The 57,671-nt window shown below is 67.5% G+C and carries 48 protein-coding genes and 4 pseudogenes (1 of these 52 running past the window's edge); 28 read left to right on the forward strand and 24 right to left on the reverse strand.

All coding sequences use genetic code 11. The features are described 5' to 3' along the window. The first annotated feature begins 93 nt into the window (after window positions 1-93). Complete coding sequence (locus KME80_RS16305; protein WP_308125794.1) at window positions 94-774, forward strand: RNaseH domain-containing protein; 681 nt, start codon at window positions 94-96, stop codon at window positions 772-774. Window positions 775-1,372: 598 nt separating this feature from the next. On the opposite strand, the gene KME80_RS16310 is transcribed toward KME80_RS16305, so the two are convergent. Continuing rightward, window positions 1,373-2,101, reverse strand: coding sequence for a hypothetical protein (locus KME80_RS16310; protein WP_219506012.1), 729 nt, complete (start codon window positions 2,099-2,101; stop codon window positions 1,373-1,375). Between the two features lie 1,427 nt (window positions 2,102-3,528). On the opposite strand from KME80_RS16310, the pseudogene KME80_RS16315 reads away from it, so the two are divergent. The 3 genes and pseudogenes from KME80_RS16315 to KME80_RS53185 form a co-directional block, all read left to right on the forward strand. After that, window positions 3,529-3,645: pseudogene (locus tag KME80_RS16315) on the forward strand (transposase); the annotation flags it as partial. A 558-nt stretch (window positions 3,646-4,203) separates the two neighbouring features. Next, on the forward strand, window positions 4,204-4,560 hold the full coding sequence (locus tag KME80_RS16320) for a hypothetical protein (RefSeq protein WP_219506014.1): 357 nt from the start codon (window positions 4,204-4,206) through the stop codon (window positions 4,558-4,560). Window positions 4,561-4,846: 286 nt separating this feature from the next. Then, the gene (locus tag KME80_RS53185; RefSeq protein WP_372455359.1) at window positions 4,847-5,047 is read left to right on the forward strand and encodes an integrase core domain-containing protein; all 201 of its coding nucleotides are present in this window, start codon (window positions 4,847-4,849) and stop codon (window positions 5,045-5,047) included. 70 nt (window positions 5,048-5,117) lie between these two features. Here KME80_RS53185 and KME80_RS50320 read toward each other — a convergent pair whose 3' ends face one another. Genes KME80_RS50320 through KME80_RS53190 form a run of 3 tightly spaced genes read right to left on the reverse strand, consistent with a single transcriptional unit; the run spans window position 5,118 to window position 6,529 of the window. Then, window positions 5,118-5,606 (reverse strand): IS630 family transposase, encoded by a 489-nt coding sequence (locus KME80_RS50320; protein WP_246645066.1) that lies wholly within the window; start codon window positions 5,604-5,606, stop codon window positions 5,118-5,120. 59 nt (window positions 5,607-5,665) lie between these two features. After that, window positions 5,666-6,169, reverse strand: coding sequence for a helix-turn-helix domain-containing protein (locus KME80_RS50325; RefSeq protein ID WP_308125788.1), 504 nt, complete (start codon window positions 6,167-6,169; stop codon window positions 5,666-5,668). Between the two features lie 54 nt (window positions 6,170-6,223). After that, window positions 6,224-6,529 carry a helix-turn-helix domain-containing protein gene (locus KME80_RS53190; protein WP_372455360.1) on the reverse strand — a complete coding sequence of 102 codons (306 nt, stop codon included), beginning with the start codon at window positions 6,527-6,529 and terminating at the stop codon, window positions 6,224-6,226. A gap of 213 nt (window positions 6,530-6,742) precedes the next feature. Between KME80_RS53190 and KME80_RS16340 the strand changes: the two genes are divergently transcribed. Further along, the gene (locus KME80_RS16340; RefSeq protein WP_219506017.1) at window positions 6,743-7,255 is read left to right on the forward strand and encodes a hypothetical protein; all 513 of its coding nucleotides are present in this window, start codon (window positions 6,743-6,745) and stop codon (window positions 7,253-7,255) included. Window positions 7,256-7,339: 84 nt separating this feature from the next. Continuing rightward, a pseudogene (locus tag KME80_RS16345) lies at window positions 7,340-7,947 on the forward strand (IS3 family transposase); the annotation flags it as partial. Here KME80_RS16345 and KME80_RS16350 read toward each other — a convergent pair. Next, on the reverse strand, window positions 7,850-8,404 hold the full coding sequence (locus KME80_RS16350) for a transposase (RefSeq protein ID WP_219506021.1): 555 nt from the start codon (window positions 8,402-8,404) through the stop codon (window positions 7,850-7,852). The pseudogene KME80_RS16345 and the gene KME80_RS16350 sit on opposite strands and share 98 nt — an antisense overlap. Before the next feature lie 1,022 nt (window positions 8,405-9,426). Here KME80_RS16350 and KME80_RS16355 point away from each other — a divergent pair. From KME80_RS16355 to KME80_RS16390, 8 genes are all read left to right on the forward strand, one after another. Further along, window positions 9,427-16,845, forward strand: a complete 7,419-nt coding sequence (locus KME80_RS16355; protein ID WP_219506022.1) for an RHS repeat-associated core domain-containing protein — start codon at window positions 9,427-9,429, stop codon at window positions 16,843-16,845. 26 nt (window positions 16,846-16,871) lie between these two features. After that, on the forward strand, window positions 16,872-17,582 hold the full coding sequence (locus KME80_RS16360) for a recombinase zinc ribbon domain-containing protein (protein WP_219506024.1): 711 nt from the start codon (window positions 16,872-16,874) through the stop codon (window positions 17,580-17,582). Between the two features lie 65 nt (window positions 17,583-17,647). Next, window positions 17,648-18,874: a methyltransferase, FxLD system gene (fxlM, locus tag KME80_RS16365; protein ID WP_308125789.1), complete on the forward strand. Its 1,227-nt coding sequence runs from the start codon at window positions 17,648-17,650 to the stop codon at window positions 18,872-18,874. A 380-nt stretch (window positions 18,875-19,254) separates the two neighbouring features. Then, window positions 19,255-19,860 carry a response regulator transcription factor gene (locus KME80_RS16370; RefSeq protein WP_219506026.1) on the forward strand — a complete coding sequence of 202 codons (606 nt, stop codon included), beginning with the start codon at window positions 19,255-19,257 and terminating at the stop codon, window positions 19,858-19,860. After that, window positions 19,851-21,641 carry a sensor histidine kinase gene (locus KME80_RS16375; protein WP_219506028.1) on the forward strand — a complete coding sequence of 597 codons (1,791 nt, stop codon included), beginning with the start codon at window positions 19,851-19,853 and terminating at the stop codon, window positions 21,639-21,641. The genes KME80_RS16370 and KME80_RS16375 overlap by 10 nt, the downstream gene beginning before the upstream one ends. A gap of 79 nt (window positions 21,642-21,720) precedes the next feature. Continuing rightward, window positions 21,721-23,166, forward strand: a complete 1,446-nt coding sequence (locus KME80_RS16380) for a multicopper oxidase family protein (RefSeq protein WP_219506030.1) — start codon at window positions 21,721-21,723, stop codon at window positions 23,164-23,166. An 88-nt stretch (window positions 23,167-23,254) separates the two neighbouring features. Beyond that, entirely contained in the window at window positions 23,255-23,461 is a 207-nt protein-coding gene (locus tag KME80_RS16385) for a hypothetical protein (RefSeq protein WP_219506033.1), read from the forward strand. A 455-nt stretch (window positions 23,462-23,916) separates the two neighbouring features. After that, window positions 23,917-24,765 carry a pentapeptide repeat-containing protein gene (locus KME80_RS16390; protein ID WP_219506034.1) on the forward strand — a complete coding sequence of 283 codons (849 nt, stop codon included), beginning with the start codon at window positions 23,917-23,919 and terminating at the stop codon, window positions 24,763-24,765. Window positions 24,766-24,778: 13 nt separating this feature from the next. Here the strand turns inward: KME80_RS16390 and KME80_RS16395 are convergent, their stop codons facing one another. Continuing rightward, a complete protein-coding gene (locus KME80_RS16395) occupies window positions 24,779-26,005 on the reverse strand; it encodes a hypothetical protein (protein WP_219506035.1) in 1,227 nt (408 codons plus the stop codon). 212 nt (window positions 26,006-26,217) lie between these two features. Further along, window positions 26,218-28,884 (reverse strand): helix-turn-helix transcriptional regulator, encoded by a 2,667-nt coding sequence (locus KME80_RS16400; protein WP_219506045.1) that lies wholly within the window; start codon window positions 28,882-28,884, stop codon window positions 26,218-26,220. A gap of 453 nt (window positions 28,885-29,337) precedes the next feature. Between KME80_RS16400 and KME80_RS16405 the strand changes: the two genes are divergently transcribed. From KME80_RS16405 to KME80_RS16415, 3 genes are all read left to right on the forward strand, one after another. Further along, window positions 29,338-30,075 (forward strand): alpha/beta hydrolase, encoded by a 738-nt coding sequence (locus KME80_RS16405; RefSeq protein WP_219506047.1) that lies wholly within the window; start codon window positions 29,338-29,340, stop codon window positions 30,073-30,075. A gap of 416 nt (window positions 30,076-30,491) precedes the next feature. Beyond that, window positions 30,492-31,712, forward strand: a complete 1,221-nt coding sequence (locus KME80_RS16410) for a serine hydrolase domain-containing protein (protein ID WP_219506049.1) — start codon at window positions 30,492-30,494, stop codon at window positions 31,710-31,712. Between the two features lie 187 nt (window positions 31,713-31,899). Next, window positions 31,900-32,307, forward strand: coding sequence for a hypothetical protein (locus tag KME80_RS16415; RefSeq protein WP_219506051.1), 408 nt, complete (start codon window positions 31,900-31,902; stop codon window positions 32,305-32,307). 1,096 nt (window positions 32,308-33,403) lie between these two features. Here the strand turns inward: KME80_RS16415 and KME80_RS16420 are convergent. Then, a complete protein-coding gene (locus KME80_RS16420) occupies window positions 33,404-33,808 on the reverse strand; it encodes a nuclear transport factor 2 family protein (protein WP_219506053.1) in 405 nt (134 codons plus the stop codon). 104 nt (window positions 33,809-33,912) lie between these two features. Between KME80_RS16420 and KME80_RS16425 the strand changes: the two genes are divergently transcribed. Next, window positions 33,913-34,455 (forward strand): TetR/AcrR family transcriptional regulator, encoded by a 543-nt coding sequence (locus tag KME80_RS16425; protein WP_246645067.1) that lies wholly within the window; start codon window positions 33,913-33,915, stop codon window positions 34,453-34,455. A 100-nt stretch (window positions 34,456-34,555) separates the two neighbouring features. On the opposite strand, the gene KME80_RS16430 is transcribed toward KME80_RS16425, so the two are convergent. The 7 genes and pseudogenes from KME80_RS16430 to KME80_RS16455 all read right to left on the reverse strand — a co-directional run bounded on the left by KME80_RS16430 (window position 34,556) and on the right by KME80_RS16455 (window position 41,118). After that, window positions 34,556-35,257, reverse strand: coding sequence for an SDR family NAD(P)-dependent oxidoreductase (locus KME80_RS16430; protein WP_219506058.1), 702 nt, complete (start codon window positions 35,255-35,257; stop codon window positions 34,556-34,558). Window positions 35,258-35,838: 581 nt separating this feature from the next. Beyond that, window positions 35,839-36,008 (reverse strand): annotated as a pseudogene (locus KME80_RS16435) (transposase); the annotation flags it as partial. Between the two features lie 371 nt (window positions 36,009-36,379). Next, on the reverse strand, window positions 36,380-36,889 hold the full coding sequence (locus tag KME80_RS16440) for an NUDIX hydrolase (protein ID WP_219506060.1): 510 nt from the start codon (window positions 36,887-36,889) through the stop codon (window positions 36,380-36,382). A gap of 1,140 nt (window positions 36,890-38,029) precedes the next feature. Next, window positions 38,030-38,172, reverse strand: a pseudogene (locus KME80_RS53560) (IS5/IS1182 family transposase); the annotation flags it as partial. Between the two features lie 509 nt (window positions 38,173-38,681). After that, window positions 38,682-39,317 (reverse strand): Abi family protein, encoded by a 636-nt coding sequence (locus KME80_RS16445; RefSeq protein WP_219506062.1) that lies wholly within the window; start codon window positions 39,315-39,317, stop codon window positions 38,682-38,684. 688 nt (window positions 39,318-40,005) lie between these two features. After that, a complete protein-coding gene (locus KME80_RS16450; RefSeq protein ID WP_219506064.1) occupies window positions 40,006-40,503 on the reverse strand; it encodes an NUDIX domain-containing protein in 498 nt (165 codons plus the stop codon). A 192-nt stretch (window positions 40,504-40,695) separates the two neighbouring features. Then, complete coding sequence (locus tag KME80_RS16455; RefSeq protein ID WP_219506066.1) at window positions 40,696-41,118, reverse strand: hypothetical protein; 423 nt, start codon at window positions 41,116-41,118, stop codon at window positions 40,696-40,698. 798 nt (window positions 41,119-41,916) lie between these two features. Between KME80_RS16455 and KME80_RS16460 the strand changes: the two genes are divergently transcribed. Further along, entirely contained in the window at window positions 41,917-42,054 is a 138-nt protein-coding gene (locus KME80_RS16460; RefSeq protein ID WP_219506067.1) for a hypothetical protein, read from the forward strand. Further along, complete coding sequence (locus KME80_RS16465) at window positions 42,054-42,212, forward strand: hypothetical protein (RefSeq protein ID WP_219506069.1); 159 nt, start codon at window positions 42,054-42,056, stop codon at window positions 42,210-42,212. The genes KME80_RS16460 and KME80_RS16465 overlap by 1 nt, the downstream gene beginning before the upstream one ends. 139 nt (window positions 42,213-42,351) lie before the next feature. Here KME80_RS16465 and KME80_RS16470 read toward each other — a convergent pair whose 3' ends face one another. After that, window positions 42,352-42,693: a hypothetical protein gene (locus tag KME80_RS16470; protein WP_219506071.1), complete on the reverse strand. Its 342-nt coding sequence runs from the start codon at window positions 42,691-42,693 to the stop codon at window positions 42,352-42,354. 224 nt (window positions 42,694-42,917) lie between these two features. Between KME80_RS16470 and KME80_RS16475 the strand changes: the two genes are divergently transcribed. After that, the gene (locus KME80_RS16475) at window positions 42,918-43,208 is read left to right on the forward strand and encodes a hypothetical protein (RefSeq protein ID WP_219506072.1); all 291 of its coding nucleotides are present in this window, start codon (window positions 42,918-42,920) and stop codon (window positions 43,206-43,208) included. Window positions 43,209-43,216: 8 nt separating this feature from the next. Here the strand turns inward: KME80_RS16475 and KME80_RS16480 are convergent, their stop codons facing one another. Then, entirely contained in the window at window positions 43,217-43,384 is a 168-nt protein-coding gene (locus tag KME80_RS16480) for a hypothetical protein (RefSeq protein ID WP_219506073.1), read from the reverse strand. A gap of 509 nt (window positions 43,385-43,893) precedes the next feature. Further along, a complete protein-coding gene (locus tag KME80_RS16485; protein WP_219506074.1) occupies window positions 43,894-44,451 on the reverse strand; it encodes a TetR/AcrR family transcriptional regulator in 558 nt (185 codons plus the stop codon). A gap of 73 nt (window positions 44,452-44,524) precedes the next feature. Here KME80_RS16485 and KME80_RS16490 point away from each other — a divergent pair, with 73 nt between their 5' ends. The 3 genes from KME80_RS16490 to KME80_RS16500 all read left to right on the forward strand — a co-directional run bounded on the left by KME80_RS16490 (window position 44,525) and on the right by KME80_RS16500 (window position 47,801). Further along, a complete protein-coding gene (locus KME80_RS16490) occupies window positions 44,525-46,273 on the forward strand; it encodes an ABC transporter ATP-binding protein (RefSeq protein ID WP_246645068.1) in 1,749 nt (582 codons plus the stop codon). 88 nt (window positions 46,274-46,361) lie between these two features. Then, window positions 46,362-46,553 (forward strand): hypothetical protein, encoded by a 192-nt coding sequence (locus KME80_RS16495; RefSeq protein WP_219506075.1) that lies wholly within the window; start codon window positions 46,362-46,364, stop codon window positions 46,551-46,553. Window positions 46,554-46,766: 213 nt separating this feature from the next. Further along, window positions 46,767-47,801, forward strand: coding sequence for a site-specific integrase (locus tag KME80_RS16500; RefSeq protein WP_246645069.1), 1,035 nt, complete (start codon window positions 46,767-46,769; stop codon window positions 47,799-47,801). Here the strand turns inward: KME80_RS16500 and KME80_RS16505 are convergent. Beyond that, window positions 47,695-48,417, reverse strand: coding sequence for a TetR/AcrR family transcriptional regulator C-terminal domain-containing protein (locus tag KME80_RS16505; protein ID WP_308125790.1), 723 nt, complete (start codon window positions 48,415-48,417; stop codon window positions 47,695-47,697). The genes KME80_RS16500 and KME80_RS16505 overlap by 107 nt on opposite strands. A 134-nt stretch (window positions 48,418-48,551) precedes the next feature. Between KME80_RS16505 and KME80_RS16510 the strand changes: the two genes are divergently transcribed. Further along, complete coding sequence (locus KME80_RS16510; RefSeq protein WP_308125791.1) at window positions 48,552-49,592, forward strand: NAD(P)-dependent alcohol dehydrogenase; 1,041 nt, start codon at window positions 48,552-48,554, stop codon at window positions 49,590-49,592. A gap of 171 nt (window positions 49,593-49,763) precedes the next feature. After that, complete coding sequence (locus tag KME80_RS16515) at window positions 49,764-50,459, forward strand: hypothetical protein (RefSeq protein ID WP_219506077.1); 696 nt, start codon at window positions 49,764-49,766, stop codon at window positions 50,457-50,459. Window positions 50,460-51,224: 765 nt separating this feature from the next. Here KME80_RS16515 and KME80_RS16520 read toward each other — a convergent pair. Next, window positions 51,225-51,596: a VOC family protein gene (locus KME80_RS16520; protein WP_219506078.1), complete on the reverse strand. Its 372-nt coding sequence runs from the start codon at window positions 51,594-51,596 to the stop codon at window positions 51,225-51,227. 266 nt (window positions 51,597-51,862) lie between these two features. Continuing rightward, window positions 51,863-53,065, reverse strand: a complete 1,203-nt coding sequence (locus tag KME80_RS16525) for a cytochrome P450 (protein WP_219506080.1) — start codon at window positions 53,063-53,065, stop codon at window positions 51,863-51,865. Window positions 53,066-53,286: 221 nt separating this feature from the next. On the opposite strand from KME80_RS16525, the gene KME80_RS16530 reads away from it, so the two are divergent. Both KME80_RS16530 and KME80_RS16535 read left to right on the forward strand, forming a co-directional pair. Then, complete coding sequence (locus tag KME80_RS16530) at window positions 53,287-53,664, forward strand: hypothetical protein (RefSeq protein ID WP_219506082.1); 378 nt, start codon at window positions 53,287-53,289, stop codon at window positions 53,662-53,664. A gap of 433 nt (window positions 53,665-54,097) precedes the next feature. Further along, entirely contained in the window at window positions 54,098-54,712 is a 615-nt protein-coding gene (locus tag KME80_RS16535) for a carbonic anhydrase family protein (protein WP_219506083.1), read from the forward strand. A 167-nt stretch (window positions 54,713-54,879) separates the two neighbouring features. Here KME80_RS16535 and KME80_RS16540 read toward each other — a convergent pair whose 3' ends face one another. The 3 genes in view from KME80_RS16540 to KME80_RS16550 are tightly spaced (each overlapping or abutting the next) and all read right to left on the reverse strand, a layout consistent with a single transcriptional unit that may run on beyond the window. Then, window positions 54,880-56,433: a long-chain-fatty-acid--CoA ligase gene (locus tag KME80_RS16540; RefSeq protein ID WP_219506086.1), complete on the reverse strand. Its 1,554-nt coding sequence runs from the start codon at window positions 56,431-56,433 to the stop codon at window positions 54,880-54,882. Then, entirely contained in the window at window positions 56,430-57,530 is a 1,101-nt protein-coding gene (locus KME80_RS16545) for an acyl-CoA dehydrogenase family protein (protein ID WP_219506088.1), read from the reverse strand. Before KME80_RS16545 ends, KME80_RS16540 begins: the two co-directional genes overlap by 4 nt. Then, window positions 57,527-57,671: the 3' portion of an acyl-CoA dehydrogenase family protein gene (locus KME80_RS16550; protein ID WP_219506090.1), read on the reverse strand. The gene runs 1,091 nt beyond the window's last position; only the last 145 of its 1,236 coding nucleotides appear in the window; the start codon falls outside the window, past its right edge; it ends in the stop codon at window positions 57,527-57,529. Before KME80_RS16550 ends, KME80_RS16545 begins: the two co-directional genes overlap by 4 nt.

The raw sequence follows: 57,671 nt of genomic DNA on the forward strand, positions 1-57,671 counted from the left end.
GGCCTTGAACTCCGGCGTGAACGAGCGGCGAGGACGCGGCTTCTTCTTCCCCATGCTCTCCATCATGGACATCCTTCCCGGGACGAACCCCTGATCTCGGATGTCCGTCAAACCGGATCAAGCCCAGGGCACGCCTGCCGGCGAATGTGGACGGGTCTGCACAATGAGAACCAGAGCTACCAGGAAGACGACATCACCGATCCGCGCACCTGGCTGCCCGGGTACGGCAAAGGCAAGAACGCACCACGCAAGAAACCGAGCGCTGTCATCCGGATGAACGTTGCCCCGGACGAGGTGCCCCAGTACGTTCCTGTTGCCCGTGAGAGCGACCCGGCCACCGAGAAGGAGTCAATCCTTTTCGCATCAGCCAAGCTGCACCGGGCCGAGGTGGACTTCGGAAACCCCTTCTGGATCCTCTTCAACATTCCGCGCAACTACCAGGCAAAGGGCGGAGACCTGGGCAAAACCATCACTCGCTGGGACGCTGATCCCGGCAAGGCTGGCGATGAGGGAGAGCGGGAGACGAACGAGCTCAAGACCCCGTGGTGGGCCATCACGGCAACCGAGATCTACCCGGTCGGTGTCGCTAACGGGGTCGACCAGACGATGCTCGCGCGGGCGAGCGCGCGCCTGTGTCATCAGACCATCGCCTGGTCCGATCGTTCCCGCTACCCCGTGCCTCTGCATGCAGCGAAGCAGATGGACCTCGACCATCCCCAGTACCGGCGGTCGGCGCCGCCCGAGGATCAGGAAGACGAAGCTGCCGACGAATAATCGCGAAATGCGCCGACCGTGATGCCTGGAGGGGAGGGATTGACACCCGCTACTCCTCACACCTGCATGCGCCCCAGCAGATGACCTTGATTACGCCCACCTCCGGCGCAGCGCGGTACTTCTCGACGCGTAGGCGGATGCCATCGGTGAAGCCACAATTGAGGATGGTCTTATCGTGGAATAGTGAAATTTCCTTTAAAGGGATCGGCAGTGGTGGGTGTGCGCCAGGACGCATCAGCTCACTCATCTGCGTCAGCCCATCGGCAGGATCGGTAAACGTGATCCGGCGGATCGGTCCTGATGACCATCGGTCGAAGTACCGGCCGATCTCCCGCTGCGCCTCCTGGATCCTTTAGTCGCACTGCTGCGAGACATGAGTCGTGCCAGCCTGTAGATCTCCTCGGGGCGCTCGCGGTCGTCGATGCGCCTGATAGTCAGCAGGGCCGACGGAAGGAGCCGAAAAGATCCCACAGGATATGACGGGCATCCGCCTGGATCAGGGGCCCTGCGCAAGCATCGCCCTCCCGACGGCCGGGCGATGGCAGGACGCCCATCCGGTCCATTAGCCCCTGAGCGAGTCGCCGAGTCGTTTCGGCCGTTACGAACCGCGAAGCCGCTCTATCTCCGCCTCCAATTCGCGAACCTTCGCCTCCAACTCAGCTCTCGTGGGCTTCCGGGTCGCAGTGGGACGGCGAGGCGACTCGGCAGGCACCCGCTTCGCTACGCCAGGTGGCTCCTTCACGAGGCCGATGGCCTCACCGTCCACGATGGTCGCCGGATCGAGGCCGCACTCAGGGCACGACGTGGAACCTGTGAACGCCGAGTGAAGCGTCTTGTGTGTGTAATGCGATTGCTTCTCCACGACGTGGCCGCAGTACAACCGGAGGCGCCATCGCATCAGTTCATGGGGCTGCTTTGGAGAGCCGAGAATTCGGCCAAGATCCTCGATCTGTCGTGGCGAGAGTGGCGGTGACGGGCAACACTTGCCGCAGTGCATGGTCAGCGATCCCGAGACCGAGTGGCGTATCGCCTGACAGTCGCCGTGCACCTCTCTGAACCGGGCCTCCTCAGCGTCGTAGCGGACGCGCTCTTCCTCTGTGAAGTACATGGTGCCCTTGGATTCCCATGGCTCCTCGTCTCGATACGGAAGACCGCAACCGGGACATGGCTCGCCCGCAATGTAGGCCTCCCACGTCAACGGACCGATATCGCACCGCACCGCTTCGCGGATACGCTCGGACTCCTTCTGGGCACGCTCGTGTTTTCTGGTCAGTTCGAATGGTGCGTCGAAGTCGCCGCGCCGCTCGTACTTCGTGAGGTCAACCATAACTACGACCATAGGGGCACCTGCGTCCGAGTTTGCGGGTTATACCTGAAGGCTCTCCCAACCCATGGAGGTGCACCAGCAAGCGGCCTGCGCCTTAGAATCGAGACCGCAGGCTGCCTCTTTACCTAACCCGAGCATGAGGTTTAGCGCAACGACAACCCTCCCGAACCGACCACCAGATGCCTGCCGCTGCCCGAGACCAACAGTTTAAATCCAGGCCCTGACCGAGATCCGGTGCGCCGCCTACGGTGAGGGAGGCGTTGAGGCGGGTATCCGACGCTGTGGACGCCGCTCGGCGCGCCTACGCCCGAGTCGTCGAGCTGGAGGACGGACGGTTCGACCTTGCGAAGGACGACGATGTTGCCGCGCTAAAGGCCGAGACCGCCATACCGTGGAGGCACTATCACCGACTGCCCGACCTGTTGATGGATTATGGCCGCACTTTGACCGCGCAGCTGTCCACTCTGCGTGCTGTTTCCAGAACACCCAGGACACAACGACTGTGAGCTGCACGAGCGTGCGCACGTCGGTGCGGCAAGTCATCCAGAGGGTGCTCGTCATACATAGAAGTGCGATTGCTGTTGGCCGGAGCCCTCGGTGGGGCGCAGTTGCATATATGAGGTCCGCCCAGGACTTGCTGAACTCGCGGTAGCCGTCCTTGAACGCAATCGGTCCCTGGAGCCGTTGGAACGAACCCCGATCAGTACCCTGGTCGACGACTTGGCCTTGGACTCTCCAAGCCAGCCAAGACCCTCTTCAGGCACGGAGCTCTTCGTGGGCGAACCGAACGGTCAAGGTCGCGTAATTGCCGGTCGGTTGCTCGGTGGTTGCTCTTCGGCCATCGGTACCCGTGACCACGCGGTGGCATTTCGGGGCATTTCGCGAACGACGAAAAGGAACGTAGCGTTACAAGGAAGCGCATTGCGGTATGGCCTGACACAAGAGCCACTGACTCTTAATCAGCGGGTCCGGGGTTCGAGTCCCTGGCGGCGCACCATCACGGAAATCCCAGTTCAGTGCGCTGAGCTGGGGTTTCTTGGTTCTTGGAGATCCTCGGGTGAGGTCGAGTCGCGCCGGTGGTTGCTCGCTGGTTGCTCGTCGGTACGGTTCCGGCGCATGGCTGGTGCTTCGGTCACCGGTTCGGGGTGACGGCGGCCGTCGGGCTTGAGTGCCGACGCCGTGGCTTGAGGGCGGTAGTAGCTGGCGTACAGCCTGCTGATTACGCTCAAGCTTGTGTGCTGGGTCTGTCCCAGATGGTGGAGGTGTCCAGCCGTGCGCCAACGTCCAGGGGCGTGATCCACCTGCTGCGCGGCCCTTTCAGGTACGCCGCCCGCCGGGACTGAGGCAAGATCGGTTGCGCTCAAGCCCTTCGACACCGCCCGACCAGGGGCGGCACTGAAGGGGGTCTATGAGTTCTCGAGGTCTGGGAGCAGAAGTGCCCGGTCATCTTGCGCCTGTGGCACAGCGGTTTGGCGCAGTTCGTGACCTTCCCGGCCTTCGACGTCGAGATCCGCAAGGCCATCTACTCCAACAACGCCATCTAGGGCGAGCGTCGACGCCCGATCCATAAGGCGGTTCCGTTGAGTTGACCTCCTACGCATCCTCGTTTTGCCCCGTCGCAGCCAGGACCTCAGCCCGAACATGCCTTGCACTGGCCGCCCTGGCGGCGACGCCGTCAACACCGAGAGCTGTTTGCCGCCGGCGATGGAACGAGGTCACAGGGGCATCGGTCGCGGGACCGCCGATATTCGATGCCTGAAGTAGCGATCAAGCTGCCGTATCTGTGTAGGAGAAGAGCGCTGTCGGCGAGTCGATTTGCAAGAGAGGTGGGATCTCTTGAATTGTTACTAAATGCCGCTTCCGTATGCAGGAGGTGATTTTATGCTGACCACGCTGATGTTTGTCCTGTCAGATATAGCGCCACATATGCCCGAGCCGCTGTTCTTTGGAGGATAACCGTACCTGCTGTCGGCGTCCTTCACCTTGGGGCGCCGATGTTGCTACTACTCGGATCCCTGCAAGACGGACATGGACGAGCTGCGCGCCCTGACTCATCATTCGTTCGACAGCACGGTTCGGAGATAGCCGGTACCTTCGATGTCATGGCGATCCCAGACAGTCCGCTGATGCGCTACGCGCGCCTAGAGCTAGCCGACCTGCTGGCCGCACAGGTCGACAGTGCCCGGCGGGAGCAACCGCTAGAGACGCCTCTGCTGAATTGGTATGAAGGCGACGCGGTTGTGCGATTGTTGAAGACGCTCGCCCAGCTTCTTGCTGGTGAGCCGCTAGGGGAGCTTTCCGCTGAATTGGCCGAGAAGCTCACAGCCCGGCTTGGCCAACCGTCAGGGCATGATAAGGAAAGTATCCACAAGGCGATAGCGGCGATCGTCGAAATCTACTGCAGTTCTGAGAAGCCCACCTCGGATCGGGCGGTCAGCCCTCGATCGTTCGATTGGTGATCTCTGTCCCGGGTCTGGGTTGCTCCATCTAAGAAGTACAGGTGTGCCACTTATGGAACCGTGCCGTTCCGTAGCGCTGCCGATCAGGGCGATTGAACTCGACCACCTGACCTTCGCGATGCTCAGATGACGAGCCAGGCTGATGAGCGGAGGCAGGGCGGGCCGGTGGTACACCTTGCCAGCGAAGAATTGGTGACCACTCACCCGAGGGACCTACCGGTGGCGTGCCGACGCTGTGCGTTGTACTGGCGCAAGTGCTGCTGGTGCTGTGACCAGGTGTCGGACGGTGCGAGCCGAGTGCACCGACCGCATGCTGATCTACAGCGAACGTCACCTGCGCTCGGTCCTGAACGAGTATCGCGATCACTACAACGCGCATCGGCCGCATCAAGCTCGTGGACAACGACCACCCGATCACGATGAGCATGTGGTGGTGCCGATGGAAGGGTCGGATCGAGTGCCACGGAATACCCGAAGGGGTGATTAACGAGTACCGCCGAGCCGCATAGCTCGGTCGGCGAATCCACAGCTCAACCACACGCGCGAGTTTTGATGCCCTACAGGCCGTGGCGGATGGCATGGCCAGGCCCATCAGAGCGGCCAGGCCGAGCACGGCAACGTGTTGGGGAGACTGGACATGATGGACGTTCCTTTGGTGGCAGGGACGCTGGTGGCCGCCTTCCTTCGCCACCTCCCGAGACTTCTAAGGGTGACATTGTGTCGCCCAATGTTAGGTAGCCGAACCAGCGCTCAACTTGATTGATCCAGGAAGAACCGGTCGGAGTGAAATGCATGTGGAAGCGGGGATGCCGGGCCAGCCATGCCCTGATCGCCGGCGTCTTGTGGGTGCCGTAGTTGTCGCAGATCAGATGGACATCCAGCTCGGCCGGCACGGTCTTGTCGATGGTGACGAGGAACTTCTTGAACTCGGCGGCGCGGTGCTGGCGGTGCAGTTCGCCGATGACGGTCCCGTCGGCGATGTTGAAGGCGGCGAACAGGCTGGTGATGCCATGACGAACGTAGTCGTGGGTGCGCCGCTCCGGCATGCCCGGCATCATCGCCCGTCACCGGCTGGGAGCGGTCCAGCGCCTGGATCTGCGACTTCTCATCGACGCACAGCACCACCGCGCGTTCGGGCGGGTCGTGATACAGCCGGACTACGTTGACGACCTTCTGGCGCGAACAGCGGATCGGTCGACAGCTTGAACGTCGTCGTGCGGTGCGGCTTGAGGTCGAATGCCCGCCAGATCCGGCCGATCGTCGACTCCGGCAGTCCGCTGCGCCGCGCCATCGAGGCGCGGGTCCAGTGGGTGGCGCCGGCCGGCGTCTCCTCCAGTATGGCCACCACCACCTGCTCGACCTGGTCCAGGCTGATCGACGGCGCGCGGCCCGGGCGCGCCTCATCGTTCAGCCCGTCCAGCCGCAGGCGCAGGAACCGATGGCGCCACTTGGAGACCGTGTCCGGACGCACCCGCAACTCAGCAGCGATCTGCTTGTTGTCCTTGCTGTCCGCGCATCCCAGCACGATCTTCGCGCGCATCGCCAGAACCTGCGCGGACTTGGCCCGCCCCGCCCATCGCTGCAGCACCGCCCGCTCGCCCTGCGACACTGTCAGCTCCGCCTTGGGCCGGCCCGTGCGCACGTCATTGGCCAGCGCCTCCAGTCAACCTCGGGCGAAGGCCGCACGCCACTTGCGCACCGCGCTCTTTGCCAGGCCTAGATCCAACGCCACCTGCGCGGTGCTGATCCCCGGCCCTGCACACGCCAGTACGATCCGCGCCCGTACCGCCACCCTCGACGACTCCGCTGACATACCGATCAGCCGAGCCCGCTCACGCTCCGATAAGTGGATCTCCGCTGCGGACGGTCCTGGATGCGCCACAACCAACACCATACGGATTTTGCTGGCGACTTTCAGGCGGATGACACTGGATGCGGGACCCTCTATGACAAGCCTGGCCAAACCCATCCCGCTCGCTGTCGTTGACGACGGTCAGCGCGGCACCGCCAGCGGCGGAGAGCCAATCACCGAGGGAACCTGCCCGGGTCCGTGGCATTACATCCCTAATCACCCTCCGTCTCACGATGTGATGCACCCTCAGCCCCGTCAGCACGTCTTCAGATCGTTTCCAGTATTCTGGCGACGATATCGACACAACGTGCGCCGCCACCTGGGGGTCAAATGGGAGTCTTCTATGACTACTATCGAGCAGTCGACCGAGAGTCGGCTGTGCTGAGGCCGGACAGTCCCCGCGCTGTCACGAATCCAATGGCAGACGCGCCTCTCTTCGATGCCATCGCCGCTAAGTGGATCGATCCTGTGGTGATCCTTGGGAAGCTGGTTGCCCTAGCGAAAGGGATCCCGTTCGACTCGGATTCGACCCAGACGGTCACTGTCTATCCGGCACCCGACGGGGCGCCAACGACAGACGAGGAGTGGGACGCTCTTCCAGAGACCTCCCCATACTTGGAGGGCCCAAACATCGAGGAACTTCCGGTGGACGTTCGCGACACCTTGGCCACTATCCCCAGCGCCGATCTAAACGACATCGTCCAGCAGTGGGAGCAGATAGAGGAGTTCGCCAGAATGCCTCCAGCTGCAGGGTACCTACTGGAAGTGATCACGGGACTGAGAGGTCTCGCGCAGCGCGCCCAGAAGGCTGATCAGATGATCTATTGCAGGATCTCCGTCTAGGAATGTCCTGAAGATCTTGGTTAGTGGGTCGGCATGAGCTGGCTCACCCTCTTGTTATGGGGTGATCGGGACGAGGGTCCAGATGTCGTTGGTGTGGGTGAGTCCGAGGTTGACCAGGCGGCGGAGGTTGAGGGCGGCGGCGCGGTGGTGGAGCCAGCGGTCGTTGGCGGCGGTGCCGCGGCGCAGCCGAACACCCGCTACGTCGGCCATATCACCTATCTGCCCGTCGGCGGTGGCCGGTTCCTCTACCTGGCCACGGTCGTGGACCTGTATTCGCGCTGGCTTGTGGGCTGGTCGATCGCCGACCACATGCGCACCGAGCTGGTCGTCGAGGCGTTGCGGGCCGCTGCGCACACCTGCGGCGGCCGTCTGGACGGCGCGGTGTTTCACAGCGATAACGGGGCGCAGTACTGCTCGCAGGAGTTCGCGCGGGCCTGCCGGCGGCTCGGCGTCACCCGCTTGCGTAGCGCGGTGGGCACCAGTGCTGACAATGCGGCGGCCGAGTCCTTCAACGCGAGTCTGAAACGCGAGACGCTGCGGGTGCTCACCACTGGCCCGACGCCCGCACCGCCCGCCTGGCCGTGTTCCGTTGGATCACCCGCTACAGCACGGTCCGGCGGCACTCGCGTCTCGGCCAGCTGAGCCCGATCGACTACGAGAAGACGGCAGATAGCCTGAAGTCTGCCGCCTGAAATCGGTGTCCACGCTCACGGGGAAGCCCTCGTCCTGGGTGGCGACCGCATCCACCAGCACCGCCGAATCCAGCGTCCGCCGCGTCCGGCCGGCCGGCACCCCGGTCTGCTCCACCACGGTGCGCACGATCGCAAAGATCCGGTTCGGATCCGGCGAACGGGCCAGCCGACGCCGGAAAGACGTCAACAGCGACGGATCGAACCCCTGATCATACAGGCCCAGCCCGCAAGCGGCCTTCCACCACAGATCGAACGGCAGCGCCCCGACCGCCTCCTCATCCGACAACCCGTGCAGCGTTTGCAGCACCACCACCGTGGCCAGCAGCTCCGGCGGCACCGACGGACGCCCATTGACCGGCGCGTACATGTCCGCGAACGTCTCCGGTGGGAACAGCCTCCGCCGGTGCTCGGCCAGGAACGCGAACACGCTCCCGGCCGGGATCATCTCGCGGCACACGACCCACACCTCAGGGCCGGACGGAACCTTCCAACGACCCATCATGACCCGAGTCTGAACCCCGAGATCCCACCTGGCCAGCCCACCGAGATCTTTAGGACATTCCTAGGGAGCTACTGGCCGCCACTTCCGAGGTGGCCGCAGAAGCCCTTCGCCGGCATGCTCAGGAAGCCGAGCTGGCCTGCCGACGCAAGACCCAGGCGGTCGCCCGGGGGCAGGAGCACAATGCCTATGCGCGTCACGATGTTTGACGCGGAAAGCGCGATCAGGGCCGGCGCCTGGCCGGCGAAGGAGGCGTGGCTTCCTCCTGCAGACGATGAGCCCATCGATCCCAGACCGCTGAGTCTGGCCCCGGGCGCGTGCCCGGGCCAGACGGGAACGGCAGGAGCGAGCGCAGCAGCAGCCGCAGCGAAGCAAAACGGCCGCCCAGGATCCGGCCCAGCGGCATAGCGACAGACCGAGAGCAGGAAACGCCTGGCCGGTAGGAGCGACTATGGTTTGGTCGAGGCCAGGTGTCGGCGCCGCCCCGCAGGGCAAGGCGTAGCTGACGCCAAGCGTTGCCTGCGTGCTCGCCTGTATGGCGTGCTCGTGGTCGCCTCCATCCTCCGTGACCGGGGTGTCCCAGGGCTGGGCCAGATTTGCCGCTTGAAAGTCCATGCGCCATGTTCGACGAACGTCTCTACGTCGGTTCATCGTGGCTGATGACGTTCCGACTGCCGAGTATGCCGGAGGAGTCGCTACTCGACCGTCTCAGCTGGCGGACATGGTCCCGCGAGATCGTATCCGTGACGGCTCACCCTCTCTGCGGCTCCTGCGTTGATGACGCAGCGTTACCGCACAATGGGAGTGGTTTCCTATTTGTGACATTCGCGTGTCTTGTCTGACTGATCACGATTCTTTACCTTGACGGTGGAAGTGATCAGCTCCGAGCCGTTCCGTCGTAAATGGCGCGTTCTGCTGCGGCGGAGAGCGACGTCTGACGCCCTGACGGGTGTCCGTTGTGGTTCGGAGTGTGGTGGCGCATGCGCCAGGTTTTGTCATGGCGTCGTTCAGCCGGGATCGTTGCCGCGTTGGCCGGTATGGCGCCGGGCTTGCTGATGGTGCAGGCGTTGCCTGCGGCTGCCGCGACGGCCGTTTTGACGGACACGTTGGTGGCGAATGATGTTGCGGCCTCGCCCGTCATTCCGAAGCAGATGGCCGGGACCGCGGCCGGGTTCCCGTCGTTGCTGCCGACGGCGAAGGTTGCGGCCGCGGCGGTGCCGGAGAGCGGCTGGAAGTCGGAGGTGAAGCCGCCGAAGGGGGCGGTTCCGGCTGAGGACCGGATCCAGGATTCGGCTTCGGAGCCGGCAGGGGATGGTCTGCCTGCGGGGGTGCGGAAGGCGGAAGCTGCCGAGCGGTCGGTGCTGGCTGTTCCGGCGCTGATGGGTGTGTATCCGCAGCAGGGGTATCTGGTCGATTCGCTGACGCCGACGTTGCGGGCGTGGGGTGCGAGCAGCAATGGCAACTACGCGGTGTCGTACCGGTTCCGGGTGTGTGACGTTGAGTCCATGTCCGGCACCGGGTGTTTCACCTCCGGGTTTGTGGCGGGCAACCGCAACGAGTGGGCGGTGCCGGCGGGGAAGCTGTCGTGGGGCAAGCAGTACTGGTGGAAGGTCACCGTCCGGGACTCTTCCGACTTGTCGACCACGACTTCGCCGCTTTTGACGTTCACCACCGGTGTGCGGCAGCCGCGGCTGAGTGCGCTGCTGGCCACTCCGGGCACCGGTGGGCAGGAGTTCAATCAGCAGACCGGCAACTACACCGCCTCGTTCACCGATTTGCAGGTGGCGACGGTGGGGCCGCCGCTGTCGGTGGTGCGTACCTACAACAGCCTGGACACGCGCACGGACGGCATGTTCGGGGCGGGCTGGTCGACGCGCTGGGACATGAAGATCGTCAAGGAGGTGCGCGGGGAGTCGACGTCGGCGCTGGTGACCTACCCGGACGGGCGGCTGATGCGCTTCCGTGCTAACGGCGATGGGAGTTTCCAGCCGCCGCCCGGCACGTACGCGACCTTGGCGCAGGAGAGCGGCGGGACGTGGCGGCTGATGGACAAGGCCGCGACCAGCTACCGGTTCGACGCGGCGGGCCGGCTGACCGAGATCACCGACCGGCGTGACCGCAGCCAGACGCTGACCTACGACGCGGCCGGCAAGCTGGCGTCGATCGCCGGGGTGGGCGGGCGGACGATGACGTTCACGTGGCAGGGCGGCCAGGTGGCGTCGGTGTCCAGCGACGCCGTGGACGGTCAGCCGTTGACGTGGACGTATGTGTATGACGCGGGCCGGCTGACGCAGGTGTGCGCGCCGGTGGCCGCGCCGAACTGCACCAGCTACGCCTACGGCGGCGGGTCGCTGTATCGCAGCAGTGTGCTGGACTCCGATCCGTACGGGTACTGGCGGCTCGGCGAGGCCACCGGCAAGGCGATCGACCTGGGCTCGGGCGCGGGCGATGCGACGTATGACGCCACCGCCGTACGGGCTCAGCCGGGCGCGCTGGAAGGCACCTCCGACGGCGCGGTCGGTCTGGCTGCCAGCACTGGCGTGCGGCTTCCGGAGGGGATCGTGCCGAAGATCGGCACGTCGGCGTCCCTGGAGGCGTGGTTCAAGACCAGCTCCGGCGGGACGGTCATGTCGCTGCGCACCGCCCCCGGCGCTGCCAAGCAGGAGGTGTTCGGGGTCGGCGCCGACGGCAAGCTGCGCAGCTCCTACCAGCCGACCTCCACGCCGATCACGTCGACCGCGCCGGTCAACGACGGCGCCTGGCATCACGCGGTACTCACCGTCGCCGGGAACGTGCAGACCTTGTATCTGGACGGGGCAGTCGTCGGCACGCTGAGCGAGACCATCTCCGGCACGCAGAATCGGCCTGTCACCACGGTGGGCGGGCTGGCCGGTCTGGTGGACGAGGTTGCCGTCTACGACCGGCTGCTGACTGCCGGCGAGGTAGGCCGTCATTACGCGGCGCGCACGGCGGCGTCGCACCAGCTGTCGTCGATCACGCTGCCGTCCGGGATGGTGTGGGCCTCCAACACCTACAACGACAAGAGCGACCGGATCGCCACGCACACCGACCAGCACGGCGGCACCTGGCAGATCGGCGACATCGCCACCGAGCAGCAGTCCGGTGAGGCACAGGTCACGGTGACCGACCCGGACGGCAACACCCTGGATTACCTGTATGACGCCTGGCGCGGCTACCGCGTCCGCGGTGTTCCGGACGAGCTCGGGCACACCACCTGGTACGAGTACGACCAGGCGGGCTTCCTCACCAAGATCATCGACCGTAACGACATCGCGCACGACATCTACCAGGACGAGCGCGGTAACAACCTCGGCCGCAAGTACTGCCGGGCGCCGGGGGAGTGCGCGATCGAGTTCTGGCAGTACTACCTCAACGCCGACGATCCGTTCGACCCGCGCAACGATCAGGTGATCGCCTACCGCGACGGCCGCTCGGCCGGTGACACCGACAACACCTTCGCCACCACCACTGCCTACAACGCCCACGGCGAGCCGACCTCGCAGACCACGCCGGCCACGCAGGACTTCCCCAACGGGCGCACCGTGAGCACCGCCTATACCGACGGCAGCGAGCCGGCGGTCGGCGGCGGCACCACCCCGGCCGGTCTGGTCAAGACCAAGACCGACGCGCGTGGCAACGACTGGTCCTACCGATACACCGCGGCCGGCGACCTGGCCGAACAGACCAACCCCGAGGGGATGGTCACCAAGCTGGAATACGACGTGCTCGGGCGCCTGAGCGCTAGCATCCGGATCTCGGACGCCTTCCCCGGCGGCGCCCGGACGACGTTCTCCTACGACGGCCGCGGCCGGATCACCACCAGCACAGCGCCCGGGGTGAAGAACGAGCTCAGCGACGTCACGCACACCGCGCAGACCCGCTACACCTACGACGCCGACGGCCGCACGCTCACCCAGACGCTCGCCGACCTGACCGGCGGCGACCCCGACCGCGTCACCACCTACACCTACGATGCGCACGGCCGCCAGGAAACCGTGACCGATCCCGAGGGCGGCGTCGTCCGGCAGGTGTGGAACGAGCGCGGCTGGATGAGCGCGGTGACCGACCCGCGCGGCACGGTGATCGAGTCCGGCTACAGCAAGCGTGGCGAGCTCACCTCACGGACGTTGAAGGGGTGGACGGGCAGCCCGGTCAACCCGCAGCCGGCGCAGGACGTGGTGCTGGAATCACACGCATACGACCCTGGCGGCCGGCTGACGGCCAGCGTGGACGCGATGGGCCGCAAGACCACCACCGTGTACTGGATGGACAACCGGCTCAAGGAGCAGATCGCCGACGACGCCAAGCTCAACGGCTCCACGACACCGCGTGATGTAGTAATGCGGGCCGATGAGTACGATCCGGCAGGCAATCTGATCGAGCAGATGACCGGCAACGGCATCACCATTAACGTGTTCGAGTATGACGAGGCGAGCCGGCTGGTGTCGCAGACGCTGGATCCGGGTGGCCTGGCCCGTACCACCGCCTACGTCTACGACCCCAACGGCAACGTCACCCGCGCCACCCGCACGGCCGTCGGCACAGCGCGCGCTGAGACGACCACGTTCGCCTACAACGAGTTGAACCAGCCCACCCGGGAGACGATCGAGAACGGCGATCAGGACATCGTCTCCAGCATCGGCTATGACGAGCGCGGCTTGGTCACCTCTATCACCGACCCGCGCGGCCATAGCGACGGCGCCATCGCCGCCGACTTCACCACCACGATGCGCTACGACGCGCTCGACCAGCTGGTGGAAACCACCGCCCCTGAGGTGCAAGTTGACAAAGACGGCACCGCAGGCTCGGTCCGCCCGGCGACGCTGATCGGCTACGACACGCTGGGAGGCAAGACGCATCAGCGAGACGCTGAGGGCCGCACGACCATTTCTATATTCGACAGGGCCGGACGGTTGTTAAGCACCAAAGCGCCCGCCTACACGCCGCCGGGGGGCGCAGAAATTGTTCCAGTCATCAAGCGTGCCTACAATGCGGCCGGCCTGTTGGTGTCCACGACCGATCCGCGTGGCTATGTAACATCCCTTGAGTACGATCAGCTCGGCCGCCCTGTTCGTGTCACCGACCCCGCCCCGCAAGGCCAGACCGCGGGTAAGTCAGTCGCTGAATACGATATGGCGGGTGAGACGCTGGCCACGATCGACCCGACCGGAGCGCGTTCCGAAGCCACCTATGACGATCTGGGCCGACTGATCACCGTCACTCAGATCGAGCGTCATCCCGCCCCCGCGGCATATGTCACCAGGATGGAGTACGACGATGCTGGCCGTCTGGTCAAGCAGGTCGCGCCTGAGGACAAGGTTAGTACGTTCGTGGTGAACGCGGCTGGTGAGGTGACCTCTGCTACCGATCCCATGACCAACACGACCACCATGACCTTTGACCTAGTTGGTCGTCCGGTCAAGGCGACAGACCCTCTTGGCAATACGACAGTTACCGAGTACGACCTGGCCGGTCGGCAGACCAGCGTCAAGAATCTCAACGCCAGCGGCACAGTGCTACGTACTTATAACTTCGGCTATGACGCTATCGGCAATCAAACTAGTGCGACCTCGCCCGAAGGACACGTCACTCGCCAGACTTTCGACGCTCTGAACCGTGCCACCTCACTCACGGAACCCGTGAGCAGTGGTGAGTCGATCACGACCAGCTTCGGCTACGACGCCGCAGGTGCCCGTACCCGGCTCACCGATGGCCGTGGTAACGCCACCTGGACCAGCTATAACAGTCTCGGTCTGGCCGAGACCGTGACCGAACCGGCAACCACCCCCCATCCGAACCTGGCCGACCGCACCTGGACCCACCTCTATGATGCCGCCGGAAACCAGACTGCCACCATTCAGCCCGGCGGCGTGCGCATCGACCGCACCTTCGACCACCTGGGCCGGCTCACCCACGAGTCAGGTGCAGGTGGCGGCGCGACCTCCGCGGAGAAGACTTTCGGTTACGACCTGGCCGGCCGAGTGACCGCTGCCGGCGACCTGACCGTCGCTTACAACGACCGCGGCTTGCCGCTCACCGTCTCCAAGGACGGCAGCCAGCAGACCTCCTACGGTTACGACGCCCTCGGCAACCCCACCCAGCGCGTCGACGCTGCTGGCAGCGCCGCGTTCACCTGGGACAACGCCAGCCGGCTGAAGACCGCCACCGATCCGGTCACCGGCCGTACCCTTACCTACGGCTACGACAAAGCCAGCCGCCTCAAGTCCATCTCCTCCACCACGGGTCAGGCCAGCACTCAGAGCTTCGACTACGACCCGATGAACCGGCCGATCAGTCACACGCTGAAGAACGGCTCCGGCACCCAGCTCGCCCAGATCACCTACGGGTGGGACGACGACGACAACCTCACCACCAAAACCACCACCGGTACCGCCGGAGCCGGCACCAACACCTACGGCTACGACCATGCCGGACGACTGACCTCCTGGACCGCCCCCGGCGGCACGACCACCGCGTATGAGTGGGACGCCTCCGGCAATCGCACAAAGGCCGGAGACAAGACGTTCACCTACGACGAGCGCAACCGGCTCACCAGCGGCGACGGCAGCACCTACACCTACACACCGCGCGGCACCCTCGCCACCGAAACCAAGAACGGCACCATCACCCAGTTCACCTTCGACGCCTTCGACCGGCTCATAGCCGACGGCGACAGCCTCTACAGCTACGACGCGCTCAACCGCGTCACCTCACGCATTCGCGGCACCAGCAACCAGAACTTCACCTACTCCGGCCTCGGCAACACCCTCTCCGCCATCAGCGCCAGCGGCACTGTCCAAGCCCGCTACGCACGCGACGCCCACGGCGACCTGCTCGGCCTCCAAGAAGGCGCCGGTCCTGCTGTGGCGGCCGTGTCCGACTTGCACGGTGATCTGGTCGCCACCTTCAACACCGCATTGGTCACCTCCACCGCCTACGACCCCTTCGGCGCCGTCACGACACAAACCGGCACCAAGACCAACCTCGGCTACCAAGGTGAATACACTGACCCCGACACCGGCAAGGTCAACATGCACGCCCGCTGGTACCAGCCCGGCACCGGCACCTTCATCAGTCGCGACACCATGACCCTGGCACCGAGCCCGTCCGTCCAGGCCAACCGCTACACCTACGCCAACGCCTCACCCCTGACTGGCATCGACCCCACCGGGCACGCTACTCGAGGCACCAGTAGCGGCGGCGCCATCGACTGGAGCTCCGGAACCGAATGGTCCTCGCATGGCACCTGGGGACAAAGCGGATCATGGACCTTCAATTCCTCCGGAGGCTCTCTCTACGCTTGGAGTAATCAGCGCATTGGCGATGGACTACCGAACCTTTTCCAGGACCACCCTGACTATTACTACAGGTATGTATATCTACCGAGTGTGATGTGGCGGTGGGGGAGTGACGAGGAGTCGAGGCGAACGGGGACGATGCCTAACGGCATGACCGCTCCGCATGGTTTTTGGGAAATGGATGCCGGCGACCGTAACGCGTTCGTAGACGCCGTCTCCTATGCAAATCTCTTGAACCCGGCGATGACCGACGCTGATGTAGCCCTGATGTGGAGTGGGTACGCATGGGCTCTCGGTGGGGCAGCCGGGGCAATGGCAGATCCGGATACGGGCCCAACGCAAGAGATGCGAGCTTGCGAAAAGACATACTCGACTAAGTACTGTATTAAAAAAATAGAAGAGGAACGCAAATGGCGCAAGGCGTATCAAGATGCTATTAATGACGTAGCGAAAAAAATCGGAAAAGAGCGTGTACGTGCCGCCCTCGCAGATAAAAACTATATGGCGCGCGAGTATATTCTTGACAAGATCGATAGACGGTTTTGTGAGAATGTAGGGCGTGATTGTGGTAAGTCTTTCGCCTATATAGCACTCATGACCATGGGTGTTGTCCTGGCGGTTGGTAACGTACACCCTGATGATCGCAACGCAATACAATCGGCCCGAATGGTTCGTGACGCCGTGCAGGCAATCTTCAAGCTTGGAGACGCATATATTATGCGAGAACTCTCTCAGGATGAGACCAGAGAGTACAATAATGCGATCAAGAACAAAAACTTCGGGCTTGCGCGGGCCTATGTTGGAACCGCTATACATCGAGCAACATTCACCTATCTTGATAGCAAGCATTCCGGCCGCTTTGCGTATACCGGTAGTGGGAATGTCGATTATTACGATCGTATAAATCGCGTTCGAGTGGAATTGACGACTTTCCGTGCATATCAGGAACATCTATCTAGAGCCAATCTGAACTACAGAATTTCACCATATGTGCTTTATAGCGTCGGCAGGCTTCCTGCGAGTGTTATTAGGGCCAGGGCGGCTGGATCAGGGCGTGGTGGGGGAGCGGATCCAATGTAGGCACATCCATACAGGTTAAGCCGCTTGTGGCCAAGCGCTCGAAGGGCACTTTTAGCCATCGTCCGCGCCAGACTCGACGGCCGTACGCCTTCCGAGGGGTGCTGTTCTGCGGGTACTGCGAGCGCCGGATGCAGGGCAGCTGGAACAACCAGCAGGCCTACTACCGGTGCCGTCTCGCCGGCCGGCAGGCCAGCAGCAACGACCTCGACCATCCCAAGGTCGTCTACCTGCAGGAGGCGAAGATCCTTGATGCAGTCGATGGATGGCTGACGACCTCATTCGGTCCGAACGCGGTCGAACACACCATTGCAGCCATCACCCAACAGGCGATCGACCCGGAAGAGGCAACCCTGCTCGACTTGAGGAAGCAGCTGTCGCAGTGTGACCGCAAGCTCAACCAGTACCGATCCGCGCTGGACACCAGAGGTGATCTAATCGAAATCTTCTCCTGGGACAACCGGGCCAAGCACGACGGTGCCGACTTGGAGAGAGGGCAGAAGGCCGTCCCAGTCGTGCAGTCCGTCAACGACGCCGAGATCAGATCGGTGATCGAGGAAATCGGCGACGTGGTTAGTCTCGTCGGAGAGGCGGACCCCGGCGACAAGGCCGAAATCTACCTGCAGCTCGGCCTCAAGCTCACGTACCGCCCGGACAAGCGAACTGTGGAGGCAAGGGTCGAATCTGGGCGCTCACGTGGGCGACCAGTATGTTTCCGGGCGAAACTGAGGACCTGCTGAAGATGCCGTAAGTGTAGGCGGCGAGGTGGCGGCACACCTGCCGGCCGCTAGATAGCATTGCGCAGGTGCCATCGGACAGTGCGTCACGAGTCGAATGTCCTGAACGCCTGCGCGCCGACATGGTCGCCGAACTGAGAGCGTGCGGTGTGCTCCGCTCGCCCGAGGTCGCCGCCGCCTTCGCCGCGGTGCCGCGCGAGAAGTTCGCCCCCGAAGCCGCCGTCTCCGCCGCCTACTCCATCCGTGACACGGTCGTCACCAAGCGAAATGCGGAAGGGAAGGCGACCAGCTCGATCAGCGCGCCGTGGCTCCAAGCGGGGATGCTTGAGGCCGCGCAGCTGAGGCCGGGCGCGCGCGTGCTCGAGGTGGGCAGCGGCGGTTACAACGCGGCTCTCATCGCCGAGCTCGTCGGGCCCGAGGGGGTGGTGATCAGCGTGGACATCGACCCGTTCGTCACCGAGCGGGCCACCCGCTTCCTCGCCGAGACAGGCTACCTGCAGGTGAAAGTGGTGCTGGGAGATGCCGAGTACGCCGCCGACGACCTCGGTCCGTTCGACGTCATCCTCGTCACGATCGGTGCCTGGGATTGCCCATGGGGCCACCTGCTGGCTCCCGGCGGCCGGATGATTGTCCCGCTGCGCTTTGGCGGGCTCACCCGCTCCTTCACCTTCGTCCGCGACGGTGAGCATTTCGCCGGCCTGAATCCCACGGTGTGCGGGTTCATCCCCATTCAAGGCGCGGGCGCGCACCAGGAGAATCTGGCTGTGCTGGCCGACAGGACGGTAAACCTGCTGGTGGGCGCCGGCTTGGGGCTCGACGTGGCGGCGCTCGACCGGGCCCTGGACGGCGACCGGACCGGACACTGGACTGGCGTCACCGTGGGCTACGACGACCCGTTCGACACCCTCCACCTGTGGGTCGCGGCCCAGACCGAGACCTTCGGCGTGATCTGGGCCGACCCGGAGCGCGGCAGCGACCGTATCGCGCCAGCCATGCGCTGGTTCACCCCCGCCCTCATCACGCCCGACAGCTTCGCCTGCCTCACCATGGGACCCGAGCACAAGGACAGCACGAGCGGGGAACGCCGCTACGAACTCGGTGCCTACGGCCACGGCCGCCAGGGCGACGCCCTGGCCCGCCAACTCGCCGCAGAGGTTGTGTCCTGGGACCGGGAGTGGCGGGCTCATCCCGGCTCGGACTTCACCCTGTACCCGATCGACGCGGCCGTGGCGGCTCCGGCGATCGGCCGGGTCTTCCGCAAGCGCCACACGCAACTCGTCATGACCTGGACCTGAACCAGGCTCTGCAGCACGCGTGTGGAGGAGAGCCCTGTGATCTGTAGTTGAGCATTTCGGCACTGGCCCGGGCGCTTTGGGGTTCGCCATCAGGGGCGGGGTCTGGGAGGTGTCCACGAAGACGACGGTAACCCGGCCCTACCGTGCTTTCGGGAGCTTTGCGAGGCACTACGCGCGCGTGCGTAAGGCCTTCGGTTATCACTCTCTCGCGGATGGACACCCTGAAGTCTTGGCTGCGGGATGTTCCGCCGGGGGGACAGGCCGCCGGTATCCGCCCCCGTGATCGGGCCCGGATCTCGTGAAAGCTTCATGGTCAACAATGAAGATTTCACGAGATGGTAGAAATGGGGCGAAAGCGCGGCCTTCTGTAGGGGTGGTGGATGATCCGGGTTCTGCTCGCCGAGGACATGCACATGGTGCGCGGCGCACTGGTCGCCCTGCTGGACCTCGAATCCGACATCGAGGTGGTCGCGGAGGCCGCGACCGGTGACGAGATCGTGCCGCTGGCCTTGGAGCACGAGCCGGACGTGGCCGTGGTGGACGTGGAGCTGCCCGGCGTCGACGGGCTCACCGCCGCCGCCGAGTTACGCAGGCGGCTGCCGCAATGCCGGGTGCTGGTCGTGACGAGCTTCGGTCGGCCGGCCAGCGTGCGGCGGGCGTTCGCCGCCCAGGTGTCCGGGTTCGTGGTCAAGGACGCGCCGCCGGATCGGCTCGCCGACGCCATCAGGCGGGTCGCCGCGGGTGAGCGGGTGGTCGATCCGCAGCTCGCCGTGGCCGCGCTGGAGACGGTCGAGAGCCCGCTCAAGCCGCGCGAGCTCGACGTGCTGCGGCGGTTCGCCGAGGGCGAGGACGTGGAACAGATCGCCTCAGCGCTGTTCCTGTCGGCGGGCACCGTGCGCAACTACCTGACTGCGATCGTCACCACGCTGCACGCCCGCAACCGGCTGCACGCCGTCCGGATCGCCCAGGATGCGGGTTGGCTCTGAGCCCCGCCCGCCTGCTCGTTCCGTTCGTCATCCTGTCGTGCCTGGTGCGGGTGACCTTTCACCTGGAGGAGACTGGCGCTGGGCCGTTGACTCTGGCGAGCCTCGTCGGCGTCGCCGCGCTCCAGTTGCCGATCTCGCTGCCGGGCCGGCGGCGCCCGTGGGCTGCTCTGCTGCCGGCGCAGGCCGTGCTGAACTACCTGCCGCTGCTGGCCGAGGCGGACAGCTGGCGGGCGGGCGGCTCCGGGTTCGTCGCCTGCTCGGTGCTGCTCGTGGTGGGCGGTCCTGTCGCCTGGGCGGTCTTCGGGCTGGTCGCGGTCGTCGAGGGTGCCATCGCGGTCACGCTCGGCCTGCCGGCCGTCTACGTCTACTACGCGATCGTCGCGCCGCTCAACGCCGGCCTGATGCTGTACGGGTTCAGCCACCTCGCCCGCCTGCTGGACCAGGTCGAGCGGGAACGGTCCGAACTGGCCGCCAAGGCCGCGGAGGTGGAGCGGCTGCGCCTGTGGGGACACGTGCACGGCCTGGTCATGAGCAGCGTGTCGGCCGTCGAGCGGCTGGCGCGGCTCCGGGGCGACACGGCGGCGACGCGGAACGCGATCTCCCAAGCCGTCGCCGTCGCGCGCGGAGCGCTGCAACAGCTGCGGTCGCTGCCGCGCACCGAGGAGCCGGTCCCGCCCCGCGACGACGACCGGCGGATCCTGCGGCTGGCCACGCCGATCCTGGTCATCGCGCACAGCCTCTTCATCGGGCAGTCGGTGTTCAACTTCGTCGCCGACGAGCTGGCCGATGCCGGCTCCGGGCAAGCCGGCTACCTGGCCCTGCTGCCCGTGACGTTCGCTCTGCAGTTCTGGCACCTGGCGGCGCTGCACGCGGGCGGCCGGCCCAGGCGGTGGCGGTGGACGCTTGCCGCGCAGGCGCTGACCATCTACGCGCCGTTGGTCCACGGGGAATCATCCGGAATCATGGTTTCCGGGTATTTCGTCGGGGTCATCCTGCTCTACGTGCGGGCCGCCGTGTCGTGGCCGCTGTGCCTGCTCGTCTGCGGGGTCGCCGCCGTCGAGGGTTGGCCGGTCGTGTCCCCGTACCAGTTCTGCAGCGCCCTCGCCACCGCGCTGGCCGTCTATGGGCTGACCCGGCTGGTCGCCCTGGTCAATGAGCTGCGCCGGACCCGCGCCGAACTCGTCGAGGTGGCCATCCTGCGCGAGCGGCTGCGCGTGGGCCGGGACGTGCACGACCTGCTCGGCCGCGGGCTGACGACGGTCGTGCTGCACGGCGAGCTCGCGCTGCGGCTGCTCGACGCCGAGCCGGAACGGGCGGCCGAACAGGTCGGACGGGTGAGCGAGGCGGCGCGGGCCGCGCGCGCCGATGCCGCCCGGCTGAGCACCCCGGACCGGCGCCTGTCGCTGGCCGACGAGATCGACTCCGCCCGGGCCGTGCTGGAGTCGGTGGGCGCGACCGTACGGATCGAGGCCGCGCCTGTGCCCGAGCGGGCGGGGCCCGTGCTCGCGGTGGTGCTGCGCGAGGCCGTCACCAACGTGCTCCGGCACAGCGCCCCTCGCGAGTGCCTGATCGCGATCGTCGCCGAGGACGGTCACGCACGGCTGCGGGTGACCAACGACGGTGTCGGCCCCGTGCTCGATCAGGGCGGCAGTGGGCTGCGCGGGCTGCGCGCCCGGCTGGCCGACGTCGGCGGGGAGCTCACCACCAGCCGGACCGGCGACCGATTCGACCTCCTGGCCCGCGCCCCGGTCGATCATGAAGATCTCACGGCCACGAGGTGAGCCCGACGACTGTGCCGGGAACGCCTCGGCGCCGCACAGTTAGTGGCGTCCTGCTGATCTCACCGACCAACCGGGAACCATGAACCGTCGACAGTTTCTCGCCGCCGCCGCGCTCTCGGGCCTCGCCACAGCCTGCGGCTCCTCGAGACCCGCGAGCGATCCTGCCGCCTTCCGCACCGCGCTGCGCGTGCCTCCGCTGCTGAAGCCCCAGGTGGCCGAGGATGGGACGCGGACCTTCGCGCTGTCGATGGAACGCGGCCGCAGCGAGTTCCTGCCCGGCAAGCCGGTCGAAACCTGGGGGTTCAACGGCCCGTACCTCGGCCCGACGGTCCGCGCGGCGCGCGGTGACAAGATCCGCATGACGGTCGCCAACCGGCTGGCCGAGACGAGCACGGTGCACTGGCACGGCATGCGGCTGCCCGCCAAGATGGACGGCGGCCCGCACCAGCCCATCGAGCCGGGCGCCACGTGGAGCCCGCACTGGACTGTCGACCAGCCTGCCGCCACGTCCTGGTATCACCCGCACCCGCACGGCGCTACCGCCAGGCACGTCTACCGGGGGCTCGCCGGCCTGTTCATCATCGACGACGACGACTCGGCGCCCGAACTGCCCGCGCGCTACGGCGTCGACGACATCCCCCTCGTCCTCCAGGACAAGCTCCTGGCCGAGGACGGCTCACCGACCGGCGACCCGCTCAAGGGCACCTTCGGCATCTTGGGCGACCACATGCTGGTCAACGGCACGTACGCGGCCTTCGTCGACGTGCGCACAGAGCGGGTGCGGTTCCGCATCCTGAACGGGTCGAACGCCCGCATGTACCATCTGGCGTTCGCGGACGGCCGCGCCTTCCACGTGGTCGCCGGTGATGCCGGGCTGCTGCCCGCCCCGGTCGAGGTGGACCGGGTCTCGCTGACGCCGGGCGAGCGCGCGGAGGTCGTCGTCTCCTTCAAAGCCGGCGAGCAAGTCCTGCTGCGTACCCTGTCGGGGTCCGACGACATCGACGAGGGCGACTTCGACCTGTTGAAGATCGTCGCCGCGCCGAAGCTGGCTGCCTCACCCCGCCTGCCGGGCCGCCTCACGAGCGCCACCGCGCCTATCGTGGTCCCCGCCGACGCCAAGGTGCGGCGCTTCCGGCTCAACGGGCACGACGCCATCAACGGCAAGGAGATGGACATGTCGCGCATCGATGAGGTCGTCCCCGCCGGCGCCACCGAGATCTGGGAGATCGAGAACACCGTCTACGCGCACAACTTCCACATCCACGAGGTCGCCTTCCAGGTACTCGACGTCGACGGGAGCAAGCCGCCCGCGTACGCAAGCGGCCACAAGGACACCGTGTACGTGCCGCCGAAGAGCACGGTCCGGCTGGCCGTACAGTTTGGCGGGTTCACCGACCCGGCGACCCCGTACATGTATCACTGCCACATCCTGCGGCACGAGGACTCTGGCATGATGGGCCAGTTCGTGATCGTCAAGCCTGGTACCGAGCACCGAGTCTCCCGCACGATCAACGCTCACCACTAGTGGCCTGACTGGCGCTCCGGCTTCGACCTTCGTGCCAGCGTCGACCAATCGCAACGCGGAGGCGCAGGTAATCGGTCAGGGCGTCGATGTGACGATCGACGTCAGCCCGGTGCTGAAGCACGGGCTGCAGATCGGTGGTGATCCCCATCGCCTTGCCCTGCGGTTGGACGCCGCCACCCCAGCCCCAATACTCCGCCCCGGCCTCGAACCCGAGGTGGTGCGGCAGCGTGCCGAGTCGTGGTTGGGGACGTGCGCGACCAGACGCAGCGCGTACGGTTCGGCGTTCCTGGCGTGATGATCTGCACAAGTCCTCCAACTCGGTGTAGATCACGTTTGCGGTAACGGTTGGGGAATCCACGCCTCCACTCACGCAGGGCAGGGTGCAATGGAGAAATGACAGCCAGGCAGCCGAAGCCTTCGCCACGGCAGGTGATCGCGGCGGCGACTACGTCCAAGGCACGCCGCATGACTAGAGCCGCAGATCTGGCTCCACCCCCTCCGGCTCCACCACCAGCCGCAAGAAGACCGTGGATACGGCGATTACTGTGGCTGGGCCCTCTTCTTGCGGGGATCGTCGGGGCGGCAGCGACAGCAGCGGCCATCGAGAACATTCCGGATTGGGGACGCTGGGCCCTCGCTGGTGCCGCCCTGGCCGGGATCTCCACCCTCGCCATCGCCGTGCTCATTGGGCCGGCCGCCCGGCGCCTGGCCGGGGAGCCTCGCCCCCTCACCGAGGCCGAACGTCAAAAGATGACCGCCACCGAGCGCGTCGAGGCGGTCAACGCCGCCCGTCACACCCTCATCCAGGCCGCCACGGGGCTGGTCGTCATCGGCGGCGTCGTCTTCACGGCCCAGGGCCTTTGGTATACGGCGCAGTCACTCGATGCCTCCCGGCAGGCTCAGCGGGTCGCCGAGCAGAGCCAAATCACTGATCGTTACACGAAGGCCGTCGAACAACTTGGTTCCACCAAACTGGACGTGCGACTGGGCGGCATGTATGCCTTGGAACGGCTCGCGCAGGACTCTCCGCGCGATCATCAGACCGTTTACGACGTTCTGGCCGCATTTGTTCGCGAGCACGACCTGGAGCCTAATCTCACAGGGAAGGACCTGCCTCTCCCTCCAGCCACCGATATCCAGGCCGCGCTGACCATCATCAGCCGTCAAGACGGCACTCCAGTGCATATGCCCGATCTGGCCGGGATCCGCACCCCCTTGACTAACCTGCGCGGCGCGCGTCTGGTCTCTGCGAACCTGACGGGAGGGGACCTGAGCTTCGCGCGTTTGACCTTGGCTGACCTGCGCGGCGCGCGCCTGGTCTCCGTGAACCTGACGGGAGCGGACCTGAGCTTCGCGCGCCTGACCTTGGCTGACCTGGGCGACGCGCGTTTGGTCTCCGCGAACCTGAGCCACATGGACCTGAGCCACACGGACCTGACCAGCGCGAATCTGACCGACGCGGACTTGACCGGTGCGAATCTGACTGGCGCGAACTTGATCAACGCGGACCTTACCGGCGCGAACCTGACCGCCATAAGGGGTGTCACGGAGAGCGAAATCAGAACCGTAGCCAAGATTGACAAGACCACGATCTTCTGAGTACGTCTGGGGGCTATGGTCTGATCGACATGTCAGCGATGCGGCGGCGGACCTGGATCTCCTGATCGGCGAGCCGGTCATCGAGGACGAGATTCCTGGACACAACCCGCGGTCGGTGCGGGTGAGAGTGATCTGCCGGACCCGGAGCGCCTCGCGCCGGTCGGGCCTCGCCCGGCGCGTGAAGGCGGTCGCCGGGCAGGTAGTCCCGCAGCGGCAGCCAGCGCGCCCTAGCGAACGTCAGCTCGCGGGTGCGCTGGACGCGTCCGGCCGCGCCGTGCACCAGCAGCGACTCACCGACGAGGTTGGCGGCGGTCGCCGCGGTCACGCCGACCTGCCGGACGCCGGCCTCCCACCGGCCCCACGGCAGAAGAGCGCCGACGTTGACCCGTTCGACGCGGAAGGAGTCATCGCCGACGACGTACGCGGCGCTGGCCAGGTCCTCCAACGAGCCCGCGTCGGGCGCGGCCGAGATGTCGCGGCCGGCGGCCAGCTCGACCGGGGGCAAGGCGGTGAGGTCGCGGAGGAGGGCGGTCCCGGGCCGCCACGCCGACAGGGTTCGGGGGCCGGGCATGCGGATGTCGATCAGTCCGGCGTTCACGAGCATCAGCAGGACGGAGAGCACGTCGGTGCCGAGCGGCACCCCCAGCGACAACGTCTGGCTCGCGGTGTCGCGGGTGCCGGTGAACGTCCACGCGAAGCGGTCAAGGCACAGCAGGCCCGCGCTTCGGTGAGGAGCCCGTTGATGATGGACCCGGCGGTGGCGTTTGCGATGGGTGAGCCGTAGACGCGCTGGCCGTTGACGGGGCGAGCTGGCGTGAGCGTGGTGACGGCCCTCTTGAGGACCCACAGGTAGGAGGGACAGTCGAACCGCCACACCCCGGAGGGGGAGCTGGTCGCCCTGGCGGCGGGCGAGGACGAATCGGCCGTCGCCGTTCTCGGTCCAGACGGTGCGGTCGAGCGCCCCGGAGCCGCCGGTCTGCATCGCGGCGAAGACGCCACGCACGATCTCGATCAGATCCCCGGCGACCGCGCCGAGCTGACGCAGCATCTCAAGCACGCCCTGCCTCCACCCCAGCGCCTCGCCTGCGGCGGCGTTCGACAGGAACGCGCGCCTGTCCAGGAAGCTCTGGTAGTGCCGGACGAGATCTTCGTTGAACACGGCGACATAGCCGCGTCTGGTGCGGGTGTCCAGGTGCCCGACCGGCGCGGCGCCGATGCGGACAGGCAGGCCGATGTGCACGATCGTGCCGGGGTGACAGGGCCGGAGCAGGCGCGCAGCTGAGCCACGTGCGAGTGGCGCCCGCGGCCGCGGGCGCGCCGTGGGTGTGGCCGACGATGGAGCTCCTTACCGGCGGCCGTGGTGGGCCCGGTTCTGGACTGTCCCCATCAGCCCGATGCGATGAGTTCCACCGCGGTACAGGGACTGGCCCCACTAAGAGCCGAACGAGGTTGCTAGAGCTGGTCGAGATCCAGGCGGGCCAGCTCGGTCCGGGAGGAGATGCCGAGCTTGGGGAATGCCTTGTAGAGGTGCTGTCCGACGGTGCGCGGGCTGAGGATCAGGTGGGCGGCGATGTCGCGGTTGGTGGCTCCGGTCGCGGCCAGTCGCACGACCTGTAGTTCTTGGGCGGTCAGCTGGGCGCCGGGGGCGGCGTGGCGGCGGGTGAGCGTCGCCTCGCCGGTAGCGCGCAGTTCGCCGGCCGCTCGATCTGCCCAGGGTCTGGCGTCCAGGCGTGCGAAGGCTTCCTGGGCGTGGCGTAGGTGTGGGCGCGCCTCGGCCTTGCGGCGGCGGCGGCGTAGCCACTCGCCGTAGGCCAGGTGTGTTCTGGCCTGCTCGTAGGGCTGGTCTGTCAGCTTGTGCAGGTCCAGCGCTCGGGTGAAGTGCTCTTCCGAGTCGTGGATCAGCGCGTGGCAGCGCGCGGCCAGGGCGCCCGCCCATGCTTCGCCCGACAGCTCTGTCCAGCGCTGGAAGAGCGCCAGCGGCTCCAGCACCCGTTCCGGCGTGCCGAGCCGTACCGCGGCCTCGACCTCGTCGGCGACGATCCTGGTGGAGAAGTGCGATGAGCCGCGGCGGCGCGCCTGGAGGCGGTCGAGCGCGGCCTGATCACGCCCCTGGGTCAGATCCAGCATGGCCAGCGCCCACGTCGCGAGCAGGCCCACGGCCCGGCCGCTGTGCGCGAGCGCGAACCTGACGCCGTCCTCGGCCACGGCGCGGCATCGCTCCTCGTCGCCTTCGACGGCGGCCAGCCAGGCGAGGATGCCCCTCAGCCCGGTGGCGTGGTGCGCCTGGCCGGTGTCCAGAGCGATCTGGAGTCCGTCCGCGGCGTTGTCACGCGCCTCGCGGTGGCGCCCTGTCAGCAGCTGGCTGTAGGCGAGCTGGTCAAGGACGAAGGGCAGCAGCCGGATGCGGCCCTCGGCGCGGCATCGAGCGGCCAGGGAGGCAGACAGGCCGAGGGCATGATCGAGGCGTCCGGCGACGAAGACGGAATGGGCGGTGGTCAGCTGTTCCTCGATGCTGGATGGCGACGCTTGCCGAAGGTAGTCGCTCACCAGCGGGTATCCGGTCTCGAGATCGCCGTCGAGGACGAGGGCGAGCCCGCGGGTGACGCCGGCGAGGTCATTTCCCGGCGGAAGGGCGACCCGGTCGAGCTGCCGTGCCGCCTCTGCGCTCAGCTCGGTGGCGCCCGCGAACCAGGCGTTGTGCGAGGCGGACACGAGCATGCGGGCGGCCGGCTGGGGGGCGAGCTCGGCGATGCGGGCGGCCCCTTGGATGAGGATGCGAGCCGCTTGCTGCGGTGAGCCCTCGTCGAACGCCGCCGCCGCTCTGACCTCGGCGAGCCGGGCCAGGGTCAGCGGGTCGTCGGTGAGCTGTTCGGCGCTCGTGCTCAGCTCCGCGGCCCGGCTGGGCTGGCCCGCTTCGCTGGCCGCTCCCGCCGCCGCGGCAAGCCGCCTGGCCTGGTGCTTCTGGTCGGCGCTGAGCTGTGCGGCGCGCTCGTAGGCCGCGGCCATGGCCGCGTAGCCGCTGCGGGCTCGGGCTCGTTCGGCCGAACGTTCCAGGGCGTCGGCGAGTTGCTCGTCGGGCCCGGTCGCCGCCACGGCCAGGTGCCAGGCTTGCCGGTCGCTGCTCACGGCCCCGGCCAGCGCCCGGTGGATCGCGCGGCGCTGCGAGGAGGGCTGCCCTTGGTAGGCGGCCGAGCGCAACAGCGGGTGGTGGAAGCGTACGAGACCGTTGGTGACCCTGACGAGCCCGGCCAGTTCAGCGGGCTCCAGCGCATCGGCGGGGATGCCGAGCGTGCCGGCCGCAGCCAGCACGATCCTCAGATCGCCGGTGTCCTCGGCGGCGGCCACCGCGAGCATTGTCCTGGTGGGTTCTGGGAGCCGGTGGACCCGTCCGGCGAAGGCCTCCCGGAGCCGCTTCGTGAGCGGGAGCGGTCCGCCGAATTCCAGTTCGCTCTCGCACGCCGCCCTGGACAGCTCGATGAGAGCCAGCGGGTTGCCGTCGGCCTCCTTGAGCACGCGCTCTCGCAGGTGTGCCGGGAGCCGGCCGTCGAGCAGCCGCTCGGCCTCCTCGCGGATCAGCCCGTGCAGGCGCAGCTCGTGCAGGCCGGCCGTGGGGACGTCCTCGTGGTCGTCACGGGCGGCGACCACGAGGGCGATCCCTTCGGAGCCCAGCCGCCGCGCCGCGAACAGCAGAGCGGAGACCGAGGCGTGGTCCAGCCACTGGGCGTCGTCGATGAGGCACAGCAGCGGGCGTTCTCCGGCCAGTTCCGACAGCAGGGTCAGTGCCGCCAGACCGACAAGGAATCTGTCGGTCTCCGTGACCTCCGCCAGCCCGAACGCCCCGCGCAACGCCGCGGCCTGCGGGCCGGGAAGCGTGTCGAGCCTGCCCAGCACGGGCCGCAGCAGCAGGTGCAGGGCGGCGAACGGCAGTTCGGCCTCCATCTGCACGCCTGCCACACGCAGCACGTAAGCCTCGCCGGCCGCCTGTGCGGCGTAGTCGAGGAGCGCCGACTTGCCCATGCCGGGCGCAGCCTTGATCACCAGAGCCCCGCTGCCGCCGGATCTTGCCTCGGCCAGGAGAGCCTCGATGACCCGGATCTCCTCCGCCCGCCCCTCCAACATCGCGCGTCCTTATGTACCTATGACAGTTCGTGAGTCACTTTACTCATTCCTTCCACCGCGGCCGGATCTAGCGTTTCAGCCAGTCAATCCCTTCGAAGGAGTTCGGCATGACCGCTGTGACCGCCCTGGTGACGGGCCCCACGCGTGTAATCGGCAAGGCGATCGCTGTAGGGCCGGCCCGCCGAGCGCCATGCACTAGCCCGCCAACGACCAGGTGCCCAGGCGAGCAGACCGGCGAGCGATGTTCATGATCCGCGCCGAGCCGGAGATGGCCACTGGCCTGGCGGACGGCACGATGACCGCCCTCAGCCGCTGGCCGCCACGAGGCTTACCAACCCCGATCACCACCCCACCACAGGAAAGGCACCAATGATGTCTCCCGATGTACCCGTCCTCCGCGAAGGCGCCCGCCAGCGCGCCGCCGTGCGTCCCCCCGGCCCCGTAATGGCACACGTGGACGACATCCACGGGCCCGGCGGGCTCCCGCTGCGCCACTACCGGCCCTGCGAGCAGGCGCGTCCCCTCATGGTGTTCGCCCATGGCGGCGCGTTCGTCATGGGGGACCTGGACACCCATGACCGCACCTGCCGGCGCATCGCCGTCGCCTGCGACGTCGAGGTGCTTGCCGTCGACTACCGGCTCGCCCCCGAGCACCCCTACCCGGCAGCCATCGAGGACGTGACGGCGGTCCTGCGCTGGTCCCGCCCGGCGGCTGTGGCGGGCGACAGCGCGGGCGGCTACCTGGCGAGCATGGCCTGCCTACGGCTCCGCGACGCGGGCGACCCCTTACCCGCCGTACAGATGCTCATCTGTCCCAACACCGACCTGACGCTCTCGCACCCCAGCGTCATCGACAAGGGCACCGGCCACGCGCTGGACGCCGACTTCCTCGCCTGGGCCATCGCGCAATGGGCACCGGATCCCGCCACCCGCGCCCCCGCCAGCCCGCTGCTGGCACCAGACCTGCACGGCATGCCCGACACTCTGATCGTGACAGCCGAGCATGACGCGCTGCGCGACGAGGGCGACGCCTACGCCCATCGCCTGGCACAAGCGGGTGTACGGGTGAGGCATCGGCAAGAACCCGGCCTGACGCACGGATTCATCCAGAACATGGATCTGACCTCCCCGGAGGCGGCCGCTGCCCACGACCGGCTGTTTCGCGACATCGCCTCCCTGATCCGCAGATGAGGGGCCACCGGCTGTGTCAGTCCACTCTGCAGCACCTGGTCGCTGACGAGCGAACCACTGAGGAACCACTGACGAGCCACTGCCGAATTTCAGGCCAACTTAGGCCACCAGCACGTCCGGGCCTCGGCCGCTACATCCGACCTGGACAGGAGCCCTCCGCCCGCATCACCGCCGAAACGGATCCTGCTTTCTCCGGTCCGCAGCTGAACCCTCACGGACATTTTTCGCCTCAGCTGACCACCCGCGTGCCCGCAGTCGACCATGCGGTGTCGTGTCAGCGGCGGCTTCAGGACGGCAACGGGCCGGTATCAGAGTGACCGGCGATCGTGGATGTCATGAACGGCCCAGCGCCTGAGAATCCTCAGGCCACGAACGGGCTCAGCAAGATCAGAACCATTCTGTAAAGGAGACTCATCATGGGACACAGCGACTTCACCGCGACGGGGTTGCGCAGGCTGCGTGAGGTGCTGGCGCGGCATGTCGATTCCGGGAAGATCCCCGGACTTGTCGCTCTGGTCAGCCGCGGCGGCCGGACGCACGTGGAGGCGATCGGCACGATGCGCCATGACGGTGGCGCGCCGATGCGCCGCGACACGATCTTCCGGATGGCTTCCACGTCCAAGCCGGTCACGATCGCGGCGGCGATGGTGCTGCTGGACGAATGCCGGCTGCGGCTGGACGACCCGGTGGATGCGTGGCTGCCGGAACTGGCCGACCGGCGCGTGCTGAAGCGGATCGACGGCCCGCTGGACGACACCGTGCCGGCCCGGCGGCCGATCATCGTGCGGGACGTGCTGGCCTCCACGTTCGGGCTGGGCATGGACATGACGGCGCTGGGCACGCCGATCCTGAACGCGATCTTCGAGCGGGGCCTGACGCCGAACCTGCCGGTGGAGGTTCCCGAGCAGGACGAGTGGATGCGCCGCCTGGGCGAGCTGCCGCTCATGCACCAGCCCGGCGAGCAGTGGCAGTACCAGATCAGCAGCGACCTGGTCGGCGTGCTCGTCTCCCGGGTCACCGGTCAGTCGTTCGAGGAGTTCCTGCGCGAGCGGATCTTCGAGCCTCTCGGCATGACCGACACCGGCTTCCACGTGCCCGCCGACCAGCTCGACCGGCTCCCGGACCTGTACGCCCCCGACCCGGCCACCGGCGAGTTCCTCGTCTGGGACCAGGCCAAGGGCGGACGGTGGAGCGAGGCGCCGGCGTTCCAGGGGGGCGGCGGCGGGCTGGTCTCCACCGCCGACGACTACCACGCCTACTTCCAGATGCTGCTCAACGGCGGCACCCACCGGGGCAAGCGGATTCTGTCGCGGCCCGCCGTCGAACTGATGACCACCAACCGGCTCACCCCCGAGCAGAACGCCGCCCGTACCACCCTGGCCCGCAACGCCGTGCACATCTCCTTCGGCCAGGGCCAGCAGGGTGGCTGGGGCTATGGCATGGCGGTGCGCACCTACCGCGGCGACTACGCGCCGATCGGCCAGTTCGGCTGGGACGGCGGGGCCGGCACCTCGGCCTACGCCGACCCGGCCAACCAGCTGACCGGCATCCTGCTCACCCAGGTCGGCTACTCGGTCCCGAACCCGGCCCACCTGATGAACGACTTCTGGACCACCCTCTACCAAGCCATCGACTGACACCGAGCCCGCGCCCGGTATGGCCTCAACCTCACGGCCAGCCTCTGACGGCCGAACCTCGATGTCTGCGCGCGGGGTTGGGCTTGGCCCGGCCTCAGCAATCGAGATTCTCCGGGCACCACCGGTACGCATTCACCATTCGCCCATTCGGTTGAACATCAGAACAGCTTCGAAGGAGCACACCGCCATGACCATCACGCTGACCGACCAGGACAAGCTCACCCTGCGCACCGCCGCCTACGGTGCCATCACACTGATGGCCGCCGCCGATGCCACCGGCAAGCCCCACAAGGCCGTCACCGAGGGCTCCATCGCCTTGTCCTCTGCCACTGGGCTGGTTGGGCACGTGCTCGCCAAGTATCCCAAGGACATCACGCTGGACCGCAAGTCGGTAGCCGCCATCGCTGACCAGGTGCTGCCCGCCCTGACCGCAACCGTGAGCCTGCTCACGGAGCACGATCCGGCAGAGGCCGACAACTTCCGCCGCACCGTCCTCATTGCCGTCGCAGCAGCCACCCACACCCACCGGGGCCGGCCCAGCCCCGCCGTGGGGGACATGACCCGCAAGATCACCGAAGCCCTCGGCGCAGCTTGATGGGGTCTCGACCCGCGCAGCTACCCCTCGTCACAGGGGTCTGGCCCCTGTGACGAGCGGCCATGGCGCGCCTGGCAAGGGGGCAGCCCCTTGCCAGGCGGGTCCGACCTCTGATGCCTTGCCATCGACGCCGCTGACAGCACTGTGACCTGCCCGGCTGGGCACCGGGCCCGTTGTCGGCGACGTCAGGTCGAAAATCCCCCGCCAAGCGTTCTTCACCCGCCACTACAAGGGGGACTCTTCCCAGATCAGGGCGCCGAGGGGCGAATACCGGCCCGTCGCAGGTCGGCAGAGGGCGAGCCGGCACCCAGCATCAGCTGGTCATCGAGGCCCACCGGTATCCCACTGGCATCCCACTGGCCGTCATCGTGACCGGCGCCAACCGCAACGACGTCACTCAATTACGCTGCTGCTGGACGCCATTCCCAAGGTGCGCAGCAAGCGCGGTTGACCCCGCCGGCGTCCCGATGTGGTCCTCGCCGACCGAGGCTACGACCATGACACCTACCGCGCCTTGGTGCGCGAGCTGCAGATCCGCCCACTGGTCGCCCGACGCGGCACCGAACACGGCTCGGGCCTGGGCAACAACGTTGGGTCGTGGTGCAGACCTTCGCCCTGCTGCACGCTTTCCGTCGCCAGCGCATCAGCTGGGAAGTCCGCGTCGACATCCACGAAGCCTTCCTCAAGCTGGCCTGCGCTCGTTTCCTGAGCCCGGCGGTACGGGGTGCTGCGTCGCACGCCGGACTCACCCCGTCTCCTGTCTGCTTCCCGTTCGAGGGACGAGGCCTCCATGCGCTGACGCCGTTGTCCTTCCCCCGCCGCCGCCAAGTGGGCGCTAACAAGCCCTTGCCCCCGGCGCCGGTTTGCCAGAGGCGGACGTACGCGAACCGCGGCCTCTTGCCGCTGGAGGGCTTGCGGACGTCGCGGCGCTAATGGCTCGGTCGTTGATCGTGACCGATGGTCCAGACCGTCTCGTCCGAGACAAGCCAGCGGGCCAGCCGCGCTGCGTCTTCTGGCTGGCCCCACCGCCCTGCGGGCATGGTGTGGGTGGCCGCTGGCCCCACTACTTGCCGACGCCGCCGGGTGATGAAGAAACTCAGACCAGGACCTCGGCGATCGCGGCCTGGTCCTGGTACTCGCGCCAGTGCACGATGTGCCCCTCCTTGGCGCGCAGAACCACCACGAACGCGGCCTGGGCTCGCGTGTCGCTTTCGGGGATGGTGGCCACCATCTGGTACTCGGCGATGATCACCTCCGGGTCAGCAGTCTCGTGGATCATCACGTCCCGGAACTCCTCGAACGTGATGGGGAGGGCCTGGCGGCCCGCCCGGGTCATGGCCACGACATTCTCGCGGCCCTCGATCCTGCGGTGTCCGGCGCGAGCGAACGGCTGCTCCACAACGACGTTGTCGGCCAGCATTTCCTCGTCCAGGCCGTCCTGTCCGGAGAGGACGTTGCTCTGGAAGCGGGCAAAGAGATCTCGCGGGGTGTGCGCGGACATGGGTTCCCTTCGGAGTGAGCTAAAATGAGTTAACGACTCATGTTCAAAATATGAGTCTCGGACTCATCTTGTCAACGAGTGGACGAATGACGCCTAGCAAGCCCATGCGCGCCGATGCCCGGCGCAACCGAGCCCGCATCCTCGCCGCCGCCGAACAGGTGTTCGCCGAACGAGGGGCCTCCGCGTCCACCGAGGAGGTCGCTGCCCGCGCCGGCGTCGCCATCGGGACGGTATTCCGTCACTTCCCCGCCAAACGCGACCTCCTCGCCGCGATCATGAAGGATCTGCGGCAGCGTCTCATCGACAAGGCGGCGGCCCTTATCGCCGACGGTGACCCCGCGACCGCCTTCTACGAATACTTCACGTTCCTCGTCGGAAGCTCAGCCAGGATCGGCGCCGTTGTGAGCCTCCTTGCCGAGGACGGCACATCCATGGAGCCAGGCGAACAGATCATGGCGCTCAACCACACCTTCGGCACGCTACTGGAGGCAGCGCGGGAGGCCGGGACCGTCCGCCCCGACGTCCGCCTCGACGAGGTCATGGCTATCCTCGCCGCCACTACTCACGGCGCACTGGCTACCGCCTGGCCCGACGACCTCCGCCACCGAACGGTGGCCTTGCTCCTGGACGCCTTCCGCCCCCGCTGAAGTTCGTCGCAACTCGGTGAGGACCGCATCGTTGACCCGAGGAGATTCTGGCGAGGACGGCACTGTGACGTCCGTGGAACCACCGGGAGTGACTGCCAGCTCATGTGAGGCTCGAGCTTGGGTCGAGGCCGGTCAGGTCGGCGGACGCAGCCCACAGGCGCGCCGCCAGTACGGGGTCGGCCAGGTGACCTCGGACGGGTTCGAGGGTGGGCAGGCCACGGATCCCGAACACCCGAGGCCCCCAGAGCTGGCCACCGCGTACGGACGGGTCGAGGACCGCCCGGACGGCGGGCCAGGCGGCGGCCTCCTTGCTCTGCAGGAGCAGACCGGCCGGCAGGCCGCGCAGTCGTTCGCCGGCCGTTCGGACACGGACCGGCGGACGTGAGGGGGTGAGGGAGTCGAGCGCGCCGCCAGGATGGGTGACCACGCTCAGCGTCGTGCTGCCCGCGGCGCGCAGGCGGCGCTCGAGTTCGAAGCCGAAGAGCATCTGCGCGAGCTTGGACCGTACGTAGGTGCGCTTCGGCCGGTAGCCGCGCATGCTCTGGAGATCGTCAAGATCCAAGCTTTCGGACTTCGCCGTGAAGCTGCCGGTGGTGACGACGCGGCCGGCGGGTGCAGCCGCGAGCAGGGGTGCGAGCCACGAGACCAGCGCGAAGTGCCCCAGATGGTTGGTGGCGAACATCAGCTCGTTGCCGTCCCCGCTCTCGCGCTGTGGCGGATCGTTGAGCAGCACGCTGATGGCCGACCGCCTGACCGGTGCCTTTGGCGGGGCCGGGACCGCCGGGGCCGTCGGCACTGGCAACGGCCTGCACCTGATCCACCACCTGTGTGAGAAGGTGAAGCTTGACCACCCTGGCGGCCGTCCTTGGCTACGTCTGCACATGTGCTACCAGCCTGCCTCGCATAGGGAGACAGTGGAGCCTGGCTCCCTATGCCAGCCGGGCGGAATCGGCAGGAGAAGACACTTCGGAGTGACGCCCGCCGCATCCACCGCGCGGCTGAGCACCGGTGCCGCCTCATCGGGCACGGCGAACCTGCAGCGGCCGCCGCAGGTTTGCCTGAACCAGTGGCGGCAAGCTCAGCGGTCCGCGGCTGAGTTCAGCCCTCAAAGGGTCCACCCATGCCACGTGGGGATGTCGGCAACCGCGGCGCCTGCAGGCAGAGACTGGGGGCTGGAAAGGTCGCTGTTCGATTCACGAACGGTCTCGTTGAACGTGAGTGCAGTGCGTTGAGGCGGTGGTGACGATGAGATCGCCGGTGGAAGGTCACGTCCACGGACGTGGTGTATGAATCGGCCTCCTTGTGGTCCTGTTTCTGCAGGTTAAGCGGTGAGTGTCTGCGGAAGCGGGCCCGGGCCGGTATGTTGCCGGGAATCACCCGGACGCGGGCTTTGGCCAGGATGTCCAGGCCGATGTAGGGCGGGCCTCGATCCATTCGTCGGTCTGCTCGGCCGACACGGCGCCGCCCAGGTGAATGATCGCGGGCCGGTCGGGGAAGATGCTGACCACGTCGGTGCGGCGGCGAATCTCCTTGTTGAGGCGTTCTTGCGGATGCGGTCGGCGACGCCGAGATCGTCCAAAGCCTCCAGGGTGCGCGGCTTGAGAGTGAAGCCGCGCGAGCCGGACGGGGGCGCTGCGGGCGTGCTCGACGATATGGCAGGCGAGTCCGCAGTGGGTCAGGTCGCAGGCGAGGGTCAGGTGGGTCGTAGCTTCTTCGGCGCCGCGCCCGCCAGTCATAGCCGTCATCCACGACGCAGTCGATCCGGTCCTTGATCACGACCTAGAATCGAAGATCAACCGACACACCAGTCGGAAACTCCTGCGGCACCACAGGTCGAGCCGTACTTCGTTGGAATTTCTCCGTTGCTACCGGAACCCCTCAATGGAACGCGAACGTGGACCCGGGTGCGGCTCGCGTCGGGGACTCAAGAAGACGCCGCATGGAAATCCCGCCATGGAAGCACGATCGGCGTGGGCGGCGCACCTCTGGCGAGGAGGCGGTCGAGCAAGGCGGCGAGGTCGCACGGGAAAACCGTTTCCCTGGTCGAACGGAGTTCGGCCAGGGGCCACCAGCGAAAGCGGTCGATGAGGGAGCGTTCGAGATCTTCCATGCCGGAGGTGTCGATCGTCAGCTCGGAAACGTTCAGGAGAAAGAAGGAGTCGGTGGAGAGGTACCGCTGGCCGTCGTCGCCGATCCAGGTGCCCGAGGTGACGGCCACGACAGGCCCGAACGCTTCGGGGGGAATCACCTGACCGGTCTCCTCCCGCATCTCCCGGGCGGCGGCTACAGGCAAGCTTTCTCCGGGAAAGGCGCCACCGCCGGGGGTGAACCAGGCGTAGGCCGACCTTTTCGCTATACCCCGGTAGAGTAAGATCTCTTTCCGGGCGTTGAGCACCAAGGTTCGGGCGCTCTGGCGGGGGATCACCTCTGGCATGGCGGCGAGGATACCGAGGCGGTCGAGGGTACGCCCTCGAAACAAGCATGCCGACACAGACAACTACCGCGCCCGATATACCCGGCGATCACGTGCAGAGACCGCCCGGAACCTTGTCTGCGCCGACCGCCGAACCGGGTCGCAGCCAGAAGATCCGGTCCAGGTTCGTGCGGTGCAGCAGCGCGTATCCGGCCCTGCGCCCCAGCCAGCACCAGCCAGCGGCCGAGCTCGCGCACTGATCGCGCCGATCAGTGCGCCATGCCCTATACGTCACCCCAGGCTTTTCCCGCTGCTGCGCCGATCACATGGTGCACTGGCCGACTCTTCCCTGATCGAGACAGAAATCTGTAGTCGCCGCGAAGATATTCGTGCGATAGCTGTTCTGGTAGAGCAAGGGATGGATCCGCGACGGCAGCGCAGCACGAGGACCACGATGAACTGCCCGGACGAACGTGGACAGCAGGACAGGACACAGCAGTACGGAGGTGAGGAAGGAAGAAGGCCGGACTGTCGCGACCAGTGCAGTTGAGGGAGGGCCGGGGCGGTGGACATGCTGCCGGTGCACGAAGCCCGGCATCACCAGTCGGGGCGCTGGAGCCTGAAGAAGCCGAGGGAGTATTGAACGCCATCAGGATCGCCCCTTGCCGGTTGGATGTCATCGCCGCACGAGTTACCGCAGCTCCACGAAAAGACGGTGGTCTACGGTCACGCGTACGCGATCCCTGGGTCCCGCCCCAGCCGGCGGGATGCAGGCGATGGCGAGCACGGCGCTGTAGGAGCTCGCGGTCTTGTCGTAGCGGATGGTCAGACCGCGGAACTGCTCGAGCCGGTTGAAGCAGCGTTCGACGACGTTGCGACCCTCGTTGAGGGCCCGGTAGAAGCGCGGTGGCAGCCCCCAAGGGAACCGCGTCGCCTGCGGGCAGCGATCTGATCACCCCGTTCGGGGATGGTGTGCGCGATGCCTCGCCCGCACAGGTAGGCACGGATCTTGTCGGTGCTGTAACCCCATGTCGGCCACCAGGTGATCGGGCCGGACACGCGGGCGGCCCGATCCTGGACGGGGCACCCGGATCGCGGCCAGGACCTGCTCCAAGCGGGTGCAGTCGTTGACATTGCCGCCACTCAGGCAGAACGTCAACGGCCCGCACCGTCGCAGGCCAGGTGGATCTTGCGTGTCAGCCCGCCGCGGGATCGGCCGGGGGCGTGATCCGGCTGCGCCCTGCCCGGTGCTCCTTTGGGGCCCCGGCTGCGTGCTGGTGTGCCCGCACGATGGTGGAGTCCACCGCCACCGACCCGAATCGGCTGGCACACCGGTATGGAACAGGTCGCCACGAACGATAACGCTGCTTGGATGTCGTGGGCCGTGGCAGGGGGATGGCCAGGATCCGCTCCAACACGTACCGGTGCTGCCCGGCGATCATCTCCCAGTCCGGTTCATCCAGCCTGTGGTCAGATGCCGGTACGTGGTGACTCTCGGCAGTGGGAACGCCGCTTGTAGCGCGGGGTGATCATCGGGAAGGTCTGCCAGGCCCACGTCATCTTCGCTGGTCATCGGCTTCGCCTCGTAGTCTGCGGATGTCGCGTTCACGGCACGGTGTGAGCGGCACGCCGGAAGAGAACCGACCCGTTCGGGACCAGGGCCGTGACAAAGGTCGGTAGGTGTGCGCCTCGAGGCCAGCGAAGCTGGCCGGTCAAGGCGGATGAGGTCATAGCCCCCGCAGCGCTCACCTCAACGAGAAACAGGGCGAGCGGACTGCCACCGAGTTGCTCGGTCTGGCCGGGGGCGTCCGGGTCAGGGTCGGCGGGCAAGGACTTCGCTCACGCGGCTGTGCCGCTCCACCATCTTTGCCAGACCAGCATCGATGAAATGCAGACACTCCAGGATCGCGTCGTGGTCCGCAGCCAGGTGTCGGTGGTGGATTGGCCCGTGATGCGCGATCTTGTTGCGGAAGATGCGCAGGTGGTCGACCTTTCGGTGCAGGTGCCTGCGTAGCCCCCGGTACCCGGGGAACGCCTTGTGCAAGGCGGATCGCCATAGACGCTCGTAGTCGTTGCCGGAGCCGAGCAGTGAGACGTAGAACCCGAACGGAAGCTCCTCGGTGATCATATGCGGGGGCGGATTCTGGCCGGTGCGGCGTAGTTTCGTCTCGGCCTCGGTGACCCGCTGCTGGCCGATGTAGTTGAGGCGAGAGCCGGGCGCGTCCCACCAGTCGTCCCTGCCGAAGCGTGTCACCAGCTCGCGCGTCATGGTGCTGCGCATGGCCAGCTCCAGGTACTGCAGCGGACCGTAAAACGCCTCGCTGATCTCGGTGTTCCAGCAGTGCAGCCGGAGCGCGGCGACCGGATCGCCCCCGCACCGCACTTCGTACTCGGCCAGACGCAGGGGAGACAGCAGATTGCTCAGCCGCCTGGCCTCGGTGTTGTGCATACGGGGTCGCCTTCCGGTTTCCTGTCGGCGCTTCGGGTGGTACGGTCGAGTCATAAGCCCCGGTCATGCCTCTGCATAGCACGCAGCCGGGGCACAGCTATGTCCGGGCGATGGTTGAGGCTGCGGGCCTACGCCGTGGCCCGCTTGCGCCGACGCAGTTCCCGGGCGGCTTGCGCACGCGCAGTTCGTCGAGCAGTACTTCACTCCCCGGCTGCGCTGGAACCCGTACACGCTGCGGCCGCGCTGGTGCACGAACATGTTCTGGCAGGTCTCGCTCGCGCAGTGGCGCGCCGGTAGCTGCTCCAGCATGTGGTTGTACAGCTGGAGGAACATCACGCTGTAGATGGTGGGGTACCGCTCCGACAAGTGCTGAGGACCGGGCGGTGCCGTCAGCGTCGCGGTTGGTGATCTGGACGCGGAGCGCGTACAGCCCTGCGTCGGTGTCCAGGCGCCAGTTACGGTTCATCAGCCCCTCGGCGAGGAACGTCACCTCCTGGATCTCGCCCAGCCCGAACTCATGCCGTACCGCTGTCAGGTCCCCGGCGTCGGGTCCGTCACGGAAATGGCCCGGTGCCGCTGAAGTTCCGTCCGTCATCACGGCGACGACGTTAGTCAGATCTGCCCGAGCATGTACATCGAAGCTGACCCTGGTTGAGGTCGGCCGTCTGCACCAGCGGCACCGCCGGGCTCAGCCACTCGACGGCCGGTAGACGGTGGTGCTGTGCTCCCGCGCGGCCAGCGCCGCCGGCACCCGGGCCGCGTCCGCCTCCGCCAGCCGGGCCGCCGCCTCCTCAGGCGGGAAGAACGTCGCGTCGTCGAGCTCGGCGTGCTGCAGCCGGAGATCAGGCTCGTCCATGGTGCCCGCGTCGAACACCAGGTACATCAGGGGCCGAGCCCGGTGGCCGGACGGCGGCGCCCAGTCGACCACGAGCAGCCGCCCCACCTCCACGCGCAGGCCCAGTTCCTCGTCCAGCTCGCGCGCGCACGCGACCTCGGGCGGCTCGCCCTCGTCGGCCATCCCGCCGGGCAACTGCCAGTGCGGCCGGTAGAACGGCTTGACCACCAGGACGCGGCCGGCTGGGTCGATGATGAGCGCGCCCGTGGCCACGTGCACCGCGGCGAGCTGGGCGTAATAGATTTCCGGCTCTACGAAGGTGCGCTGCTGGTCTGCGTCTGATGGGTTCATGTCTGGGTGAGAGTTTCCCGGGAATTGCTCGATGTAGTCGCGCCGGCGTCGGACGTCCTCGGTGCTGGCGCCGGCCGCGATCGTCGGCCGGGGGATGGCGTGGGCCAGGGCCCTGTCGGCCAGGGCCCTCTCGGAAGGGCCTCTGCCGGACAGAGCCTCGGCCGCGCAGCTATCCTCTCGGCCGGTGGCGATTCAGCGGGCGGCGGCGTCCAGAACAGGGCGCACCGTCCAGCCTCGGCCGTCACGGTGCAGCTCGGGGCGGATCCGGTCGAGGCCGGGGCGGCCGTGGCCGCGCCACTCGCGGGCCCACTCGGCGAGCAGGCCGGTGGCGCTGTCGTCGCCGGCGGACAGGTGCTGGTCGGCCCGGCTTGGGGTGACGAGGGCGATGCCGGTGGGCGTGCTAGCGCCGATGCGCCACACCGGGACGCCGAGCGCGGCGGTGGTCAGGGCGGTGGGCCGCGTGGCCAGCAGATAGGCGTAGAAGTCGGCCGCGTTCTCCTCCTCCCGCAGCGGGCCGCTCGTGGAGCGGCCTGCCGTCTGCACCTGCTTGAGCAGGTGGCTGCTGGCCTCACCCGCTCCAGGGGGGTGCGCAGCCAGGCCGACGACAGCCACCATGGCTGCCCGTCGTCGTCGTGGGCCAGGGCGTCCACCCCCCGGGGCGGGACGATCCACTGGTCCAGGAGCTGGGAGGTAGCTGCCACGAACCCGGCCTGCATGAGCCGGTCGGCCGACAGCTTCTGCCCGTCGCAGAGGTGAGCGCGGACGACGAGGAACGTCTTGACCAGATCGGTCACCTGGACCGGGACCACCGCGGTCGTGCCCAGCGCCGCCTGGCGCATCCACGCAGAGCGGGATGTGTTCCAGGGTTGCCCAGGCGATGATGCGGTTGACCGGTTGGGGGGCGGTGCTGGTGCCGCCGTCGGCGGCGGTCAGGGTGACGTTCGTGCGGCCGTCGGCGAGCAGGCGCCGCTCGGCCCGGTTGGTGAGGGCCGGGTCGATGTCGATGCTGGTGACGTGGCCGGGAGCGGGCCCGGGGCTTGTCGGTGCCCCCGGCGGGCGCCAGCGGCAGCCGGGCTTCCATGACAGCGGTGGCGTGGGCGGCGTTGAGTAGCATGGCGCTGGCCTCGCTGTGGACATGGAGTTCCTCGCTGAGGTTGAGCCGCATGCCGTTGATCAGCTGCAGCACGTTGCGGATCTCCCAGGACAATCGGGCGGCCTGCATGAGCAGCTACGCGGGCGACATGCCGCCGTGTCGGTCCCGGCGGGGCGGGGTGATAGTGCGGACCGGGAGGGAGCGGGACCGAGCGGAAGCGGGTCATGCCTTCTTCTCCAAACAGCCCGGCGGGAACGGCTGCATGCTCGCACGTCACAGGCGATCGACGTGGCCGTGCCGGCGGCCGCGCTGGTGCCGGGGTGGCCGAGGAGATGGAACGCCGCGCGAAGCGCCAGGCTGAGATAGCCGCGCTGGCCGAACGGCTGGCGCCAGCGCGGGCACAGATCGCCGCCAACCTGACGGACAAGATGGAGACCATGAAGGGGGAGGCCGCGTAATGGGTTGCGGGTGCGGCAAGGGCCGCCAGCAGTTCGAGGTCGTCAGCGCTGACGGCAAGGTCGTCGACAACTCGACGAGTAAGACCACGGCCGAGGCCGTCGCCAAGCGTTACGACGGTACGACGGTGTGGCCGAAGGAGCCGGCCGCCAATGCGTGAGCTGCTGAGACTCCGCCGCTGAGAAGGGACTCGCGGCCTGATCCGGCGGCGGACAGGACAGGCCCTCGGACCCCTCCGGACCGGGGGCCTGTCTCATGCCCGGCCTTGGCGCCGGGGCGGAGGACGGGTTGGCCGCTTGCTAGCCGGAGAGCACGTCGTAGACGTAGCCGTCGCCGATCCGGTAGGGGTAGTTGCCGCGGCAGACGGCCATGGAGGCCTGGGTGGGGCCCTTGGCGATCCCCCCGTAGATGCGCGTGCGGTCGGAGTCGCTGTTGTTGCGCTCGTAGCACCAGGTGCCGACCTGGAACGTCCATCTGGTGGTGCACTTCAGAGCGACCGTGCCGTATTCGCCGGTCTTGTTGGTGGTGGTGTAGCAGGACGAGGCGCTGCTGTGCGCGGCGGCGCTGGCTGGTGCGGCGGCCGTGCTGGCCGCCAGGGCGACGGATGCGGCGAGGTAGGCGAAGGTGCGCAGGCGAGGCATCTGATCTCCTGGTGGTGAACCGGGTTCGGATGAGGCCATCGAACCTCGGAGCGCTTTTGGCAGGCTTTCGACCTGCTGTGCCTCCGAGGGTGGGCAGGAGCCAGAGGCGGGCAGCTCACCCCTGCTCAAATCCGAAACCGATTCGCAACTGATCGTGTGCGTGACTTCTCCTGTGACTGGCGGGACGATACCCATCTGCACACGAACATCCAGAAAGTCCCCTCATGCACGAATCGGCTGTAACGCTCCAGCAGATCATCGACGACGACCGCGCCACCGCCCGCACGACGCTCGACCAGCTCGACCAGGCCGAAGCCAACATCCTCTTCCTCCAGCAGTGCGCCCACGCCCTGCTCAAAAAGGCAGACGAATACGCCGCGCTCATCACCGAATACGAACAAGCCGTCGCGGCCGGGGACCGGCCCGCAACCGCCCGTAGGCTCGTACTCATCCAGCACGCCGCCGCCAGCGCCATCGAATCCAGGAACGCGGCCGCCGACGCCTGTCCCAGGTAATAGGCGAATCAGAACAGCGTGTCGTGCACCAGCACCGGCATCTGCCGGCGCTGAATGATACGCAGGCACCGCCGGCAGGTGACCGGAGCCAGCGACACGCGCAGGCGTCGGCGGATCGCCCGGGCCTGGATCCGGTCGACATCACGATTGACGCTTGCGCCCCCTTCGCCGCGCACCTGATGCTGCTGCTGTCATGCCAGCGCTGACCGCCGCGTGCGGCCGGCGCCACGGCAGAGGCATGGGGTGACGACGCTGGAAGAGAATAGTCCGGTGACGGCGTGGGATCCTCGGGATCGGCGCGCCCGCATGCCCAGCATGAGAGAGGCCGTTTGCGTCGCCTGCGCCCCAGACCGTGCCTGGGAGCGCCTGGTCGCGAACCCGCTGCCGGGGAGCTGGGTGATCTCGTCATACAAGGCCATCGGACGTCCTCACTGCCGGGTCACTGTGGCCATCGACCGAGAGGGGGCCCGCGCGCTCGTGGCGCACTGAGGACGCACTCGGCACCGACGTGTCTGGGCGCGGCATAGCGCTCAGCTGCAGCCAGCACGAGCAAAAGATCACCTTAGGAGTCGTTCGTGACGCTGCCGTCACAAAAGCTCGCCTCGGCCTGATGATCGGTGCCCGCCGCCCGGCCTTGCGAAGAGCCCACCTGCAAGACCGCCACGATAGGGCGTGGCGCCTGGTTTCATGGCGCTACGCACTTCCTGAGACTGCGCAGGCACAGCTCCAGCGAGGAATGCTTGGGAGCGCCCTGGTCGCGGGTGTGCTGCCAGGCGGTGTAGAGCATGGCCCACAGCATCTGCGTCACCCACTCCGCCGGCTGGCCGGGATCGAAGCTCCCGTCGGCGTGACCGCGCTGGACGAGCCGGGTGAGCGCGCGGTCGGCGTCGGTCTCCTCGTCCCATCCCTCCCAGGTGGTGAGCTGGGGGTTGTCGAAGGCGAACAGCAGGCCGTCGCCCAGCTCGAAGTATTCCTGGCACACCCGCTCCAGCGCCTCCAGGGCCGTCCCCTCGTCGAGGCGGGCCCGCTCGGTGGCGGTCTCGATGCGTTCGAGCAGGTAGACGCTGAGCGCCGCCAGCAGGTCGGAGCGCTCGCGGAAGTAGCGGTGGATGGTGGTCCGCCCCACCCCGGCCTCGGTGGCCACGTCGGCCAGCGAAGCGCCCGAGTTCTTCGACAGGACCGCCACCGCGGCGTCGAGGATCGCGCGCCGGGTCCGCGCCCGGGTGCCCGTGAGAACGTCCATGCGTCTACGGTACTCCCTAACCCGGAACGGAACGAATTTGACGAGAACGGAACAGTCGTGTTCCATAAATGTCATGGCTGACTCATTCCGGATCCTGTGGTCCTTCGCCCGGCCGCACACGCGCACGCTGCTGTCCGGACTCGTGCTGGCGCTGCTCGGGTCGGCGCTCGGACTGGCGACCCCGATGGTCACCAAGTGGGTCCTCGACACGCTCGGCACCGGCAGCTCGCTGGCCGGGCCCATCACCGCGCTGCTCGTCCTGATGGTCGTCGGCGCCGCCATCGGGCGCTGGCAGTGGACCATGCTCGGCTCGCTGGGGGAGCGCGTCGTCCTGGAGGCCCGCGACTCGATGGTGCGCCGCTTCCTGCGCGCCAAGGTGCCCGCCCTCACCCGGCACTCACCCGGCGAGCTGGTCACCCGCGTGACCTCCGACACCGTGCTGCTGCGCGAGGCCGCCACCTCCAGCGTCATCGGACTGATCAACGGAGCCGTCATGCTGGTCGGCACGCTCGTCCTGATGGGCGTGCTCGACCTGGCCCTGCTCGGCGTCACCGCGGCGGCGGTGCTAGCGGTCGTCCTGCTGTTCGCGCTGCTCATGCCCGCCATCGCCAAGGCGCAGGCCCGGGCCCAGGAACACGTCGGCAGGATGGGCGGCGTCCTCGAAGGCACCCTGCGCGCCATCAGGACCGTCAAGGCCGTCCGCGCCGAGGAGCGACAGGGCGACCGCATTCTCGCCGAGGCGCGGGCCTCGGCCGAGCAGGGCGTGCGCGCCGTGCGCGCCGAGGCCACCGCGTGGACCGTGGCCTGGTCCGGTCTCCAGCTCGCGATCATCCTGATCCTCGCCGTCGGCGCCTGGCGGGTGGGCGCCGGCAGTCTGGAGGTGTCCAGCCTCATCGCGTTCCTGCTGTACGCGTTCGGCCTCATGGAGCCGATCACCGAGCTGAGCCAGAACCTCACCGCGCTGCAGTCGGGCGTCGCCGCCGCGACCCGCATCCGCGAGCTGGACGCCATGGAGGCCGAGCCCCCGGTGAGCGCCACGCGCCGCGACCTGCCCCCGGCGACCGGCCGGGGTCCCGTCCTGGAGCTGCGCGCTGTCACCGCCGCGTACGCGCCGGGAGCCGGGCCCGCCGTGCGCGACGTCGACCTGGTCATCCCCAGGCACGGCCACCTCGCCGTGGTCGGCCCGTCGGGGGCGGGCAAGACGACGCTGTTCTCGCTCCTGCTCGGCTTCCTCGAACCCGGCGACGGCACGCTGCTGCTCGACGGCCGCCCGTACCAGGAGTACGGGCGCGACCAGATCAGGGCGCGCCTGGCCTACGTCGAGCAGGAGACGCCGATCGTGCCCGGCACGGTCCGCGACAACCTGCTGTTCGCCCACCCCGACGCCACCGAGGAGGAGCTCCACCGGGTGCTGGCCGAGGTGCGGCTGGCCGACAAGGTCGCCACGCTCGACGACGGCCTCGACACGCCCCTGTCGTCCACCCAGGTGTCGGGCGGCGAGCGTCAGCGCATCGCGCTCGCCCGCGCCCTGCTGCGCACCCCCGACGTGCTCCTGCTGGACGAGGCCACGGCCCAGCTCGACGGCATCACCGAGGCCGCGGTCCAGGACTGCGTACGGTCACGCGCGCGGTCGGGCGCGGTCATCACCATCGCCCACCGGCTGTCGACCGTGATCGACGCGGACAGCATCGTCGTCATGGACGGCGGACGCGTCCGCGCCCAGGGCCGCCACGAGGAGCTGCTGGCCGCCGACGAGCTCTACCGCGAACTCGTCGCGGCGCTGCGCATCGCGGCGACCGGGGCCACGGCCGCCGCGCGCTGATCAGTAGTGCCAGGGGAACAGCGGCCTCACATGCGGACACTGCTCCGGCCCCGCCCATGACTTAAGGTTGCGTCGATCTCGACTCTCCGTGCCGGCCAGATCCGCGATGGGGCGCCACGCGCGCGCGGCCCAGATCCTCGGGGCCGCGACCCCGGCCGGCGCCCGCTTCGGCGTGGCCGCCGAGTTCCTGCTCCTGGTGAACACGCCCCTCCGGCAGATCATGGAGCAGTGGCAGCAGAATCACGCCGACCGGAACGCCCGTGCACCCGTGGCCGAGTAAGGCAAAGGCCTTCAGCGGGGCGTGAGGCCTCCAGGCAGGCCAGACCGGTTCTCGATCCCATCCCGGGTCACGCTCATGTACGTGATAATCGCTAACTATCACGTACATGAGCGATCATGGCGGACTGGCGACCAGGAGAACCTTCCGCCGGGACGGTGTGCTACTCCGGCGCGTTATCCGGTACATCGCCGAAGGCGTCACCTGGCGGGCGGCATGAGCGCCGCGCCGAAGATCACCGCCCTTCGCGGTGAAGGCGTCAGCCTCGCTGTGGCCGCCGACGCCTTCCTGGCCACCCCGCACACGGCCAACCCCCACACCCATCGCGCCTACGCCTTGGCCATCGACCGCGTCACCACCCTCCTTGGCCGCGACCGGCCGCTCGCTGACGTCACCGACGCCGAAATCGGCGCCGCGCTCACCGAGCAGTGGGGTATCAGCGCGCCGGCGACCTGGTGCAACCGCGCCGCCGTCACCTCCTGGCTCGCCTGGTGCCGCACCAAGAAGCACTGGCCTGCCCCGTCGGTCCCGGCCGACGTCGAACGCCGCAAGGAAAGCGCCGACGAGACCCGCGCGGTCGCCAAGACCACCATCCAGCGGCTGCTGTCGCGCCGCGACATCCCGCTCCGGGAGAAGACGCTGTGGCGGATGCTGTACGAGACGGCCGCCCGGGCCGCGGAGATCCTGGCGCTGAACGTCGAAGACCTCGACCTGGAACACTGCCGCGCCCCTGTCCGCTCCAAGGTCGGCGCGACCGGGTGGGTGTACTGGGACCGTGGCACCGCCCACCGCCTGCCCCGCCTACCGGACGGCAGCACGCGCACCCACGGCCCGCTGTTCTGTCCGGACGCGGCCCCGTCCCAGCCCGCCGCCCGGCCGCCGCCGACATCTGCCCGCACACCGGCCGCGCCCGCCTCGGCGACGACCGCGCACGCGTCCTGCTCGCCACCTACGCCGGCCTCGACCTGCACCAACTACGCCACAGCGCCGCCACCCACCTCGGCGACGCCGAGGTGCCGCTGCAGCTCATCCTGGGCAAGGCCCGCCACAAGAACCCCCGCACCGCCATGCGCGACGTCAAATGGGTGCCGAAGCCATCGCCAAGGCCACCGAGGTCCTGGCAGCCCGCCGCCGTACCCACTGATCAGGAACTTCTCCGAGTGGGAGGGGACGCTGCCCCTTTCTCTCGTACTTGGTCTGGCCCCCTCAAGGGCTCGAGAGCGGCTAGGACGAGGTCGAGGCCGAAGATGAACTCCTTCGCCGGGTCGAAGCCGGCAGAGACGAGCGCCGCGGCGGACTCGTTGAGGTAGGGGAACTCGTCAGGAGGGAGCTGGGGCAGGAAGACGTCCTCGGCCATGTCCGCGAACTCATCGGCGGTGTCGAACGGCAGGCTGGCCGCCTGCAGGGCGAAACCGTAGACATAGCTGTCGAGCAACCAGTTGGCGTGCGTCGCCATCAAGGCCGAGAAGCCGGCCCTCCGCAGGCAGGCGGTGACCGCTTCGTGGTGGCGGAGGTTCGCGGGCCCGGGCGATGTCCGCGACTCCATCAGGCCGTTCGCCCACGGGTGGCGTGCGAGAACCTGTTGGGCGGATACCGCCCGCCGTCGCATCGCCGACTGCCAGTCGACCCCTTCGGGCGGGAGCTCGATCTCCTCGAACACGACGTCGATCATGGCGTCCAGCAGCTCGTCCTTGCTCGCCACGTAGTAGTAGAGCGACATCGCGCCCGCGCCGAGCGCGCGAGCCAGCCGGCGCATGCTCAGCCCGTCGACGCCCTCGCGGTCGGCGAGCCGGACCGCCTCCACCACCACCCGCTGCTTGCTCAGCCCCGCGTCGGACGCGATCTGCCTTCGTTCCCTCCCGGACACGGGTCTCCTCGCTTGTGCTCGTACAGATTGACAATTCGTACAGCGTACGAACATAGTACAGCAGACGCACTCGTACGGCGTACGACGTACGGTGTACGAGCCAGCGAGCGCGCGGCTCGGAGGAGGAGGCTTCCGTGGGGATCGAACAGCGATCGAATACCGGAGACGGCCTGGTGCCGGCGGCGAGTCCGGCCGGGGCGGCGACGATGCGGGCCGCCGTCCAGCACCGCTACGGCCCGCCCTCAGTGCTCAAGCCGTCCGAGGTCGGGCTACCGCTGCCCGGTCGAGGCGATGTGCTCGTCCAGGTGGGCGCGACCTCAGTACATCCTGGCGACTACTTCGTCATGACCGGTGAGCCGTACGTGGTGCGCCTGGTGTTCGGGCTCGGCCGGCCGCGCCACGGCATTCCTGGCAGGGACCTCGCTGGCGTGGTGGCGGCGGTCGGGAAGGACGTCACCGCTCTCCGACCCGGCGACAAGGTGTTCGGCTGGAGCACCACAGGAACGCTCGCGGAGTACGCCTGCGTCCCGGCGGACCACCTCGTGTCCATGCCTGCCAACCTGTCGGACGTGGACGCGGCAGCGGTGCCCACATCGGGCATGACGGCGTTGCAGGCATTGCGTGACATCGCGAACGTTCGACCGGGCCAGACGGTGCTGATCACGGGCGCGTCGGGCGGCGTGGGCTCCTTCGCCGTACAGATCGCCAAGGCCTTCGGCGCCGAGGTGACGGGTGTGTGCAGCACCCGCAACGTCGGCCTGGTCCGGTCGCTCGGCGCCGACCACGTCGTCGACTACACCGAAACCGACTTCACCCGCACCGAGAAGCGCTACGACGTCATCCTCGACAACGTGGAAGCCCAGCCCCTGGCGGCTGTCCGCCGAACGCTGACGCCCACCGGCACCCTCATCCCCAACAGCGGACGCGGCGGCCGCTGGCTCGGCCCCCTCGGCCGGATCGTCAAAGCGCGCGTGCTGTCCGGGTTCACCCGTCAGCGGCTGAAGCCCTTCACGTCGGTCGGGAAGCGCCAGGACCTGCTCACCCTGGCCGACCTGCTCACGACCGGGCAGGTCACGCCCGCCATCGACCGTACGTATCCCCTCGACGAAGCAGCCGACGCCCTCCGCCACGTCGCGGCCGGCCACACCCGAGGGAAGGTCGTCGTCACCGTCTGACGACCGCACCGACGAGAACGACCCAACCTGTGCGTGTGCACGCCCAAACCTGCCGCCGCTCCGGCGGACGAACCGCTCCTCTCGAAAGTAAGAACCGATGACCATCCCAACGAAAACCCCGAACCTGCTCGACAACCCGCCGGTCGTCCGACCGCACCGAAGGAGTAAGAGATGAGATCACCGAAGAACACCGCCACCACGCCGGCCCGCAGGCGGTTCGTTCGAGGCCGGCTCGTCGGTGCCGCGGCGATCGCGTTCGCGGTGTTGGTGGTGATAGAGAACGTGTTGTTTGCGGTAACGGGCGCGCTGCCCTACGGCGCTCCGATCGAGGAAGTGCTGGCCTACTACGCGGCCAACCGCGACGCGGTCGCGATCGTGTCCGGTCTGGTAGCCCTGTACCTGCCGCTGCTGCTCGTGTTCGTGACGGGCCTGCACGGCCTCGTGGAGCGGCGCGGCGGAGCGGGCGCTGACTGGTCGCGCCTCGCCTTGGCCGCTGGCGCGACGCTGTCGGCGATCTTCGTGCTTGTCAACGTCCTGCAGATCGGGCTCGCGCTCTCCGCCGGCGGGCTCGCCGAGCCGACGCCCGCGTTCGGGCTCGTCTGGCAGATGCACGCGGCGGCGTTCGCGCTGGCGCTGCCGATGCTCGGCGCCACCTGCATCGGCTCGGCCCTCGCCGCGCACGCGAGCGGGCTGACTCCGGCTTGGCAGCGCCTGCTGGGCATGGTGGGCGGGAGCCTGCCGCTCGCCGCGGGGCTGGGCAACCTCGCGATCGCCGACGGCTCGCCGCTGATTTTCGTCGGGCTCCTAGGGTCCGTCGCCTGGCTCGTCTGGCTGCTCGCGACCGGCGTGCGCCTCGTCCGGTCGTGACCGAGATGAGGGCGGCGCCGAGGTTTGCGCACGCTGGCGAGGACTCCGTGGCGGGCTGCCCGGGGATGCAACCACACAGCCTCGGATTCCACCATCCGTGCGTATTCACGCCCGAACCTGCGCCACTCCGGCGGGGGACGACCGCTCCTCTCGACAGAAGAACCGATGACCATCCGAACGAAGACCCCGAGCCTGCTCGACAACCCGCCGATCCCCGTGCAGGCCAAGCTCATGGCGGCTTGGACCAGCTTCATCTTCTGCATCTACGTCGACTACCTCCGCCTCTGCAAGGGGGCGGCCGGTATACGCCAGAGACGGGCCGCGCGAGGAGGTAATCCCTCCTGACCTGGTGTTTTGACCCCGTTTAGGGGAGCGGCTCGTATCGATGGCGAGGATGCCGTGACATCCTGTGCGGCGCTGGGGCTGATCGTGTGCGCTATCGGAGTTCCGCGTTCGGGTGGGGCTGGCTCTGCAGGCGGTGACGCAGTTCGGCCTGCTCCGCGGTGAGCGCCTGGCCCGGGCGTCGGAGCTGACGATGCGAAGGTACGGCCGTAGTCCCTGGCCGACACCCGAGCCGCAAACCGTCCTTAGCGTCATGATCCAACACCGTGATCAAACCGAGACGCTAGTCGGTGGAGCTTGTGTTATTGCAGGTCAGAAGCAACTTTGTTGAAAATTTCTTCATTGCTACCGGGTCCCCGTCATGATGCAGCCACGAGCGCGATCCAGCCGGTGATCGCTCTTCGAATCGCCGCGGCTTCCTCCTCAGCGGCAGGCCTGCCCGCGCAGGTCTCGTTGCTCTTCGGGGTCGAGCATGGTGACCCAGCCGGTGCTGTCGGGATTGCGAAGGTCATCGAAGAGGGTCGCGCCCAGCTCGATCAGTAGCTCGACCTTCTGGTCACGAGTTCTGCCCTGGACCCCTTTGATGTCGAGGCGCACTCGCATCTTGACGCTCTTGCCCTCAGGGACGCGGATGAACAGCCGGAACGGTCCTGTTTGGTCCGAAGCATGACCGCGTTGTGGCCCGGCGCGTCGCCATCTCCCAAGGGCTGGCGATCTCGTACGGGTCGGCGGCGTCAATGGTGACGGGCATGAAGTTCGATCATCGTGCCAGTCAACCGACACCACCAAAGACATCAAGCCGGCGTTTCAGTCTGATGGCACTGGTCAGGCTTGCTCGATCGGCCCGTCATGGCGATCATGTCGGCGATCGCGGTGCCCTCTTGAGCCCGTACGAGAGCATGACGAGGCTGAGCACGGTCGTGAAGTGGAACGGCGATGGCGACCCACGCCACGATGACGGTACGTGCAGTACATCGAGAGCTGGCCCGTCCCGATCCCGCAGGGCAGAACCGGACGAGCAGGACTGATGGCGAAGGGTGCCTTGAAGGCCACGGGCGTTCTCACGTTGGAGATGTCGTGGGCGCGGGGCCGGTCTCCCCGTGGGTTCCAGCAGCGGTGAACGTCACGGGCAGCTCGCGGACCATGTGCAAGACCGTCTGTGCGGGCAACTCGCGGGGCAGCCACTGCGGCCTACGGGCGAGTGACAGGTCCGGAAGCTCTCGCACAAGCGTTTCGATCGCGACCTGAGCGATCACCCGCGAGAGGTGCGCACCCAGGCAGAAATGTCGGCCATGGCCGAAGGCGACATGAGGCGTCCCCGAGCGGGTGATGTCCAGGTGTTCGGGGTCGAGGAATCGGCGTGGGTCTCGATTCGCTGCCGCGATGGCGAGGCTCACCACGGCGCCCTTGGGAATCGTCACGCCGCCCACGTCCACGTCCTCGGTCGCGATCCTGCCGAGTTGCTGCTCGTTCGGTGCGGCATGGCGGAGGAGTTCTTCAACGGCGGAGGGCAGCAGTTCTGGACGGGTAGTAAGGAGGCGGAGCTGATCAGGGTCCTCCAGCAGCGCCAGCATCCCGTTGCCGATGAGGCCCTGGACGAGAATCCGTCCGGAGAGGAAGAGCACGAGGTTGGTGAGAGCCTCGCCCTCGCTGATCACGCCCTCCTGCTGACGCTGCACCAGGACGTCCAGGACTCTCGCGTCCTCAGCTGGTCTCACCTTCGCCTGGCGCGCCGCCCGGATCAGGTAGGGACCCAGCCTTTCCAGCCACGCCACCCCCAGGGTCGGGGCCTTGCCTTCGTGCCGGGCAACCTCCTCCGGCGACAGCCCGAGAAATCTGCAGATCACCTCGTGCGCCATCGGCCGGGCGAACGCTTCAACAAGCTCCGCCTTCCCCGCTGGGACGATGCGTGCGGCCAGTCGCGCGGCGACCTCCTCCGCCACCGGCCGCCAGGATGCGACCGCCCGGGCTCCGAAGTGAGTCCGGATCGATCCGCGAAGTCGCTCGTGCTTCGGCGGATCAGCGGTCTCCATGCCGGCTGAGATCGGCGTGAAGAAGAGCCCAAGGCCGCCGTCTTCCTCTTCGTCCTCGCCCTGGCTGGAGAGGCGGCTGTCCGCGATCAGAGACCGAACCTCATCGTATCGGGTGATCAGCCAGACCTCCTGGCCGGCGCCGGCGTGGACAGGGCAGGCCGGCGCTTGCTCCCGAAGGCGCCGGTACGAGCCGTGGAGATCGTCAGTGAATCCCTGCTCGGCGATGTTCATGCAGTCTCCTGGTCGGACGACCTGTTCATATGACCTAGTTGAGACGGCGGGAGGTCCGTTGTCAACAGCCAGGCGGCCAGGTGAAGCCGGAGAGTCCGCGAGCAGACCCCTGGCCGAAGCTTTCCTCCCGCCTCTTGCCAATGCGGCAAATATTTTGCCTGAAAACGCTTCAGAGTCCTTTTTGCAAGCGCAAATCCGGCCACAATAGAAAGGGAGTCGCGATGCGACGACAGCCTGGAATGGCGGTAACCGCTGTAACGCTCACCGCAACGCTGCTTGCCGGCGCACCTGCCGCCGGTGCGGCAGTCGCGCCGCATTCAGCTCACGTCGGCGCCAATCCTTGCAGCGCGCGCTCGGTGCAGAACAACTCCGACATAGAATTCCTGCTGAAGGGCACCTACAACCTCAAGGTCGCGCCGGCCCAGGAGTGTGCGAACGTGACCCGGGTCGATCAGGGGAAGACCTTCTGGGCGCACTGCAAGGTGAAGAACCGGTACAACAAGGAATGGATCTTCGGCCGGATCGGAGGCACCTGGACGACAGGGTGGATGTCCAGGGACAACCTGCTCAAGGTTGAGGGCAGCGCGTACTTCTGCTGACCGCATGCGGTTGCCCGCCGTCGAGGCGGGCAACCGCTTCACTAGGGGGCAGTCGTGCCGCCGGTGCGTGAAAGTGGCCCGACGGGATGCTCGGTAGCTGCGCCGAAGCAGACAGCGTCATCGGCATGGTGATCGCTCTCCGGCCGGGAGTCGGCGTCAGAAGCGCCCGATTAATGTAAACTGACGTTTACGTTTGGTCGTATATTTCATGGCGATCCTTCTTGATTGATAATTTCGAGATCGTAAATTATGGTTGTCGTACCGCCCCCTTCCTGTCGAAATGACGCACATACGCTCTCGCACCCTGTTATCCCGGATCGCTCGATTAACGGCAGCGATGCCCCTCGCCCTCGTCGCGGTCCCCGCCGGCGCGCAGGCGCACAGTCCCACTTGCCCCGGCACCGGTACCGACTCGGCCGTCAGCAGTCCCGTTGTGATCGACGCCTCGATCGCCTGTCCTGATGGCGCGCCCGCGCTCAGCGTCGTCTACGCCCTCAGCGTCGACGGAATCGTCTCCCTCGACGACAAGGCGCCGACCGGGGGAACTCCCAGCGACCACGACGACCTCAGATTCACCCCCATCACGCCAACCGGCTCCACCCCGTCACACGTGGTCTTCGGCAACCAGACCTACACGCTGAAGAACGTGCACTACCACGGCCTCGCCGAGCACAAGTTCGCCTCTCAGCCGGGCTTCTCCCCGCTGGAGGCCCACCTGGTCCACGAACTGGACGGCCCCGCCCTCGGCTACGTCGTCCTGTCCGTGCTGCTGAACACCGGTGACAACGGATGGTCGGAACACGACCACCTCCTGCACGAGCCGCCCAGCACCGTGGGCGCGACCAAGAACGTCTTCGCCGTCAACCTCCAGGCGCTGCTCCCTCCGCCGGGAAGCCGCAGCTACTACCGCTACACCGGCTCGCTTCACCACCCCGGACGCAAGCCACGTGTACTACAAGCCGGTGAACTGGATCGTCTTCAGCCAGTACGGCACCGCGACCTCGTCCCACATCAGTGGTGTCCACGACCTGTGGGGTCCCAGCGGTAACAAGCGTGGGCTGCAAGCAACCCCCAACCACCCAACATCTACCTCAACTGAGCACACACTCGGCGGCCGGCCATTCCGTGAAATCGCGCGGAATGGCCGGCCGTCCAGGCGCGCCCGCGACGGCCCGGCCGGAGATGCCGCCCGCCGCGGTGCTCACCGCGGGACCATCATGCGTCCACGCCGCGGCACCCTGCGCGTGCGTGGCGTTCCCTCAGCTGGGTCTTGACGACCTTGCCGCTGGGGTTCCGGGGGAGCGCGTCCACGATCAGCACGTGGCGCGGACGTTTGTAGGCAGCCAGGCGGGCCCTGCTGTAATCCTCGATCTCGGCCGGGGTGGGAGGCGAGGCCGGGTCGCGGGGGACGATGACGGCCAGCGGTGTCTCGCCCCATCGGGGATGGGGCACGCCGACGACGGCCACCTCGGCGACACCGGGGTGATCGGCCAAGGCGTTCTCGACCTCGGCGCAGTAGATGTTCTCCCCGCCGGAAATGATCATGTCCTTCTTGCGGTCGACCACGTAGAAGTAGCCCTCGTCGTCCTGGCGGACGAGGTCGCCGGAGTGGAACCAGCCGCCCTGGAAGGCCTCCGCCGTCGCGGCGGGATTGTTCCAGTACTCCTTCATGACCATGGGGCTGCGGTAGACGATCTCGCCGATCTCACCCCGGGGTACGTCGTTCATCGCATCGTCCACGACGCGCACCTCGACGTTGAGGATCGGGGTGCCGACGGAGCCGATCTTGCGTAGCGAGTCCTCACCGCGCAGGAGTGTGGTGACGGGACTGCATTCCGTCTGGCCGAACGCACTGCACACGTCGGCCTGCGGGAACTTGTCGATCATCGTCTGGAGCAAGGAGGTGAAGGCCGGCGACGCCCCCCAGGAGATGCGCCGCAGTCGTGACAGGTCGTGCCCGTCCAGGCCGGGCACCGAGCAGACCGCCTGCCATTGGGCGGGAACCATGAAGCACGACGTGACGCCCTCGACGTCCAGGGTCCGGACGGTGGCCTCCGGGTCGAAGCCACCGGACGGCGGGATGATGCTCTTGCCTCCGATGATGAACACTGGCAGCAGCCCCGACAGGCCGGCGATGTGAAACAGCGGCGCCGCGGACATCCACACGGCGTACGGCTCGGTGCCGCCCTGCGTGACGATCGAGCTGAACGCGTGCAGCAGCAGGTTCCGGTGGGTCAGCACGGCGCCCTTGGGCGCGCCGGTCGTCCCTGAGGTGTACATGATGAACGCAGGATCGTCGTCGTGCGCGCCGCCGGGCACGGTCTCGTCCACGGCCGCTGCCAGGACGTCGTCGTAGTCGCCGCCGATCGTGATGACCGACGTCACCGACGGCGCTGAACCGCGGGCCAGGTCGACGGCCGGCGCGAACGCCAGATCGGACACCAGGGCCTTCGCGCCGCTGTCGCGCAGCACATAGGCGATCTCGTCGGCCACCAGCCGGAAGTTGACCGGCACCGCGATCGCTCCCAGTCGCAGGGTCGCCAGCCAGGACTCGACGACCTCGACGCCGTTCAGCCCGAGGACCGCGACCCGGTCGCCTTTGCCCACCCCGCGCGCCGCGAGTGCGGCGGCCAGCCGGTTCACCCGCCCGTCCAGTTCGCGGTACGTGTGCCGGCGCCGCTCGTCGACCAGGGCCTCCGCGTCGGGACGGGTTCGGGCGTGCCTGGCGACCAGGTCGCTCATGGTCATGCCGTGACCGGGTGCTGTCATCGTGATTCTCCCGTCGGTGCGCTGAGGATGCGGTCGGCGATCCGCTCGCGGTGGGCCTCCGGCGGGCCGAGCAGCGCCCGGGCAGAGATGGCCCGTCGGAGGTGCAGGTGTGCGTCGTGCTCCCAGGTGAATCCGATCCCGCCGTGGACCTGGATGTTCGCCTTCGCCGCTGCGACATAGGCGTCCGAGTTGAACGCCTGGCACAGGTTGGCCAGTGCGGGAGCTTCACCGGGCGCGTGGTCGAGCGCCCAGGCCGCGTAGAGGGCGGCGGCGGAGGCCGATTCGTTGTCCACCAGCACGTCCGCGAGCAGATGCTTGATCGCCTGGAACGAGCCGATCGGGCGGCCGAACTGTTCGCGAGTCTTGGCGTACGCGACGGCCATGTCCAGACAGGCGGCCGCGCCTCCGGCCTGCTCGCAGGCCAGCGCGATGGAGGCCGCGCGCAACGCCCGGTCAAGCACGGGCAGCGCGCCACCAGGCGGGCCGACCAGGTCGCCGTAGGATCCGCGGAGGATTACCGTGCTGAGCGGGCGGGTGGCGTCCAGGGCGTCCATCGCGACACGCGCCGCCACGCGGACCGCGAAGAGGGTGGGACCCTGCGGTGCGTGCGCCAGGACGAGGAGCACGTCCGCCGTTGTGCCGTCGGTGACGAAGTGCTTCTCGCCGTTCAGGATCCAGCGATCCCCATCCGGTCGCGCAGTGGTGGAGAGCTCGGCGAACGTCCAATCTCCCGCAGCCTCGACCAGCGCCGCGGTGGCGAGTACCTTGCCAGCCACCATGTCAGGCAGCAGGATCCCAGCGTCGCCCGACTCCAGCAGGACGCGGGTCGCCAGCACCACTGAGGAGAAGAACGGCACCGGGGCCAGTGCCCGCCCCAGTTCCTCCTGGACGAAGGCGACGTCGGTGAAGTTCGCTCCCGTCCCGCCGTACTCCTCGGGCACGCCCACGGCTGTCAGTCCGAGCTCGCCCGTCATCCGTTCCCACAGGCGGGAGTCCGGCCGCGAGTAGGCCGCGCGCGCGGCGTTCGCGTGCTCCGCCAGCATCTCCCGGATCGCGGTTCGCAGGGCGGCCTGCTCTTCGTTCGGTCCGAACCTCATGTCCTGCCGCCTTCCGGGCGGGGCTCACGGGGAAGCCCGAGAACCTGTTCGCCCAGGGTGGTGCGCTGGATCTGGCTGGAGCCTCCGTAGATCGTCCCGGCGCGGGCGGTCAGGAAGGCGTGCTGCCAGGCCGAGGGGCTG

The sequence above is a fragment of the Nonomuraea ceibae genome (assembly GCF_019396325.1).
Classification (GTDB): domain Bacteria; phylum Actinomycetota; class Actinomycetes; order Streptosporangiales; family Streptosporangiaceae; genus Nonomuraea; species Nonomuraea ceibae.

Coding starts and splice junctions, on each gene's coding strand:
- KME80_RS16520 (WP_219506078.1), bottom strand. CDS start 51,596: ATGTCTTTGGTGGTGTCGGTTGACTGGCACGATGATCGAACTTCATGC.
- KME80_RS16380 (WP_219506030.1), top strand. CDS start 21,721: ATGAACCGTCGACAGTTTCTCGCCGCCGCCGCGCTCTCGGGCCTCGCC.
- KME80_RS16415 (WP_219506051.1), top strand. CDS start 31,900: ATGACCATCACGCTGACCGACCAGGACAAGCTCACCCTGCGCACCGCC.
- KME80_RS16475 (WP_219506072.1), top strand. CDS start 42,918: ATGCACGAATCGGCTGTAACGCTCCAGCAGATCATCGACGACGACCGC.
- KME80_RS16450 (WP_219506064.1), bottom strand. CDS start 40,503: ATGAACCCATCAGACGCAGACCAGCAGCGCACCTTCGTAGAGCCGGAA.
- KME80_RS16540 (WP_219506086.1), bottom strand. CDS start 56,433: ATGACAGCACCCGGTCACGGCATGACCATGAGCGACCTGGTCGCCAGG.
- KME80_RS16390 (WP_219506034.1), top strand. CDS start 23,917: ATGACCGCCACCGAGCGCGTCGAGGCGGTCAACGCCGCCCGTCACACC.
- KME80_RS16515 (WP_219506077.1), top strand. CDS start 49,764: ATGAGATCACCGAAGAACACCGCCACCACGCCGGCCCGCAGGCGGTTC.
- KME80_RS16455 (WP_219506066.1), bottom strand. CDS start 41,118: ATGGTGGCTGTCGTCGGCCTGGCTGCGCACCCCCCTGGAGCGGGTGAG.
- KME80_RS16355 (WP_219506022.1), top strand. CDS start 9,427: ATGCGCCAGGTTTTGTCATGGCGTCGTTCAGCCGGGATCGTTGCCGCG.
- KME80_RS16530 (WP_219506082.1), top strand. CDS start 53,287: ATGCGACGACAGCCTGGAATGGCGGTAACCGCTGTAACGCTCACCGCA.
- KME80_RS16490 (WP_246645068.1), top strand. CDS start 44,525: ATGGCTGACTCATTCCGGATCCTGTGGTCCTTCGCCCGGCCGCACACG.
- KME80_RS16470 (WP_219506071.1), bottom strand. CDS start 42,693: ATGCCTCGCCTGCGCACCTTCGCCTACCTCGCCGCATCCGTCGCCCTG.
- KME80_RS16500 (WP_246645069.1), top strand. CDS start 46,767: ATGAGCGCCGCGCCGAAGATCACCGCCCTTCGCGGTGAAGGCGTCAGC.
- KME80_RS16545 (WP_219506088.1), bottom strand. CDS start 57,530: ATGAGGTTCGGACCGAACGAAGAGCAGGCCGCCCTGCGAACCGCGATC.
- KME80_RS53190 (WP_372455360.1), bottom strand. CDS start 6,529: ATGGGTTTGGCCAGGCTTGTCATAGAGGGTCCCGCATCCAGTGTCATC.
- KME80_RS16465 (WP_219506069.1), top strand. CDS start 42,054: ATGGGTTGCGGGTGCGGCAAGGGCCGCCAGCAGTTCGAGGTCGTCAGC.
- KME80_RS16410 (WP_219506049.1), top strand. CDS start 30,492: ATGGGACACAGCGACTTCACCGCGACGGGGTTGCGCAGGCTGCGTGAG.
- KME80_RS16370 (WP_219506026.1), top strand. CDS start 19,255: ATGATCCGGGTTCTGCTCGCCGAGGACATGCACATGGTGCGCGGCGCA.
- KME80_RS16340 (WP_219506017.1), top strand. CDS start 6,743: ATGGGAGTCTTCTATGACTACTATCGAGCAGTCGACCGAGAGTCGGCT.
- KME80_RS16400 (WP_219506045.1), bottom strand. CDS start 28,884: ATGTTGGAGGGGCGGGCGGAGGAGATCCGGGTCATCGAGGCTCTCCTG.
- KME80_RS16320 (WP_219506014.1), top strand. CDS start 4,204: ATGGCGATCCCAGACAGTCCGCTGATGCGCTACGCGCGCCTAGAGCTA.
- KME80_RS16445 (WP_219506062.1), bottom strand. CDS start 39,317: ATGCACAACACCGAGGCCAGGCGGCTGAGCAATCTGCTGTCTCCCCTG.
- KME80_RS16310 (WP_219506012.1), bottom strand. CDS start 2,101: ATGGTTGACCTCACGAAGTACGAGCGGCGCGGCGACTTCGACGCACCA.
- KME80_RS16440 (WP_219506060.1), bottom strand. CDS start 36,889: ATGCCAGAGGTGATCCCCCGCCAGAGCGCCCGAACCTTGGTGCTCAAC.
- KME80_RS16525 (WP_219506080.1), bottom strand. CDS start 53,065: ATGAACATCGCCGAGCAGGGATTCACTGACGATCTCCACGGCTCGTAC.
- KME80_RS16485 (WP_219506074.1), bottom strand. CDS start 44,451: ATGGACGTTCTCACGGGCACCCGGGCGCGGACCCGGCGCGCGATCCTC.
- KME80_RS16425 (WP_246645067.1), top strand. CDS start 33,913: ATGCGCGCCGATGCCCGGCGCAACCGAGCCCGCATCCTCGCCGCCGCC.
- KME80_RS16420 (WP_219506053.1), bottom strand. CDS start 33,808: ATGTCCGCGCACACCCCGCGAGATCTCTTTGCCCGCTTCCAGAGCAAC.
- KME80_RS50320 (WP_246645066.1), bottom strand. CDS start 5,606: ATGCCGGAGCGGCGCACCCACGACTACGTTCGTCATGGCATCACCAGC.